Source organism: Arthrobacter sp. 2RAF6, from assembly GCF_052115205.1.
Classification (GTDB): Bacteria; Actinomycetota; Actinomycetes; order Actinomycetales; family Micrococcaceae; genus Arthrobacter.
This window is the reverse complement of record NZ_JBFRGF010000012.1, coordinates 1-57,119: the sequence shown is the minus strand read 5'-3', so window position 1 is coordinate 57,119 and position 57,119 is coordinate 1. Positions and strand designations below refer to the sequence as shown.

The window sequence follows — 57,119 nt, the reverse complement described above, 5'->3', positions numbered from 1 at the left end:
CCGGGCCCCGGGCGTCGGGGCCGGTTCCGATGTCGTCGTGTTCGTCGAAGTAGTCGTCCAGAGCGTCTTCCCAGCGCTCCCCATCCCAGCCGCTGCCGGCGTCGAGCTCGCCCAAGGCGGCCGCGTCTTCGTCCGCGAACAACTCAACGCGCCGGAACATTTCGTTGCGCACCATGACCCGGAAGGCGCGGATGTTGGACGTGAGCGACGGCGGGGGAGGAGGCGGAGCGTCGTGCGGCGTCGGAGCCACCCCGGAGGTGAGCTCTTCCCACTCGTCGAGCAGGCTGGAGTCGACTTGGCGGACCAGTTCACCCAGCCAGGCGATGAGGTCCTCGAGGTCTTCGCGGAGCGAGTCCTGGGGGACTGTCTGGCGCAGGGCCTTGAAGCCATCGGCCAAGTACCGCAGCACGATCCCCTCGGAGCGGGCCAGTCCGTAGAACTGGACGAACTCACCGAAATTCATGGCGCGCTCGTACATGTCCCGGACCACCGACTTCGGAGCCAGCTCAAAGTCGCCCACCCATGGTGCGGCCTTGCGATACACCTCGAACGCTTCGCCGAGGATCTCCGCGAGAGGCTGCGGGTAGCTGACCGCTTCGAGCATCGCCATGCGCTGGTCGTAATCAATGCCATCGGCCTTCATCGCGGCGACGGCCTCGCCCCGTGCCTTCTTCTGCTGCGCAGAGAGGATCTGCCGGGGCTTCTCAAGGGTCGCTTCGATCACGGACACGACGTCCAAGGCGTACGACGGCGACTCCGGATCCAGGAGCTCGAGCGCGGCAAGGGCAAATGGTGAAAGCGGCTGGTTCAGGGCGAAGTTGGCTTGCAGGTGAACGGTCAGCCGGACGGATCGGCCTTCTTTCTCCTGCTCGGCCTCGGGAATGCGTTCAACCACTCCGGCCGCCAACAGCTCGCGGTAGATACTCAGGGCCTTCTTCATGAGCTGCAGTTGGGCGGGCCGCGCCTCGTGGTTTTCGGTGAGGAGACGGCGGGCAGCGGCGAACGGGTCGCCGGGGCGCTCCATCAAGTTGAGCAGCATTGCATGCGTCACGGTGAAACTCGAGGTCAACGGGTCCGGTACGGACTCCACCAAACGGGTGAAGGTGGGCTGCCCCCACGAGACGAAGCCTTCCGGCGGCTTCTTCCGCACGACTTGCCGCAGTTTCTTCTGGTCGTCACCGAACTTCGCAGTGGCCTTTGCCATCGCCTTCGCGTTCTCCACCACGTGTTCGGGGGCCTGCACCACAACTGTTCCGGCAGTGTCGTAGCCCGCGCGGCCCGCACGGCCGGCGATCTGATGGAATTCCCGGGAGTTCAGCAGGCGGGTGCGGACGCCGTCGTACTTGCTGAGGGCAGTCAGGAGGACGGTGCGGATGGGAACGTTGATCCCGACGCCGAGCGTGTCGGTGCCGCAGATGACTTTCAGGAGTCCTGCTTGCGCCAATTGCTCCACGAGGCGGCGGTACTTGGGCAGCATGCCGGCATGATGGACGCCGATGCCGTGGCGGACCAGCCGGTTGAGGGTTTTGCCGAAGCCGGCGGCGAACCGGAAACCGGCAATCAGCTCGGCAATCTTGTCTTTCTCCTCGCGCGTGCACATGTTGACGCTCATGAGGTTCTGGGCCCGCTCGATGGCCTCGACCTGGCTGAAATGCACCACATACACGGGAACCTGCTTGGTGCTCAGCAGTTCCTCGAGGGTTTCGTGGACCGGCGTTTCCTGGAAGTAGTAGTGCAACGGGATGGGCCGTTCGGCCGAACTGACGGTCGTAGTGGACCGTCCGGTGAGTTCGCTCAGGCCGGTTTCGAAACGGCTGACGTCTCCCAGGGTGGCCGACATCAACAGGAACTGGGCCTGGGGGAGTTCCAGGAGCGGCACTTGCCACGCCCAACCGCGCTGGGGATCGGAGTAGAAGTGGAATTCGTCCATGATGACCGTGCCAAGCTCGGCTTCCTTGCCTTCGCGCAAAGCGATGTTGGCGAGGATTTCGGCGGTGCAGCAAATGATCGGGGCATCCTGGTTGACTCCGGAATCACCGGTGATCATGCCAACGTTCTCGGCTCCGAAAATGTCGCAGAGGGCGAAGAACTTCTCGGAGACCAAGGCCTTGATGGGGGCGGTGTAGTAGCTGCGCAAGCCGCGGGACATCGCCTCGAAGTGAGCGGCGATCGCCACAAGGGACTTCCCGGAACCGGTGGGGGTTGCCAGGATGACGTTGGAGCCGGACGCGAGTTCCATGATGGCCTCGTCCTGGGCGGGGTAGAGCTGAAGCCCGCGGCTCTCCGTCCATTCGACGAAGCGTGTGTAGATTTCGTCCGGGTCGACGCGTCCGCTGCCCGATCCGGCGTTGGAGGTTCCAGCGTTGGAGGTTACCGGGAGCTGCTCAAGAAGTTTCATTGCCTTCCAGCTTAGTGTGGGTGGAGCAGACCACGGAGACCGACGATGGAGGAAGCAGTGAAGTGGGATCCAGCCAAGTACGTCGAGTTCGGCAATCACCGCGACCGGCCGTTTTTTGATCTGACGTCGGGAATTCTGGCGGACGATCCGCGGCACGTCGTGGATCTCGGCTGCGGTCCGGGGAAGTTGACGGCGACCCTCGCGACGCGATGGCCCGGCGCCGTCGTCGTCGGGCTGGACTCCTCAGCCGAAATGCTGGCCAGAGCCCAAGTCCTCACTGGCGCGCAACCAGGTCTTTCGTTCGTCCGCAGGGACATTGCCGAGTGGACGCCGGAAGCGGACACCGACGTCGTGGTCAGCAACGCGGCACTGCAATGGGTGCCGGGTCACTTGACGATGCTCGCCGCGTGGCTCGAAGCGCTGAAACCGGGAGCATGGTTTGCGCTCCAGGTCCCCGGAAATTTCGGTGCGCCTTCCCACGTGCTCATGCGCGAGCTGGCCGGTTCGGCGGAATGGTCCGGAAAGCTGTCCGGTGTGCTCCGCCATGACGAGGCTGTCGGGGAGCCGGCCGACTACCTGCGGATCATGCTCGACGCCGGATGCGACGCCGACGCTTGGGAAACCACTTACCAGCAACTTCTGCCGGGAGCCGATCCCGTGCTGGAGTGGGTGCGGGGCACCGGCCTGCGTCCGGTGCTCGCAGCCCTTCCCGAAGACGAAGCGCGCGCCTTCGAAAAGCAATACGCAGCCGCGCTCCGCGAGGCCTATCCACGGGACCGGCATGGGACCGTGTTTGCCTTCCGCCGGATTTTTGCGGTGGCACAAAAGCGGGGTTGAGCGGACCCAAGTCCACAGGGCCCTGGAAGTGCCGCCATTACAAGGTTTCGCACTGTGATCTGAACTACAATGGCAACGCGATCGCGGTGCGGCATCGTGGAATTCGCTGCTCCGGAGGCCAACGATTGGAGGCGGTGTGCTGGCATCCTTGCTGTTGCAGCGCCTCGTCCCCTTCAAGGCCCACGTGCTGGCCATCGTTCTTCTGCAGCTTGTCCAGACCGGCGCCACGCTCCTCCTGCCCACCTTCAACGCCAAGATCGTCGACGACGGCCTTGTTGCCGGGAACAGCGAGGTGATCCTGCGCCTGGGCGCCTGGATGCTGGTTCTCACGGTCATCCAGGTGCTTGCCGCCGTGCTGGCCGGCTACCTTGGGGCAATTGTCGCCATGAAGATCGGCCGCGGGCTGCGGCAGGAACTCTTCGACAAGATTCACTCCCTGCCCGACCAGGACGTCGCAGCCTTCGGTCCGGCCAGCCTCGTGGTCAGGACCACCAATGACGTCCTGCAACTGCAGAACATCACGGTCCTCGTTTTCAGCATGCTTGTGGCAGCGCCCGTCATGGGCATCGGCGGCGTGATCCTGGCAGTCGAACAGGACGTAGCCCTGTCCTGGATCGTTTTCGCCATCGTTCCCGTGTTGCTGGTCATCATGCTGCTGATAGTCCGCAAGCTCGTCCCGCTGTACCGCGAAGGCCAAGGCTTGGTTGACCGGATCAACGGCGTGCTCCGCGAACAGATCCTGGGGACCGCGATCATCCGGGCCTTTGTCCGCCAGCCGTTTGAGATGAAACGGTTCGAGGCCGCCAACGAGGCGCTGACAAAGAACAATCTCCGTTCTGCCCGGATCGTCGCGGCCATGCTTCCGCTCGTCATGACCGTAGTCAACCTCTCTTCCGCGGGCGTGGTCTGGCTCGGCGGGCACCGCATCATTGCCGGAGACATGCAGCTCGGTGCGCTCACTGCGTTCATCGCCTACATCATGCAGATCCTCCTCGCGATCATGATGGCAATGTACGTGTTAAGCACGGCACCCCGCGCGGCTGTCAGCGCTGAACGCGTCACCGAAGTGCTCAATACGGAATCTGAAAAGGTCCTGCCGGGAAACACTGCCCACGGAACGGCCGCCCGTCCTTCGGCGGAAGGCCTGCGCTTCGACAATGTCGTCTTCGCCTACCCGGGAGCTGAAACCCCCGTGGTGGAAAGCATCACCTTCCACGCTGCTCCGGGAACCACGACGGCGGTCATCGGCTCCACGGGTAGCGGCAAGTCGACCATTGTCAGCCTTGTGCCGAGACTGCTTGAGGCGAGCAGCGGAACCATCTCGCTCAATGGCCGGGATATCGCCGCCGTTCCCCTCGGTGCCTTGCGCAGCCAGCTCGGCGTCGTGCCCCAGGAGACCTGGCTGTTCCGCGGAACCATCGCCGAGAACCTGCGGATTTCACTGCCGTCCGCGAGCGATTCGCAATTGTGGCATGCCCTTGAGACGGCCCAGGCCGCGGATTTCGTGAACGAGTTGCCGCAAGGACTGGAAACCACGTTGTCCCAGGGCGGCGCCGGTCTCTCCGGCGGTCAACGACAGCGCTTATGCATAGCCCGTGCAATCCTGCGCCCCGCATCTGTCTACCTCTTTGACGACAGCTTCTCGGCGCTGGACACAGTGACGGAAGCGAAACTCCGTGCCGCGCTTGAACCGGAACTCCGCGGGGCAACCGTCATCATCGTCGCCCAGCGCGTCAACACCGTGGTGTCGGCGGACCAGATACTGCTCATCGACGAGGGCCGCCTGGTGGCAAAAGGAACGCATGACGAACTTCTTGAGTCCTCGGAGACCTACCGGGAAATCGTCGCGTCCCAGATGGAAACGGAAGAAGCCGCGTGAGCACCGAAGGCGAGCACCCCGGCGTCACAGGGAATCCGTCACGGTCGCTCCTCCGCCTCGTGGGCTTGATGAAGCCCGCCAGGGGCATCATGACCGCGGCGATCCTGTGCATCTGCGGCTTTGTCACGCTCAATGTCGCCGCGCCGAAAATACTGGGCGACGCCACCGACGTCATCGCGGCAGCCGTGTTCGGCGCGCAGTTCGACGCCGGGCGCTTCGTCTTCCTGCTGCTTGTAGCCGCAGGCATGTATTGCGTCACCTCGCTGCTCAGCTGGGTGCAAGGCCGCCTCAACGCCCTCGCCGTGCAGCGGCTCGCGCACGACCTGCGGGAAGCCGTGGAAGCGAAACTGCACCGGCTTCCCGTGGCTTACTACGACGGCCGCACCCGGGGGGACGTCCTGAGCCGTGCCACGAACGACCTCGACAACGTGTCGCAGACACTCAACCAGCTCCTTTCCCAACTCCTGACCTCAACGCTGATGGTCATCGGCTCCCTCGCGATGATGCTGCTGCTCTCGCCGCTCCTTGCCGTCGTGTCCCTCCTGGCTGTTCCGGTATCGGCCTTGGCGTCGATAGTCGTGACCCGACGCTCGCAGAAATACTTCGTCCGGCAATGGGAAGCCACGGGGGACGTGAACTCCCTCGTGGAGGAGACAGCTACCGGTCATGAGACCATCAAGCTTTTCAACGCCCAGTCGGCGATGGCGGTCCGCTTCGCTGACCACAACGACGGGCTTTACGCCGCCAGTTCGAAGGCACAGTTCGCTTCAGGGTTGCTGGTACCCCTCATGGCTTTCGTGTCGAACGCCAGCTATGTGGGGGTCGCGATTGTTGGTGCTCTCCAGTTCCTCGCCGGGGCAATGACTATCGGCGGCATCCAAGCGTTCATCCAATTCAACAGGCTATTCAGCCAACCGCTGGGGCAGATCGGCGGAATGGCCCAGGTCCTGCAGTCCTGCGCAGTTTCCGCCAGCAGGGTCTTCGAGCTGTTGGACGCAGCCGAATTGGCAGGGGAACCGTCGGAGGGCTCCGGTGCCCGCGCCGACGGTTCAAGCTTTGATGCACGGTTTGATCTCCCTTCGGGGAGAGTTGCCTTCGAACGCATCTCCTTCAGCTACCGGCCGGATGCCCCCCTGATCGAGGACCTGTCCTTCCATGTGGAACCGGGGCAGACAGTGGCCATTGTCGGGCACACCGGAGCAGGGAAGACCACCCTGGTCAGCCTCCTCATGCGTTTCCACGAACTCGGCTCCGGAAGGATCACGATCGACGGCGTGGACATCGCCGGCATGGGACGTGATGCACTCCGCCGGAATTTCGGCGTCGTTCTCCAGGATCCCTGGATTTTCACGGGCACCATCCGGGAGAACATCGAGTATGGACTTCCGGGAGCCAGCGAGGCAGACGTCGTGGCCGCAGCCGAGGCGAGCCATGTTGACCACTTTGTCCGCTCGCTCCCCAACGGGTACTCAACCATGCTCAGCAACGGAGGGGAACCCCTCAGCCAGGGCCAGAGGCAATTGCTGAGCATCGCGCGCGCACGGCTCTCCGGCCGCCCCATTCTGATCCTGGACGAGGCGACAAGTTCAGTGGACACCCGCACGGAAGTCCTCATCCGCCAAGCAATGCACAGGCTGCGGAGCAACAAGACGTCATTCGTCATTGCGCACCGCTTGTCCACTATCCGCGACGCTGATCTAATTCTCGTCATGGACCACGGACGGATCGTTGAACACGGCACCCATCATTCGTTGTTGGTGCTTGGCGGGCACTACGCCCACCTGCACGAAGCACAGTTCGCCGCCGGAGGTGGCGGGCTCACCGTGATGCCGGTGAGGTCCGCGAAGCATCGCGCCGAGCACGGGGAGAGGGAAGCAAATGAGCCAGCTTGAGTTTCCCGGTTCGTGGCGTCCCAATCAGTCCAGCACCGTCGCCCTGTACGAACAGCTTCGGCTCCGCATCATCGAGTTGGCCGACGGCGGCACCCTGGCTGTCGGGACCAAGCTTCCCGCGGTGCGCAGCTTGGCCGAACAGTTGGATGTCGCCCCCCACACCGTGGCCCGGGCCTACAAGGAACTTGAAGCGGCCGGGGTGGTCGCCACCCGTGGCCGCAACGGAACAGTCGTGTGCGCCCGGGATGACCGCTGGAGCGCATTGGCAGCCGTGGCTGCGAGCTACTCGGCGGCGGCCAAAGCGCAGGGTGCCAGTTTCGCGGAGGCTGTGCAGCTTCTGGCAGCGGCCTACGACGCCGATTGATACCCGTCGGTAGGCTGCGGGAAGCCACATGGAAATTCGAAGAAGTTTTCGATTAGCATTAGTGGGTGCCTAAAGCCGTAGCTGAAGTCCCCGCCGTCGAATCCTTCGCAAGCGTTTCCGCGCAGCAAGCTGCGCCGTCCGTAAGACATGACCTGTCCCGGCTTGTGGTCAAGGGAGCGCGTGAACACAACTTGCGCAACGTCGATCTCGACCTTCCCCGTGACGCCATGATCGTTTTCACGGGCTTGTCAGGATCGGGTAAGTCGTCCTTGGCCTTCGACACCATCTTCGCCGAGGGCCAGCGCCGGTACGTGGAGTCACTGTCGGCTTATGCCCGCCAGTTCCTGGGCCAAGTCGACAAACCGGACGTGGATTTCATCGAGGGCCTTTCACCGGCGGTGTCCATCGACCAGAAGTCGACGAGCAAGAACCCGCGTTCCACCGTGGGCACCATCACCGAGATCTACGACTACATGCGCCTCCTCTGGGCACGAGTCGGCCGGCCGCATTGCCCGGTATGCCACGAACCGATCACGCGCCAGACGCCGCAGCAGATCGTCGACCAGTTGCTGGAGCTCGAATCCGGCACCCGTTTCCAGATCCTTGCCCCCGTGGTCCGCGGGCGCAAGGGCGAATTCGTCGAGCTCTTCAAAGAGCTCAGCGCGAAGGGATATTCACGCGCCCGGGTTGACGGAGATCTCGTCCAGCTGAGCGATCCGCCCAAGCTCGGCAAGCAATTCAAGCACTCCATTGAAGTGGTTGTGGACCGGCTGGTAGTCAAGGAAGGGATCAGCCAACGGCTGACCGACTCGATCGAAACTGCGCTCGGACTTGCGGAAGGCCGTGTACTGGTCGAGTTCGTGGATCTCGACGCCGAAGACCCCGCACGGATCCGGGCCTTCTCCGAAAACCTTGCGTGCCCCAATGAGCACCCGCTGGCCATCGACGAAATCGAGCCTCGATCCTTCTCGTTCAACAACCCCTTCGGCGCATGTGCGGCCTGCAGCGGTATCGGCACCAAGCTCGAAGTCGATGAAGAGTTGGTGATCCCCAACCCGGAACTTTCCTTGAATCAGGGTGCCATCGCGCCTTGGTCCCTGGGTACTGCCACCACGGAGTATTGGAACCGGCTCCTGGAGGGCCTTGCCCTGGAGCTCGACTTCTCCATGGACACCGCCTGGGAGAAGCTGCCACAGGAAGTGCGACAAACCGTGTTGCATGGCAAGGACCACAAAGTAGTTGTCCAGTACCGCAACAGGTTCGGCCGGGAGCGCAAGTACAGCACCGGCTTCGAAGGCGCCATCCAGTACGTTCACCGCAAGCACGGCGAAACGGACTCCGACTGGGCACGCGACCGCTACGAAGAGTACATGCGGCAGATTCCTTGCCCCGCATGCAACGGTGCCCGGCTTAACCCGGCGTCGCTATCCGTGCTGATCAATGGAAAGTCCATCGCTGAGGTGGCGGCCCTTCCGATGCGTGACTGCGCCGACTTCCTCGGCAGCCTCACGCTCACCGACCGCGAGGCCCAGATCGCCCACCAGGTTCTCAAGGAAATCCAGGCGCGCCTGACATTCCTCCTGGACGTCGGGCTCGAATACCTGAATCTCGAGCGGCCGTCCGGGACCTTGTCCGGCGGTGAAGCCCAGCGCATCCGGCTTGCCACGCAGATCGGCTCCGGGTTGGTCGGCGTCCTGTATGTCCTGGACGAGCCGTCCATCGGGCTGCACCAGAAGGACAACCGCCGCCTCATCGAAACGCTCACCCGGTTGCGAGACCTGGGCAACACGCTGATTGTCGTCGAACACGACGAAGACACCATCCACGAGGCCGACTGGGTAGTGGACATCGGACCCGGCGCCGGCGAGCACGGTGGCCAGGTGGTTCACTCCGGTTCCTACAAGGAACTCTTGGAAAACACGAACTCGCTGACCGGCGACTACTTGTCCGGGCGACGCAAGATCGATATCCCGGCCAAGCGGCGCAAGTATGACAAGAAGCGCGAGCTCAAGGTCATCGGCGCACGCGAAAACAACCTGAACAACGTTGACGCCACCTTCCCGCTGGGCCTCTTCACGGCTGTCACGGGCGTCAGTGGTTCAGGGAAGTCCACCCTGGTGAACGAGATCCTTTACAAGGTTCTTGCCAACAAGCTCAATGGTGCAAAGCAGGTTGCCGGCCGGCATCGTTCGGTGGCAGGCCTTGAGCATCTCGACAAGGTGGTCCACGTGGACCAGAGCCCTATCGGGCGCACTCCACGTTCCAACCCCGCCACCTACACCGGCGTCTTCGACAACATCCGGAAGCTTTTCGCGGAAACCACCGAAGCCAAGGTCCGCGGATACCAGCCTGGCCGCTTCTCCTTCAACGTCAAGGGCGGCCGCTGTGAAGCGTGCTCCGGCGACGGCACCCTGAAGATCGAGATGAACTTCCTGCCGGACGTGTATGTTCCGTGCGAGGTGTGCCATGGCGCCCGGTACAACCGGGAAACCCTCGAGGTCCATTACAAGGGCAAAACCATCGCGGACGTCCTCAACATGCCCATCGAGGAGGGCGCCGAGTTCTTTGCCGCTTTCACCCCAATCGCCCGGCATTTGAATACCCTCGTCGACGTCGGTCTCGGCTATGTCCGGCTCGGTCAGCCCGCCACCACCCTTTCCGGGGGTGAGGCGCAGCGCGTGAAGCTGGCCTCGGAACTGCAGAAGCGTTCGAATGGCCGGAGCGTATATGTCTTGGACGAGCCCACCACGGGCCTCCATTTCGAGGACATCCGCAAGTTGCTCATGGTGCTGCAGGGTTTGGTGGACAAGGGCAACACTGTCATCACCATTGAACACAACCTTGACGTTATCAAGTCCGCCGACTGGATTGTGGACCTTGGCCCCAATGGCGGTTCAGGGGGTGGGCGCATCGTGGCAACGGGCACGCCCGAACAGGTTGCCAAGTCCACGGAAAGCCATACCGCGACCTTCCTGGCGGAGATTCTCGGCTAGTCCTGCGTGATTGGCCGGGGAATATTTCGGGGGCGGCCGAAGTGTTCCTCGGCCGGCATGTGAGTTTCAGGCATGCCTCAACTCGTGAGAAACTAACCCGGTGACTCAAACAATGGTGCCCGTAATCTTTGATCTGGACGGCACCCTTGTCGATCCTGCAGGTGGCATAACCGGCGGCATCGCCGCGGCCCTTGGCGAAATGGGCCTCCGTGTCCCGGAACAAGCCGTGCTGGACTCCATGGTTGGACCCAAGCTCAGCGATTCGCTGGAACACATTGCCGGGGTTCCCGCGGGAAAAGTCGACGAGGTCATTGGGCTTTACCGCAGCTACTACCGTTCCGTCGGAATCGGTCAAAGCCGCCTCTATCCCGGTATCCGTGAGCTCCTGCAGTTCTTCGCGGAGTCGCGGCGGCCGGTTGCCGTGGCCACCCAGAAACCTCAAGGCCTGGCGCATATCGTGTTGGAGCACCACGGCATTGCCGGTTTCTTTGCCTCCATCTGCGGTGCCCCGGACGACGAGTCAATGGCCGCCAATACAGCTCCGGGCAAGGTGGCAATCGTTGGTGCCGCGCTGGCCACGTTGCGTTCCCAGCCTGCGGTGATGGTCGGGGACCGCCACCAGGATGTTGCCGGTGCCATGGCTAACGGACTCGACTGCATCGGGGTCAGTTGGGGATTTGCGCCCGACGGCGAACTTCAAGAGGCGGGCGCCGTGGCCGTCGTGGACAACGCGGCGCAGCTGCTGAAGAAGATCGAAGAACTTGACGCTGTCCGCGCGGCGGCCCTGAGCGAGGTGCAGAACGATGGAAGCCTTTGATGTCATCCGCTGGACCACGCGCGGACTGATTTCCAGCACCTGCCGGCCCACGGTCATCGGGCTGGAAAACGTGCCCAAGGAAGGGCCCTTCATTGTGGCCCCGAACCATTTGTCTTTCCTGGACAGCGTGATTGTCCAGGCCTTGATGCCGCGCCCGGTGGGCTTCTTTGCCAAGGCAGAGTACTTCACGACCAAAGGCTTCAAAGGCCGCGCTATGAAGGCGTTCTTCCAGGCAGTTGGATCCATTCCGGTGGAACGTGGAGAGCAAGCGGCCAGTGTGCAGGCCCTCAAGACCCTCCTGGACATCCTGGAGAACGGCAGGGGCATCGGCATCTATCCGGAGGGAACCCGCTCCCGCGACGGCTTGCTTTACCGCGGACGTACCGGGGTCGGCTGGCTTGCCCTGACCACGGGGGCGCCCGTGGTGCCGGTTGGCCTTATCGGCACGGACAAGCTGCAGCCCGTGGACCGCAACACCGTTCGTCCGCAGCATTTCACCATGAAGGTCGGCGAGCCGCTGTACTTCGAGAAGACCGGTCCGGACCATTCCCTGCCGGCCAGGCGCGAAGTCACTGACAAGATCATGGATGCCATTGCGGTATTGAGCGGCCAGGAACGTTCCACGAGCTACAACCAGAGCAAGTCCGCGGAGTAGCTCGGTGGGCTGATCGGCCCGTACGGGGGAGTGCGATTCCCTTACTAGACTGGATCTGTGGCAGATCCAGCGAGTTATCGACCCCAGACGGGAGAAATCCCCACCACCCCCGGCGTCTATCGGTTCCGGGATCCGCACGGTCGTGTCATCTACGTGGGCAAGGCGAAGAACCTCCGCTCCCGGCTGAACTCGTACTTCGCCAACCCCGCGGGTTTGCTGCCGAAGACGCATGCGATGGTGCACGCGGCCAGCAGCGTCGAATGGACCATGGTGGGCAGCGAGCTTGAGTCGCTTCAGCTCGAATACACCTGGATCAAGGAATTCAAGCCCCGTTTCAACGTCGTCTTCCGCGATGACAAGACCTATCCGTACCTTGCGGTGAGTATGGGGGAGAAGCTCCCGCGGGTCCAGGTCATGCGCGGGGAGCGCCGCAAGGGCACCCGCTACTTCGGGCCGTACACGGCCGGGGCCATCCGCGAAACCATGGACACTTTGCTGCGGGTCTTTCCGGTCCGCAGCTGCAGTCCCGGCGTGCTGAAGCGGGCCCAGGCCAGCGGTCGGCCATGCTTGCTCGGCTACATCGACAAATGCTCGGCCCCGTGTGTCGGCCGTGTCACCGCCGAGGAGCACCGTGCCATTGCTGAAGACTTCTGCTCGTTCATGGGTGGCGAAGCGAAACGCTTCATCACCCGCCTCGAAAAGGACATGGGCGCCGCCGTCGCAGAGCTGGACTACGAACGGGCAGCGCGGCTCCGGGACGACATCATCGCCCTCCGCAAAGTGTTCGAGCGCAACGCCGTCGTGCTTTCCGAAGACACCGACGCGGATGTCTTCGCCCTGCACGACGACGACCTCGAGGCTTCCGTGCAGGTATTCCACGTCAGGGGCGGCCGGGTACGCGGCCAGCGGGGCTGGGTCGTGGAAAAAGTCGAAGACGCCACCACTCCGGAGCTCATCGAGCACCTCCTGCAGCAGGTCTACGGAGAGGACAGCGACAACCAGGGCCGTATTCCGCGCGAAGTCCTCGTGCCGGAGATTCCGAGCAACCATGACGAACTGCTTGAATGGCTAGGCGGCCTCCGGGGCGCCAAGGTGGATATCAGGGTGCCGCAGCGCGGTGACAAGGCCGCGCTTATGTCCACCGTCCGCGAAAACGCCGAACAGGCGCTGAAGCTTCACAAAGTCCGGCGGGCCGGCGATATCACCGTCCGCTCCCAGGCGCTCCAGGAACTGCAGGAAGCGCTCGAGCTTCCCGTGCCGCTGCTCCGGATCGAGTGCTACGACATTTCCCATGTGCAGGGCACCAACGTGGTTGCGTCGATGGTGGTGGTGGAGGACGGTCTCCCCAAGAAGGCCGACTACAGGAAGTTCTCCATCACGGGCGCGGCGGCAAGCGACGACACCGCTGCGATGCACGACGTTCTTACCAGGCGCTTCAGGCACTACCTGCAGGATAAATCCGCCCAGCTTCCCAAGAGCGGAGAGGTTCCGAACTCCGGCGCCGGGGAGCCGTCGCCGGATGACCCTGCCCTCACGGGAGCCAAGGCGAGATTCGCCTATCCGCCGAACCTCGTCGTCGTCGACGGCGGGCAGCCTCAGGTGAATGCCGCCGCGAGGGCACTCGCGGAACTGGGGATCGACGACGTCTACGTCGTGGGCCTGGCCAAGCGGCTCGAAGAAGTCTGGTTGCCGGACAGCGACTTCCCGGTGATTCTGCCCCGCACTTCGCAGGGGCTCTACTTGCTCCAGCGCATCCGCGACGAAGCCCACCGCTTCGCCATCACCTTCCATCGGCAGAAGCGTGGAAAGGCGATGACGGTGTCCGCACTCGACGGCGTTCCGGGCCTCGGCGAAGCTAAACGGAAGGCGCTCGTGGCGCATTTCGGTTCCCTCAAGAAGATCAAAGCCGCGACAGCCCTTGAGCTCACGGCCGCGAAGGGGATCGGCCCGGCATTGGCGGATGCCGTCGTCAGCCATCTGGCGGCAGCCGGCGCCTCCGGAGAGGCCGCTCCTGCCGTGAACATGACCACCGGCGAAATCCTTGAAATTTAGCTAGGGTAATAAGCGGACCCCTCCAGAAGGTGGTCCGCCTTGGAGCATCCCAGAAACTTTGGACCATCTCAGAAACGGGGACACTTGATGTCAGAGTCAACAGCAGGATCCGGCGCGGAGCAGGACGGTCTCATCCCCGTCAAGCCTGTCGAAGCGGAACTGCTGGTGGTGACTGGCATGTCCGGAGCAGGCCGCAGCACCGCCTCGGACGCCCTGGAAGACCACGGCTGGTACGTCGTCGAAAACCTTCCGCCGCAGATGCTGGGGACGCTTGCCGAAATCGTCTCGCACGCGCCCCAGTCCATCCCCAAGCTCGCCGTCGTCGTCGATGTGCGCAGCAAAGGGCTCTTCACCGACATCAGGACGGCGCTTGGCGCCCTCAGCGCCAGCGGAATCACCTTCCGCGTCCTCTTCCTCGACGCCAGCGACAACGTCCTGGTGCGGCGCTTTGAGCAGGGCCGCCGCCCGCATCCGCTCCAAGGTGGCGGCCGGATCCTGGACGGCATCGCGGCGGAACGCGACGTCCTGAAGGAACTCCGGGAATCGGCGGACGTGGTCCTGGACACGAGTACGTACAACGTCCATGGCCTGGCAACCGCCATCACCGAACTTTTCACCGACACGGGCCCTGTCGCTTTGCGCTTGAACGTCATGAGCTTCGGCTTCAAATACGGCCTGCCCGTGGACGCCAACTTCGTTGCGGATGCACGTTTCATCCCCAACCCGCACTGGGTTCCGAAATTGCGTCCGCACACGGGACTCGACGCCGATGTCAGCGATTATGTGCTGGGTGCCGCGGGCGTGAAGGACTTCGTTGACCGCTACGTCCTTGCCTTGGAACCCGTCCTGGACGGCTATCGGACCGAAAACAAGCACTACGCCACCATTGCTGTCGGTTGCACGGGCGGGAAGCACCGTTCGGTCGCGGTCGCCGTCGAACTTTCCAAGCGGCTGGCGCAATATCCCCGCGTCACCGTCACCACAAGCCACCGCGATCTGGGTCGCGAGTAATGGGGGTCCTGACCGGACCCCTGCCGCTGGTTCCACCGAAGGGCACCCCGGGCAGCCAGCCCGCCAAGGGCCCCTCGGTTGTGGCGCTGGGCGGCGGACACGGCCTTTCCGCGTCGTTGTCGGCGTTGCGGCTCCTGACATCCGAGCTCACCGCGATTGTCACCGTTGCCGACGACGGCGGATCCTCCGGGCGGCTGCGTGAAGAGTACGGCGTCCTTCCGCCGGGCGATCTTCGAATGGCGCTGAGCGCCCTTTGTGACGACACCGATTGGGGGCGCACCTGGCGGGATGTCATGCAGCATCGCTTCAGGACTCCAAACGGTCGCAGGGGCTCCTTGGACGATCACGCCATGGGAAACCTGCTCATTGTTACCCTCTGGGAGCTTCTGGGCGACGCCGTGGCTGGATTGAAATGGGCAGGCGCCCTTTTGGGTGCCCGTGGCCAGGTCCTCCCGATGTCCACGCAACCGCTGAACATCGAGGGCGATGTCCGAGTCCCCTTGCCGGGAGGCGGGTACGAGTTCAAGGCCGTCAAAGGCCAGGCCAAGTGCGCCGTCGCCGGATCCCTCGAAAACGTCAGGCTCCTCCCGGATGACGCGCGCGCCTGCATTGAAGCGCTGACTGCCATCGAGCTTGCGGACTGGATCATTCTGGGTCCCGGATCCTGGTACACGTCCGTGCTGCCGCATCTGCTGCTGCCCGAAATGCGCCAGGCCCTGTGCGACACTCCGGCCAAACGCTGCCTCACCATGAACCTCGCCATGGACACCAAGGAAACCTCCGGGATGTCCGCCGCGGACCACCTGGATGCCCTGCGCCACTACGCGCCGGAGTTCAGTGTGGACGTTGTCCTGGCCGATCCCTCCTCGATATCGGACCTCAAGGAGTTCGAACGCGCTGCCGGGATGATCGGTGCAGAGGTGGTCTTGGGTAAAGTGGGGGCGTCGAGCCGCCGTCCAGTCCACGACCCGCTGCGTCTGGCATCGGCGTATCACGATATCTTCGGGAATAGTTAGGAACATGCGATGGCACTGACCGCATCGGTCAAGGAAGAACTTTCCCGGCTGGACATCAAGAAGTCGTCCGTCCGCAAGGCCGAAGTCTCGGCCATGCTGCGTTTTGCCGGCGGACTGCACATCATTTCGGGCCGAATCGTGATCGAGGCAGAGGTTGACCTCGCGTCAACGGCACGGAGGCTGCGCGCCGCGATCGCCGAAGTCTACGGGCACCAGAGCGAGATCATCGTCGTGTCCGGCGGGGGACTCCGTCGCGGTAGCCGCTATGTTGTCCGAGTAGTGCGCGACGGCGAGGCCCTGGCCCGCCAGACCGGCCTCCTGGACGGCCGCGGACGGCCTGTACGTGGCTTGCCGTCCGCCGTCGTCAACGGTTCGGCTTCGGACGCCGAAGCGGTGTGGCGCGGCGCGTTCCTGGCTCACGGATCCCTCACCGAACCCGGCCGGTCCTCTTCGCTCGAGGTCACGTGTCCCGGGCCGGAATCGGCGCTTGCCCTGGTGGGGGCCGCCCGTCGCCTCGGCATCCAGGCCAAGGCCCGGGAAGTGCGCGGCGTGGATCGCGTGGTCATCCGTGACGGTGACACCATCGCTGCGCTGCTCACCCGGATGGGCGCCCATGACGCCCTCATGGTGTGGGAGGAGCGCCGCATGCGGAAGGAAGTCCGGGCCACGGCCAACCGCCTCGCGAACTTTGACGACGCCAACCTGCGCCGATCGGCCCAGGCCGCAGTCGCGGCCGGCGCCCGCGTGGACAGGGCCCTGGAAATCCTGGGCGACGACGTTCCCGACCACCTCAAGTACGCTGGTGAACTCCGTGTGGCCCACAAACAGGCCAGCCTGGATGAATTGGGCCGGCTTGCCGATCCGCCCATGACAAAGGACGCCATCGCGGGGAGGATCCGCCGGCTTCTGGCCATGGCGGACAAGCGGGCCGGCGACCTGGGGATCCCGGGTACCGAGGCAAATGTGACCCCCGAAATGATGGACGAATAAAGCTCCCGCCCTAGAATCGTCAGGGTGTAGATTTCCGGCCGGTTCGCCGGCCGGATGAACAAAACGAGAGTTACCAACCGGACCCCGGTCCACTACATTGGAGGATTTCGTGACAGAGTACGTACTGCCCGAGCTCGGCTACGACTACGCATCACTTGAGCCGCACATTTCGGCGAAGATCATGGAGCTGCACCACAGCAAGCACCACGCTGCCTATGTAGCAGGCGCCAACAACGCTTTGGCCCAGTTGGCCGAGGCGCGCGACAAGGGCGACTTCGCCAACATCAACCGCCTCTCCAAGGACCTCGCGTTCCACACCGGTGGCCACATCAACCACTCCGTGTTCTGGAACAACATCTCCCCGGACGGCGGCGACAAGCCCGAGGGTGAGCTGGCTGCAGCCATTGACGACGCCTTCGGCTCTTTCGATGCCTTCCGTGCCCAGTTCTCGGCAGCCGCGCTCGGCCTGCAGGGATCCGGCTGGGGCTTCCTCGCCTACGAGCCCATCGGCGGCAACCTCCTCATCGAGCAGCTCTACGACCAGCAGGGCAATGTCGCAGTCGGCACAACCCCGCTGCTCATGCTGGACATGTGGGAGCACGCTTTCTACCTGGACTACGTCAACGTCAAGGCTGACTACGTCAAGGCCTTCTGGAACATCGTCAACTGGGCAGACGTCGCGAAGCGCTTCGAAGCGGCCCGCGCGAACGCCACCGGGCTGATCGTTCTCTAGGGAACTCCGTCCCGAATCGGTGAGTGACGCGGAATACACAGGAATGTAACAAACTTCACATTCAGGTGAATTTCGCCCAAATACCGGATTGTCTGCCCCCGCAGTTGCGGGGGCAGACGTAGTTAAACGTAAGATGGGTCACGGAAGGCGGTTAGCCTTCAGCAATGTGGCTGGTCGCCCTCCGATCTGATAATCACTTCTGCCCAAAGATGTGCGGGAATTGTTAGTTGGAATCAAGATCCGACTCACTAGGTGTGCTTGCAAGAGCACCAAGGAGACTGAATAGTGACCACCCGTATTGGTATCAACGGCTTTGGCCGCATCGGCCGCAACTACTTCCGCGCAGCACTCGCCCAGGGTGCGGACCTCGAAATTGTTGCGGTCAACGACCTCACGAGTCCCGAGGCGCTTGCCCACCTTTTGAAGTACGACTCCGTCGGCGGCCGCCTGACCCAGTCGGTTGAAGTCAAAGAGGGCAACCTCATTGTCGACGGCAACATCATCAAGGTCCTTGCAGAGCGCGATCCTGCGAACCTCCCCTGGGGCGAACTGGGCGTTGACATCGTCATCGAGTCCACCGGCTTCTTTACCAAGGCTGCCGCCGCACAGAAGCACATCGATGCAGGTGCCAAGAAGGTCCTGATCTCCGCTCCTGCGTCGGACGAAGACATCACCATCGTCATGGGCGTCAACCACGAGCTCTACGACCCCGCAACCCACCACATCATTTCCAACGCTTCCTGCACCACCAACTGCCTCGGCCCGCTGGCCAAGGTCGTCAACGACGCCTTCGGCATCGAGCGCGGCCTCATGACCACGGTCCACGCCTACACGGCAGACCAGAACCTGCAGGACGGTCCGCACAGCGACCTTCGCCGTGCCCGCGCCGCAGCGATCAACATGGTTCCCACCTCCACGGGTGCTGCCAAAGCGATCGGCCTCGTGCTTCCGGAGCTCAAGGGCAAGCTCGACGGCTACGCCATCCGCGTTCCGGTCCCGACCGGTTCCGCCACGGACCTGACTGTCACGGTTTCCCGCGAAGTGACCGTTGAGGAAGTCAACGCAGCGCTCAAGGCTGCCTCCGAGACCGAGCAGTTCAAGGGCATCCTCAGCTACACGGCGGATCCGATCGTCTCTTCGGACATCGTCGGCGATCCCTCTTCTTCGATCTTCGACTCCGGCCTCACCAAGGTCATCGGCAACCAGGTCAAGGTTGTTTCCTGGTATGACAACGAATGGGGCTACTCCAACCGCCTCGTTGACCTCACGGAGCTCGTCGCATCCAAGCTGGGCTAGGGTAGACACATGACATCTCACACCCTCAACGAACTGATCGCTGAAGGTGTCCGCGGGCGGTACATTCTTGTCAGAAGTGACTTGAATGTGCCGCTCGACGGCTCTACAGTGACCGACGACGGCCGCATCAAGGCCTCCCTCCCGGTCATCGAAAAGCTCTCGGACGCCGGTGCCCGCGTGCTCGTCACGGCCCACCTGGGACGCCCCAAGGGCTCTCCCGAGGCCAAGTATTCGCTCAAGCCCGCTGTGGCGCGGCTTGCGGAGCTCGCGCCATTCAAGGTCCAGCTCGCGGAAGACACCGTTGGTGAGTCCGCCAAGGAGCTGGCCGGGTCCCTGGACGACGGAGACGTCCTGGTCCTGGAGAACGTCCGCTTCGACGCCCGCGAAACCAGCAAGGACGACGCCGAGCGCGGCGCCTTCGCCGATGAACTCGTAGCGCTGACCGGTGACAATGGTGCGTTCGTGGATGACGCCTTCGGTGCCGTCCACCGCAAGCATGCCAGCGTGTACGACGTCGCCACCAGGCTTCCTTCCTACCAGGGGGACCTCGTCCACACCGAGGTGGAGGTTCTTCGCAAACTCACCACGGATACCCAGCGCCCGTACGTCGTGGTTCTCGGCGGCTCCAAGGTCTCGGACAAGCTCGCCGTGATCGACAACCTCCTGGGCAAGGCTGACACCATCCTCGTCGGTGGTGGAATGCTCTTTACGTTCCTCGCAGCGGTTGGTCACAAGGTGGCGGGCAGCTTGCTTGAAGCTGACCAGATCCCGGTGGTCCAGGACTACCTCAAGCGCGCTTCCGACGCCGGTACCGCCTTCGTCATCCCCACCGACGTGGTGGTCGCAAGCCGCTTTGCTGCTGACGCTGAACACGAAGTGGTCGCCGCAGACGCGATCGAGGACAGTTCGTTCGGTGCCTCCGGGATTGGCCTGGACATCGGACCGCTATCCGCGGCAGCTTTCGCCGAACAGATCAAGGCTGCCAAGACGGTGTTCTGGAACGGACCCATGGGCGTTTTTGAATTCGAAGCTTTCTCGGGCGGCACCCGTGCCATCGCCCAGGCTTTGACCGAGACGCCGGCATTCACCGTGGTGGGCGGCGGCGACTCCGCCGCGGCCGTCCGGACCCTCGGCTTTGAGGACTCCCAGTTCGGACACATTTCCACCGGCGGCGGCGCCAGCCTGGAATACCTCGAAGGCAAGGATCTTCCCGGCCTGAGCGTTCTGGACCGCTAAGGCCAGACGGCCGGCGGGGCGCCCTTCCTGGAAGGCAAGCGCCCCGCCGGCTCCCCTATCTCAACGCATCTTTGGAGCACACGTGACAAATTCTGCCAACGGAAACTTCATCCGCAAGCCCTTCATTGCCGGCAACTGGAAGATGAACATGGACCACGTCCAGGGCATCACCCTGCTGCAGAAGCTCGCATGGACCCTGTCCGATGCCAAGCACGATTACAGCCGGGTGGAGGTTTCCGTCTTCCCGCCGTTTACCGACCTGCGCGGTGTGCAGACCCTGGTTCAGGGCGACGAGCTGGACGTCGTCTACGGTGGACAGGACCTTTCGCAGTTCGACTCCGGAGCGTACACCGGCGACATTTCAGGCCAGTTCCTCAACAAGCTCGGTTGCGCCTATGTCCTGGTAGGCCACAGCGAACGCCGCACCATCCACAACGAGGACGACCAGGTCCTCAATGCGAAGGTCAAAGCAGCCTTCCGCCACGACGTTACGCCGGTCCTGTGTGTCGGCGAGGGCCTTGAGATCCGGCGGGCCGGCACCCACGTGGAGCACACGCTGGCCCAATTGCGCGCCGGCGTCGAAGGCCTCACGGCAGATCAAGCGGGCGAACTGGTTGTTGCGTACGAGCCTGTTTGGGCCATCGGGACGGGCGAAGTCGCGGGTCCCGAAGACGCGCAAGAGATGTGCGCCGCGATCCGTTCAGAGCTCGCATCCTTGTTCGACGATGCCGTGGGCGCCAAGACCCGACTCCTCTACGGTGGTTCGGTCAAGGCCAACAACGCGGCAGCGATCATGGCCGAAAGCGATGTCGACGGTCTGCTGGTGGGTGGCGCGAGCCTGGACCCCGCCGAGTTTGCTAACATTGTCAGGTTCGAGAGCCACCTCAGCGCGGCTTAGTCCGTTTTAGGTTCCGCTCCCGTTTTCCGTTCTTCTGAAAGGCCGTCGTGGACGTTCTTCAAGTCATTCTGCAGATCCTGCTGGGCATTACCAGCCTTCTGCTGACGCTGCTCATCCTCCTCCATAAGGGGCGTGGCGGCGGGTTGTCCGATATGTTTGGCGGTGGCATGAGCTCAGGATTGAGTTCTTCAGGTGTCGCAGAGCGAAACCTCAACCGCTTCACCATCGTCTTGGGCTGCACTTGGGGCGTCGTGATCATTGGACTTGGCCTCATCATGCGTTTCACCGCGGGCGGAGACTCCTAGCACTGCCGCCGTCGGATCCTCGCACTAGAGGTGTCCTCTCATTAGACTAGGCTGCATGGCCTTCAGCGCCATGCAGCCGAACTCTCAAGGGGATCGACGATGGTTCATGGTACTTCAGGATTCCGGGGCACACGTGCCGGCGTAACAGCCGGATCGGCCCCGAGGAACCAATCCGACTCTGTAGTCGGCGAAAGCTTGCCGCGTATTCGTGTTCCCTATTGGTGCGCCAAGGGACATGAAACGCGGCTTGTTTTCATTAAGCTCCCGGAAGATCAAATCCCGATCCAATGGGACTGCCCGAAATGTGGCCTGGTTGCCGTCCGCGAACAGGCCGAAGCCACCATGGAACGTGCGGACGAAGAAGTCTTCAAGAGCCACCTGGACTACGTTAAAGAAAGACGCTCCAGCCAGGACGCGGAAATTGTCCTGGCTGGAGCGCTCAAGCGGTTACGCGCCCGCGGGGTCCTTACGGACGAGCTGCTGGGGGACACGTGAGGCTGCATTCTCATCGATGAGCCATAGGGTCCTCGAGCGGCCACTGGGACCGGAGGCGGGAACCTGGACCGGGTTGGCGCCTGCGAGGGCCAGTCCGACGGCTCCGGCCTTGTCCTCGCCGGCCACAACCATCCAGATTTCCTGGGCTGAGTTGATCGCGGGCAAGGTCAGTGAAATCCTCGAAGGAGGTGGCTTGGGGGAGTTCTCGACCCCCACGACCGTACGGTCCTTCACGCGGATGCCCGCTTGCTCCGGGAAGAGCGAGGCGATGTGCGCATCCGGACCCACACCAAGCAGCAGGATGTCGAATCGAGGCAACTCGCCGGCCTCCTCGGGGCGGTTGTCCGAAGTGTCCGCGGCGTGCTCGGCAACGGCCGCAGCCTTGAGCCGGGCCGCGTAGTCCGCAGCGGCCTCGTCCGCACTGGCGAACTCATCAGAAGAACCCGGTTCGTGCACGCGATCCGGGTCCACCGGCAGGCTGGAGAGCAGTGCCTCACGCGCCTGTACGGTGTTGCGGTCTGTGCTGTCCTTGCCAACGAAGCGCTCGTCACCCCACCAGAAGTTCACCCGGGACCAGTCAACGGCGGGCGCCGCGGGCGAGTCGGCAACCGCTTTCAGGGTGCCGATGCCCACGGTTCCGCCGGTGAGGACCACAGTGGCTTCGCCGTGCTTGTCCTGGACGTCCACCAGCTTGGTGATGAGCCGTGCTGCGATCGCGGCCATAAGGACGGCGGAGTCGGGATGGATGCTTACTCTTGGGTCAGCGCTCACTGGGACAGTCACTCCTTGCTATTGGTTCGGGGCAGTCCCATAGTAATCACTTCTCCGAAGACATCGTCCGGATCGAGGCGGCGCAGTTCTTCGGCGAGGCAGTCTTTGAGGCTGCGGCGGGGGAGTGATATCCGCTGGGCGGGCTGGCCCGGCTGGGTCAGTTCCGCGATGGTGAGGCCGGGACGGACCAGTTGGACGTCGCCGGTGGCGCGGCTCAGGCGTACCCTGCGGATGCCTGTTCCTGCCGGGTCGGCGACGATCTGGACCGGAGCGTCGAGGAACAGGGTGAGCCAGGCGGCAAGCAGCAAGGTGCTGGGCGAGTCCGAAGCGCCTTCGACGGCGATGGCCGTGACGGGCGATTCGTCGACCTGGTCCAGGGCTGCCGCGAGTTGCAGGCGCCAGTTGGTCAGCCGGGTCCAGGCGAGGTCAGTATCGCCTGCCCGGTAGGTTTTCCGGATCCGGGCCAGTGCTGCAGCGGGGTCGGCCTCGTTGGCGGAGTCCGTGATGCGCCTGTGCGCGATGCGTCCGATGGAGGTTTCGCAGGCGTTCTCGGGTGCTCCGTGCGGCCACCAGGCCACGATCGGCGCGTCGGGCAGGAGCAGTGCCGCGACGAGGGATTCGCTTTCCTTGGCGAGCTCGCCGTAGCCGCGCAGCACGATGACTTCTGATGCTCCGGCGTCCCCGCCCACCCGGATCTGGGCGTCGAGGCGGTTGGGCGCTTCGCTCCCGGCGTCCGCGAGGACGATGATGCGGCAGGGGTGTTCCCGGCTGGCCTCGTTGGCTGCCTCGATGGCTTCTTCCTCGAGACCGGACTTGGTGACGACCACGAGGGTCAGGACGCGTCCGAGGGCGATCACGCCTCCCTGCTCGCGCAGGGAGGTGATCTTCTTGGAGATCTTGGAGGTGGTGGTATCGGGAAGATCTACGATCATGGCCTTCTCCAGGTTCGTCCGTCGCGGGCAAGCAGCTCGTCGGCCGAGGCCGGCCCCCAGCTGCCGGGGGCATAGGGTTCGGGCTGTTCGTCGAGTCCGGCCCAGTATTCTTCGAAGGGGTCCAGGATCTTCCAGGACTCCTCGACTTCCTGGTGCCGCGGGAAGAGCGGAGGCTCGCCCAGCAGGACGTCCAGGATGAGGCGTTCGTAGGCCTCGGGGCTGGACTCCGTGAAGGAGTGTCCGTAGCCGAAGTCCATAGTGACATCGCGGACTTCCATCTGCGTGCCCGGGACCTTGGAGCCGAAGCGGATGGTCGCGCCCTCGTCGGGCTGGACGCGGATGACCACGGCATTCTGGCCGAAGTCGTCCTCGCCGTGGCCGCGGAAGAGCAGGTTGGGCGCCCGCTTGAACACCACGGCGATTTCCGTGACGCGCCGGCCAAGCCGTTTGCCGGCCCGCAGGTAGAACGGGGCCCCGGCCCAGCGCCGGGTGTTGATGTCCAGGCGGATGGCCGCAAAGGTTTCCGTCTTGGAATCGGCCGGAATGCCCTCTTCCTCGAGGTAACCCTGCACCAGCTCGCCGCCCTGCCAGCCGCCGGTGAACTGGCCGCGGGCCGAGTGGGTGGACAGGTCTTCGGGGAGCCTGACCGCTGCCAGGACCTTTTCCTTTTCGGCACGCAGGTCATCGGCGTTGAACGAGATGGGCTCCTCCATCGCCGTCAGGGCCAGCAGCTGCAGGAGGTGGTTCTGGATGACGTCGCGGGCCGCGCCCACGCCGTCGTAATATCCCGCCCGCCCACCGGTGCCGATGTCCTCGGCCATGGTGATCTGGACGTGGTCCACGTAGTTGGCGTTCCAGAGCGGCTCGAACAGCTGGTTGGCGAAGCGCAGGGCCAGGATGTTCTGCACCGTCTCCTTGCCCAGGTAGTGGTCGATCCGGAAGACCGCGTCCGGCGGGAAGACGGACTCAACGATGTCGTTGAGCTTGCGCGCGGACTCCAGGTCGTGGCCGAAGGGCTTCTCGATGACCACCCGGCGCCACTGGCCATCGCCGGCCTGCGCCAGTCCGTGCTTGGACAGCTGGCGGCAGACCTGCTCGAAGGCCTTGGGCGGAATGGACAGGTAGAACCCGTGATTCCCGCGGGTGCCGCGGGTCTCGTCCAGTTCGTCAAGGGTGGCGCTGAGGCGCTTGAACGCCTGGTCGTCGTCGAACTCTCCCTGGACAAAGCGGATGCCCTCGGAGAGCTGGTTCCAGACGGCGTCGTCGAACGGGGTGCGGGAGTGCGCCTTGACGTTCTCCTTGACCTCGTCCGCGAAGTCCTCGTTGCTCCAGTCCCGCCGGCCGAAGCCGACGAGCGCGAAGCTCGGCGGCAACAGCCCGCGGTTGGCGAGGTCATAAACCGCCGGCATGAGTTTCTTTCGGGCAAGGTCGCCGGTGACTCCGAAGAACACCAATGATGAAGGCCCTGCGATGCGGTTCAGGCGCCGGTCCCGAGGATCCCGGAGGGGATTGCGGTGGCTTGCCTTTCCGGTGGACCTGTAACCGATTTCAGTTTCTGGCATGTTTGGGTTTGTGCCTTAGCTTTCGAGCGCGCTGGCCTGGCCGGCCAGTGCGGCGACGATGTCCTGGAGCTGGGCGACGCCGGCTCCACGATCCGTGAGGTGCAGCCGCAGGACCGGACGGCCGTGGTTCTCAAGAACCTGGGCATCGCCGGCCGCCTGGGCTGCAATCAGCTGACCGAAAGTGAACGGGCGTTCCGGGATGGCGATATCGCCGGTCGCGGAAGCCGTAACCTGCAGGAACGAACCGATGGCCGGTCCGCCCTTGTGGAACTGTCCGGTGGAGTGCAGGAAGCGCGGACCCCAGCCGAAAGTGACCGGCCGGCCACTGAGGCCGGCGAGTTCGTCGCGGATGCCTTCCAGCTGCGCGTACGCGATCCGGTCGAAATATGCCTGGACGCTCAGGTAGCCGTCCGTGCCGAGTTCAGCAAGGAGGGCCTTGACGGCGTCTGCGGCCGTTGCCGCGTCGCCGAGCCACGCGCCCCCGCGGACCTCGATCGCGCCGTCGACGAAGTTCGCCGGCGTCGGCTCGGGACGGGCGTCGAGGAGGCCGCGTGCGGCAATCTTGGCTGCCTCGACGTCGGGCTGGTCAAAGGGGTTGATGCCGAGCAGGCGCCCTGCGACCGAGGTGGCGAATTCCCAGACGAACATCTGGGTGGCCAGGCCGCCGGCGATGGCGGCCTCGTTTTCGCCGAGTTCGACGTCGGATTCCGCACCGACGAGGCGGATCACGAGGACGTCTTCCGCGCCGCTGCTGACCTCGGGTGCGGAAGGACCTGCAACAACCGGCAGGACCCCCGTGCCGAGTTTGCCGGTGGACTCGGCGATGAGCTGTTCGGCCCAGTCCGCAAATCCAACGATTCCGGAGCCGTCCTCGACGATGACGATCTTGTTGCGCAACGGGGTGGTTCCGCCGAGCGCAGCACCGAGCCGGAGTCCGATGTTTTCGGGGGAGTCCTCGTTGAGGATTTCCGCAGCTTCCTCCGCCTCATCCAGGAATGCCTGGATGTCGACTCCGGCGAGGCCACTCGGGACCAATCCGAAAGCCGTCAGCGCCGAAAAGCGGCCGCCGACGTTCGGGTCGGCATTGAAGACCGCACGGTAGCCGGCTTCACGGGAGGCTTTGTCCAGCGGGGAACCGGGATCGGTCACGATGACGATGCGGCTCTTGGCATCGATGCCGGCGTCGGTGAAGGCCTGCTCGAATACCCGTCGCTGTGAGTCGGTTTCCACGGTGGAACCTGACTTGGAAGAGACCACGATTGCGGTCTCGGCCAGGCGGTCCGCGAGGGCAGCACCCACCTGTTCGGGGTCTGTGCTGTCCAGCACGGTCAGCTCGACGCCAGCGGTGCCGGCAATGACCTCGGGGGCAAGGGAAGAGCCGCCCATGCCACACAGGACAATGCGGGAGACGCCTTCGGCCCGGAGGGCATCCCGGAGTTCCAGGATTCCTTCGACCAAGGGCTGGGAAACGGTTGCCGCTTCCACCCATCCGAGACGGATGGCGGATTCGGATTCGGCATCCGGACCCCACAGCGTGTGGTCCTTCGCGAAAATCCTCGTGGCAATCCGGTCTTCGACAAGTGCCGGGATGTGCTGCTCGATGGCCTGCTGCGCAGCACCGCTGGCGTCGTAGCTGAGAGTGCTCATGTGGGTTAGGAAGCCTTCCGTGCAGAGGCGAGGGCGCCTTCGACGTCGGCCAGAAGTTCCTTCCAGCTGGCGACGAACTTGTCCAGGCCCTCGGATTCGAGGATTGCGACGACGTCGTTGTAGGAAATGCCCAGGCCTTCCAGTGCGTTGAGGACGCTGTTTGCTTCCTCGTAGGTGCCGGAGACCGTGTCACCGGTGACTACGCCGTGGTCGAACGTGGCGTCGAGGGTCTTTTCCGGCATGGTGTTGACGACGCCGGCGGCGACCAGCTCGGTCACGTACAGGGTGTCCGGGTAGGCCGGGTCCTTCACGCCGGTCGAGGCCCACAGCGGACGCTGCGGCAGCGCGCCGGCTTCGGCCAGGACTGCCCAGCGCTCGGTGGAGAACAGCTCTTCGTAGACCTGGTAGGCCAGGCGGGCATTGGCAACGCCTGCCTTGCCCTTGAGGGCCTTCGCTTCGTCGGTGCCGAGGGCATTGAGGCGCTTGTCGATCTCGGAGTCCACGCGGGAAACGAAGAACGACGCCACCGAGTGGATCTTGGAAAGGTCGTGGCCGTTTTCCTTGGCCAGCTCCAGGCCGGACTGGAAAGCGTTGATGACGGCGCGGTAGCGCTCCAGGGAGAAGATCAGGGTCACGTTGACGCTGATGCCCTCCGCCAGGGTTGCCGTGATGGCGGCAAGGCCTTCAAGGGTTGCCGGGATCTTGATGTGGACGTTGTCCTTGTTGACCTTCTTGTACAGGTGCTTGGCCTCGGCGATGGTGCCTTCGGTGTCCCACGCCAGGCGGGGGTCCACCTCGATGGAGACGCGGCCGTCGACGCCTTTGCTCGCTGCCGCGACCGGGGCGAAGAGGTCGCAGGCATCGGCGACGTCGGTGGTGGTGATCTCGAAGACAGTCTCTTCAACGGTTGCGCCCTTGGCAGCCTCTTCGGCGATCACGGCGTCATAGTCGCTGCCGGCGGTGATGGCGGCGTGGAAGATGGACGGATTGGTGGTCACACCAACCACGTTCTTCTCGTCGATGAGCTTCTGCAGGCTTCCGCTGGAAAGGCGTTCCCGGGAAAGGTCGTCAAGCCAGATGGACACACCGGCGTCGGAAAGCTGCTGGGTGGGAGTCGTAGTCATTTCTTTAATCTCCTTGGAAATCTGTTCGTTGCAGTCGGATTCGTCTCAGACGCGTTTTCAGCTGCTGAGACCCGCGAGGGAGTCCTTGGCGGCGGCGGCGACTGCTTCTGCCGTGATGCCGAACTCCTTGAAGAGGCGCTTGTAGTCTGCCGAGGCGCCGAAGTGCTCGAGGCTGATGGAGCGTCCGGCGTCGCCGACGAATTCCTTCCAGCCCAGTGCCAGGCCGGCTTCGACCGAGACGCGGGCCTTGACGGCGGCCGGGAGCACGGACTCGCGGTACGCGGAGTCCTGCTTGTTGAACCACTCGACGCACGGCATGGAGACGACGCGGGTGGCGATGCCTTCGGCCTGGAGCGCTTCGCGGGCGTTCACCGCGAGCTGGACCTCGGAACCGGTGCCGATCAGGATGACCTGGGCCGGGACCGTGGCGCCGTCCTTCGAAGCCTCTGCCAGGACGTAGCCGCCCTTTGCGACGCCTGCGGTGGAGCCGAAGGCGTCACCCTCGGCAATGCCCTCGCCGCGTGCGTACGTCGGGATGTTCTGGCGGGTCAGCACGATGCCTGCCGGGTTCTCGTGGTTCTCCAGCATGGTCTTCCATGCTGCGGCAACCTCGTTGGCGTCGCCGGGACGGACAACGTCCAGGCCCGGGATGGCGCGCAGGGTGGAGAGCTGTTCCACCGGCTGGTGGGTGGGGCCGTCTTCGCCCAGGCCGATGGAGTCGTGGGTCCAGACGTACAGCGACGGAACACCCATGAGGGCACCGAGGCGGATCGCGGGACGCTGGTAGTCACTGAAGATCAGGAACGTGCCGGAGAACGCCCGGGTCCGGCCGTGCAAGGAGATGCCGTTCACGATCGAAGCCGCGGCGTGCTCGCGGATACCGAAGTGCAGCACCCGGCCGTACGGGTTGCCCTTCCAGGCGCCGGTGGAGCGCGAGGCCGGAATGAACGACGGTGATCCCTCGATGGTGGTGTTGTTGGACTCGGCGAGGTCGGCCGAACCGCCCCACAGTTCCGGAAGGACCGGGCCGATCGCGTTCAGGACCTTGCCGGAAGCGGCGCGGGTGGAAACGTCCTTGCCTGCTTCGAACACCGGCAGCGCGGCGTCGAGCTCGACAGGAAGCTTCTTGGCCTCGATGCGCTCAAGCAGTGCCGCTCCCTCCGGGTTGGCGGTCTGCCACGCTTCGAAGGATGCCTGCCATTCGGTGCGCTCGGCTGCTCCGCGTTCGACGACGGCACGGGCATGTGCCAGGACGTCCTCGTCAACCTGGAAGGATCGCTCGGGGTCGAAGCCCAGGACTTCCTTGAGGGCCGCGACTTCCTCGGCGCCGAGGGCGGAACCGTGGATCTTGCCGGTGTTCTGCTTCTTGGGGGCCGGGTAGCCGATGATGGTGCGCAGCGAGATGATGGACGGCTTGCTGGTTTCGGCCTTCGCGGCGAGCAGGGCGCCGTAGAGTTCCTGGACGTCTTCGACGTATTCGCCGGTCTTGGTCCAGTCCACGCGCTGGGTGTGCCAGCCGTAGGCCTCGTAGCGCTTGAGCACGTCTTCGGTGAACGCGACGTCGGTGTCGTCTTCGATGGAGATGTGGTTCTCGTCGTAGATCACCACGAGGTTGCCCAGTTCCTGGTGCCCGGCCAGGGAAGAAGCTTCCGAGGTGACGCCTTCCTGGAGGTCGCCGTCGGAGGCAATGACCCAGATGGTGTGGTCGAACGGGCTCTCGCCGGCGGGGGCGTCGGCGTCGAACAGACCGCGTTGGCGGCGCTGCGAGTAGGCGAAGCCCACCGAGGAGGCCAGGCCCTGGCCCAGCGGGCCGGTGGTGATCTCGACGCCGGCGGTGTGCTTGTATTCCGGGTGGCCGGGGGTCAGCGAACCCCAGGTGCGCAAGGCCTCGAGGTCCTTCAGCTCCAGGCCGTAGCCGGAAAGGAACAGCTGGATGTACAGGGTCAGCGATGTGTGTCCGGGGGACAGGATGAACCGGTCACGGCCGATCCAGTCCGGGTGCTTCGGGTCGTGGCGCATCAGCTTCTGGAACAGCAGGTAGGCGGCCGGTGCAAGGCTCATGGCCGTGCCGGGGTGACCGTTGCCGACCTTCTCGACGGCGTCAGCGGCCAAAACGCGGACGGTGTCCACGGCGCGCTGGTCCAGGCTTGTCCAAGTCAGTTCTTGCTCTTCCAAATGTGGCACGTAAACCGAGCCCCTCTCTGTGCTGACGGCTGGTGACGGCACATGGCAAACCTCGGGCACAGGATGGCGCCCGCTGCGAAGTTCCTACCAGCCGTTCACCATTGAAACGTTGATCTTTCATCCAGACATGCAAATCTGAGAATACGCTTTCTCGGAAACCTGCGTGAGCTGATCTGCAGACAGCTTAGCCCGGTTCGCCGCCCTGAATGGCGGGAATCTCAAAAAATGGACGCATATTCCGTTTTATGAATCACCTCGACGGCAAAGTGCCGGTGAACTTTCGGAAACACAGGAAAGTTCGCCGGTGCCGTGGCGTCGGACAGGCCACGGTATGATATCTGGAGGCCGAAGCGAGGTGCCGCCGCCGCGAGAAACCCGCCTTGACAACACCAGCAAAGAACAGAGTGACTGCCAACGTGAGCACAACAGATACGCCCCTCAATGCTTCCCCGGCTGTGGGGAAGCGCGGAATGTCCCGTAAGTTCAAGGCGTATCTGGCACTGACCAAACCCCGCGTGATCGAGTTGCTGCTGGTCAGCACCTTGCCCACCATGATCTTCGCGGAACGGGGCTTCCCCTCCATCGGCTTGATCCTGGCCACGTTGGTGGGCGGCGCCTTCGCAGCCGGCAGCGCAGGGGTCTTCAACTGTTACATCGACCGCGACATCGATAAGTTGATGCACCGCACCGAAAAGCGGCCCCTCGTGACGGGCGAAGTCACCCCGCGCGAAGCACTTGTCTTTGCGTGGATCCTTGGCGCTGCCTCCATCGCCATCCTGTGGTTCGGGGCCAACCCGCTTTCGGCTTGGCTCGGCCTTGGTGCGATTGTTTTCTACGTTGTCATCTACACGATGATCCTCAAGCGCCGCACCGCACAGAACATCGTATGGGGCGGCGCGGCCGGCTGTTTCCCGGTGCTGATCGCCTGGGCGGCCGTGACAAACACCGTCGAGTGGCCCGCCGTCGTGCTTTTCATGGTGATCTTCCTGTGGACTCCTCCGCACTACTGGCCGCTGTCCATGCGGTACGGCGAGGACTACCGCAACGCCAACGTCCCCATGCTCGGTGCCATCGCCGGCGCCAAGGTGGTTTCTGTCCAGGTGGTCCTGTACGCCTGGGCCATGGTGGTTTGCTCGCTGCTTTTGGTGCCGGTTGGCCGCGCGGGCTGGGTGTACACCATCGCCGCCGTCCTTGCGGGCGCCTGGTTCCTGTATGAGTCCCATGCCCTCTATAGCCGGGCGCAGGGCGGCGACGTCTCGAACAAGGGAGCCATGAAGGTCTTCCACGGCTCCATCAGCTATTTGACGCTTCTCTTCATTGCCCTCGCGGTGGATCCGTTCATCGGTTCCCCGATCGTCGGCGGTTGACGGCTTCGGTTCTCCGACGCCCGCTCACTTATGGCGCCCTTTTCCCCAACGCCCGCTCACTTATAGGGGTAAAACAGAAGACCCTCCTGCACGTCCCATGACGTGAAGGAGGGTCTTCCCTTTGGCCTACGCGGCGGCGAGCAGCCGCCAGGGCTAGAGTTTCGGGCTGAACCGTGCCACATCCGCCGCGTTCGTGGCAGCACTCATAAGCAGGGCGGCACCCAACATGTGGGCGCCTACCAGGAGGGCGGGGATGCCGTTGTAGTACTGGGCAAAGCCGATGACCGCCTGCAGGACCGTCACGGCGAGCAGCAGCAGCGCCGCCGTGCGGAACGGGCCGGTAATTCCCTTGCGCAGGACGAAGTAGACGGCGAAAACGGCTCCGGCCGTGATGAGGTACGCCGGCACTGCGTGGATGTGCGAGAAGAGGTCCCAGTCGAGGTCGTTGCGCGGCGCGTTGGCGTCCCCGGCGTGGGGTCCTGCGCCAGTCACGACGACGCCGAGGCACACAGCGACTGCCGAGAAGAACGCGACGGCGGTCATGACAGGGCCCATGGCGCCCGGAATCGGTGCCAACGGCCGGTTCATGAAGCGGCCGGTCCGGTCATAGGCGCGGTTGACCAGGAGCGTGGAGAACACAACCAGGGCCATGGAAACCAGGAAGTGCAGTCCGACAACCCAGGGGTTCAGATTGGACAGCACGGTGATGCCGCCGATGATGGCCTGTGCCGGAATGCTGGCGAGCAGGCCCACAGCGAGAAGGAAAAGGTCGCGGCGTTCCTTGCGGAGGTTCCACAAATACACCAGCATCAGGACGGCGACAGCCGCCAAGGCGAACGTCAGCATGCGGTTGCCGAATTCGATGAAGCCGTGGATGCCCATCTCCGGAGTGTTCACAAGGGAACCGCTGGTGCAGCGTGGCCATGTCGGGCACCCGAGCCCTGAGGATGTCAGCCGGACCGCGCCGCCAGTGACCACCAGGACCACCTGGCCGATCAGGGACAACATCGCCAGCCTGCGGACGGTGCTGTTGACTTCCGTGGGCAGTTTAGCGGTCAACTGCTGGATGGACTTCGGGAGGCGGGAAGCCGTGCTCACAGTTTTCTCAATTCTCGGTACTCAATACGCTGACGGTTCGGTTCCCCAACGGGACGCTCAGTTCCATTTGAACCAGCGGACGGCGGCCGCGCCAGGGACAATGGTCCACAGCAGCAGCACAAGAACGTAGGGCAGGGAGACGCTGCCATGGAGGAAAGCGTCCCTGAGTGACTGTCCCAGGGCTCCCGAGGGCAGGAAGTGCACGATGTTCTGCGCCAGATCCGGCAAACGCTCGGCAGGAACCACGATTCCGCCGAGGGCGCCCAGCAGGATCCAGAGCAGGTTTGTGATGGCGAGGGTTGCTTCCGGCCTGACGGTGCCGGCAACCAGGAGCCCGAGCGCAGTGAAGGCTGCAGCACCGAGAACCAGCAGGCCCAGGCCGGGAAGCCATCCTTCGGGACGCGGATGCCAGCCCAGCAACGCGGCCACGGCGCCGATGACCAGGACTTGGAGGACCAAGACGGCCAGGACGGCGATGATCTTGCCGGCGATGAGGCCGGTCCGGCCAAGGGGAGTGGTCGAGAGGAAGCGGAGCACGCCGTAGCGGCGGTCGAAGCCCGTGGCGATGCCTTGGCCGGTGAATGCCGTGGACATGGCACACAGTGCGAGAACGCCCGGGGTTGCGATGTCCACCCGGTTGGCGCCCAGGCCGTCGAGCAGCGGCGTGACGGTGAGTCCCACCAAGGCCAGCAAAGGCATGATCACCGCGAGGATCAGCTGCTCCCCGTTCCGGATCATGGTCAAGGTTTCGTAGCGGCCCTGCAGCAGGATCCTGCGCATCAAGGGTGCCGGTCCGGCATGCGGTGTGCTGAGCGCGGGGGCTACGTTGGTCATCGGATGTCCCTTCCGGAAATGTCCAGGAAAACGTCTTCCAAGCTGCGTGCCTCCAAGCGGAGGGACGCCGGCATGATGCCCTTCTCGGCCCACCAGGCCGTGAGTTTCGCCAGGTGTTGCGGCGTCAGGGTGCCTGCGATCGCGTAGCTGCCCGCCCGGCTTTCGGTGATGGTCAGTTCGTTGCCGACGGCCGCTGCAATATCCAAGCCGGCCGGGGCATCAAAGAACAGGGTGCGTTCAGTCACCCCGTCCATGGCCTCGTGGCCGTGGCTCAACAAGTCGGCGACGGTGCCCTCAGCGACGTTGCGGCCGGCGTCGATGATGTAGACATAGTCCGCAAGCCTCTGGGCGTCATCCATGAGGTGCGTGGTGAGGATGATGCCCATGCCGGCGTCCCGCAGTTCGGCGATGAGCTCAAAGACGATTTGGCGGGACTGGGGATCCAGTCCCGCGCTGGGCTCGTCCAGGAACAAGACTTCTGGATTGCCGATCAGGGCGGCCGCAAGCGAGAGCCGTTGCTTTTGGCCGCCGGACAAGCGGCGGACGCCGGTACGGCTGAAGGTGTCGATGCCCAAGCGCTCCACGAGTTCGTCGAGGGGAAGGGGATTCCGGTACATGCCCGCAATGTGCCGAAGCAAGGGGATGGGACGGGCCGACGGCGGGAGGCCGCCGTCCTGCAGCATCACGCCGACGCGCGAACGAAGGTTCGCGCCGGCCATGTCAGGGTCTTCGCCGAGGAGCGCGATGCGGCCACCGGTACGTTTTTGAAGGCCTTGCGCGCATTCGAGCGTTGTTGTCTTGCCCGCGCCGTTGGCACCCAGCAAGGCCGTGATCTGGCCGCGTTCTGCGAACATTGACAGGCCGCTGACTACCCGGAGCATCTTGCCGTCAAGGGAAGCCAGCGGGCCAACGTCCTTGATGAGTCCATCGATGGTGAGGACAGGGGATTCGGGAGATCGCACCAAAGTATTCTACGTGAAGTAGTAGGGGTGCGGCGGGCAAGGTGCCGCAGGCCAGCCTTGCCTTACTGGATGCTCGGACTAAATTACGACATGATTGTGTTGTGTATTCCATGAGGAGTTCTGTTTCCGTGCCCGCAAGGCACAGCGCGGTGGTGCCTGTGCCCGGTGGCACAGCCGTCGGCGTGGCTGATGCGGAAGACCGCACCCGGGACCGTGTTCTCAACGCGGTGTTGGAGCACGGCCCCGTCAGCGCGGCTGAACTTGGCGACATGCTGGGCTTCACCCCTGCAGCTGTCCGCCGGCACCTGGATCACCTTCAGCGTGCCGGGGTCATCGAGGTAAAACGCGTCGCGAAGGCGGGTGCCGGCGCAGGCCGGCCGGCCCGTCGCTATGTCCTCAGCTCCCAAGGGCAGTCGAAGCTCGGGGATGACTACCTGAATATTGCCAGTTCCGCGTTGCGGCGGCTGCGGGACCTTGCAGGCGAAGAAGCTGTGAGGGACTATGCAGTAGGGCGCTTCGCCGAGATGGAACAGCGCTACGCACCCGAAGTCGACCGGGCGGGTTCCGACATCGCAGCCCGCGCTGTGGCCCTGTCCAAGGCGCTGAGCAGGGACGGATACGTCGCGTCGGCTGCGTCGATTGAGACCAAGGCGCCGTTGCCCGCTTCGCTCTCGAGCGTCCAGCTGTGCCAGGGTCATTGCCCCATCCAGCAGCTCGCCGCGGAATTTCCCGTTTTTTGCGACACTGAAACCGAACTGTTTTCCCGTTTGGTCGGCGTCGATGTCCGCAGGCTCTCCACCCTCGCGCAGGGCGGGCATGTCTGCACCACCCATATTCCTACCGGCAGGCCAGCCGCCAAGGAGGCCCTCGGGTTTCCGAAGCTGCCGTCCGCGCCCCATGTCGAATCCAACAATCAGTAAGAAAGGCCGTGATGACGGGTCAATTAGCTGAAGGAACAGCAGAGAAAGCGCTAGCTGACGGTGCTGTGATCTCGGAGATTCTGGAGAAGAATCCCGAGCTGCACGGTATTGGTAACTACGAGTACGGATGGGCTGACAAGAACGACGTCGGTGCCAACGCACGCCGTGGTCTCAACGAAGACGTAGTCCGCGACATTTCGGCCAAGAAGAGTGAGCCGCAATGGATGCTGGACCTTCGCCTGAAGGGCTTGAAGTACTTCGACCGCAAGCCTATGCCCACGTGGGGTGCAGACCTCTCCGGCATTGACTTCGACAACATCAAGTACTTCGTGCGCTCCACGGAGAAACAGGCTGCCACGTGGGAAGACCTCCCCGAGGACATCCGCAACACCTACGAGAAGCTGGGCATCCCGGAAGCCGAGCGTAGCCGCCTTGTGTCCGGTGTGGCCGCGCAGTACGAGTCCGAGGTTGTGTACCACCAGATCCGCGAGGACCTGGAAAAGCAGGGCGTGATCTTCCTGGACACCGACACCGCGCTCCGCGAGCACCCGGAGATCTTCCAGGAGTACTTCGGTACCATCATTCCGGTGGGCGACAACAAGTTCGCGTCGCTGAACACGGCCGTATGGTCCGGCGGTTCCTTCGTGTACGTCCCCAAGGGCGTCCACGTGGACATCCCGCTGCAGGCCTACTTCCGCATCAACACCGAGAACATGGGCCAGTTCGAGCGCACCCTGATCATCGCGGACGAGGACTCCTACGTCCACTACATCGAAGGCTGCACCGCTCCGATCTACACTTCGGACTCGTTGCACTCCGCCGTGGTGGAAATCATCGTGAAGAAGGGCGCCCGCGTCCGTTACACGACCATCCAGAACTGGTCTACGAACGTGTACAACCTGGTTACCAAGCGCGCCATCTGCGAAGAAGGCGCCACCATGGAATGGATCGATGGCAACATCGGCTCGAAGGTGACCATGAAGTACCCGGCTGTCTACCTGGTCGGCGAGCACGCCAAGGGCGAGACCCTGTCCATCGCCTTCGCCGGCGAAGGCCAGCACCAGGACACCGGCTCGAAGATGGTCCACATTGCGCCGAACACCAAGAGCTCCATCATTTCCAAGTCCGTTGCCCGCGGCGGCGGTCGTGCAGCTTACCGGGGCCTGGTCCAGGTCCGCGAAGGCGCCAAGCACTCCGCCAACACCGTGCGTTGTGACGCCTTGTTGGTAGACACCATTTCCCGTTCCGATACCTATCCCTACATCGACATCCGCGAGGATGACGTGGTGATGGGTCACGAGGCCACCGTTTCCCGAGTCAGTGAGGAGCAGCTCTTCTATCTGATGTCACGCGGTATGCCCGAGGACGAGGCCATGGCCATGATCGTGCGCGGCTTCATTGAGCCGATTGCCCGCGAGTTGCCTATGGAATACGCCCTTGAACTCAACCGCCTGATTGAACTGCAGATGGAAGGATCCGTCGGTTAGCAATGACTGAAATCACTACTGAAAAGGCCCGCATCGGCGCGCCATCGGCAAAGCCGTTTATCGACGGTTTCACCGAAGAGGGCGAGAACCTCTCGCCGGTCAACACCGGTACCAACACGTCTTCCACCTCGGAAAAGACATCGGAACAGGCACCTTCGGCCGGACCGCTCGCGGGCGCTTCGGCCAAGAGCCACTCCCACGGCGGCGGCGTTGGAATTCCGGACAGTTCGCGCGCAGGTCGGCTGACCTCGTACAAACTGGCCGACTTCAAGCCCCTCACCGGGCTGGAAGAGGACTGGCGCTTCACCCCGCTCAAGCGGCTTCGCGGCCTTCACAACGAGGTCCTCTCCGGTTCGGCACCGTCCGTCGCCGTTACCGCCCCGGAGGGCGTCGTCGTCGAGACCGTGGGGCGGGACGACGTCCGCATCGGCTCGGCGGCCATCCCGGAGGACCGTGTGTCCGCCAACGCTTGGGAGAACTTCACCGAGGCCACCGTCATCACGGTGCCCGCCGAGCTCCAGCTCGACGGCGAAGTGTCCGTCCTGCTGACCGGCACCTCCACTGAAGCTTCCGCCCAGCACATCGTGATCGTGGCAGGCCGCTTCTCCAAGTCCCGGATCGTCCTGGACCACCAGGGCAGTGCGATCGTTTCGGAGAATGTCGAAATCCTCGTCGAAGACGGTGCCGACCTGACGGTCATCTCGCTCCAGGAATGGAACGACGACGCCGTTCACGCCTCGTCGCAGCAAGCCAAGCTGGGCCGTGACGCCAAGTTCAAGCACATCGTGGTCAGCCTCGGCGGCGACGTCGTGCGCATGACTCCGTCCACCCGCTTCACGGCTCCCGGCGCGGAAGCCGAGATGTTCGGCTTGTACTTCGCCGACGCCGGCCAGCACCTCGAGCAGCGCCTGTTTGTTGACCACGCTGTAGCCAACTGCAAGTCCCGCGTGCTGTACAAGGGTGCCCTGCAGGGCCGCAACGCACACACCGTGTGGGTGGGCGACGTCCTGATCCGCAAGGAAGCAGAAGGCACCGACTCTTACGAGGCCAACCGCAACCTCGTCCTCACGGACGGTGCACGCGCGGACTCCGTGCCGAACCTGGAAATCGAAACCGGCCTGATCGAGGGTGCCGGCCACGCCAGCGCCACCGGCCGCTTCGATGACGAACACTTGTTCTACCTCATGGCACGCGGCATCCCTGAAGACGTAGCCCGCCGTTTGGTGGTCCGTGGCTTCCTCAACGAGATCATCCAGCAGATCAAGGTACCGGAACTCGAAGAGCGCCTGACCGAAGCTGTTGAGCGCGAGCTCGCCGCGAGCGACAACTAATACAAGCCAAGCAGGGAAAACAGACTATGAGCGAACAGCCACAAGGCGAACTGGTATGCAACGCCAACGAGATCCAGGTCAAGCAGGCGCTGCGCATCCTGATCGATGACTACCCCGTAGCCATCGTCAAGGACTCGATGGGACAGATCCACGCCATCGGCGACACCTGCTCGCATGCCGACATTTCGCTCGCCGAGGGTGAAATCGAAGGCTGCGCGATCGAATGCTGGGGCCACGGCTCCCAGTTCGATCTCCGCACCGGACAGCCCTTGCAGCTCCCTGCCTATGACCCCGTCCCCGTCTTCGCCGTCACCCTCGATGGTGACGACGTCTACGTGGACGTGACCAACGTTGTGAACGGCGCCTCAGTACAGAACTACTGAGCGCCAAGTGCCTGAAGACTTACGAAAGAAAGAAGAGCATGTCTACTCTTGAGATCAAGGACCTGCACGTCAGCATCGAGACGGAGCAGGGCACCAAGGAGATCCTGAAGGGCGTCAGCCTGACCATCAAGACCGGCGAGACCCACGCAATCATGGGCCCCAACGGTTCGGGCAAGTCCACCCTGGCCTCCACCATTGCCGGCCACCCGCGCTACAACGTCACGAGGGGCACCATCACGCTCGACGGCGAAGACGTCTTGGCCATGAGCGTTGACCAGCGCGCCCGTGCAGGCGTCTTCCTGGCCATGCAGTACCCCGTAGAGGTTCCGGGCGTCACCATGACCAACTTCCTGCGCACCGCCAAGACGGCAATCGACGGCGAAGCTCCCGCCCTCCGCACCTGGACCAAGGACGTCAAGGCGGCCATGCAGCAGCTGCGTATCGACGCCGACTTCGCACAGCGCAACGTCAACGAGGGCTTCTCCGGCGGCGAGAAGAAGCGCGTGGAGATCCTCCAGCTCGAACTCTTCAAGCCCAAGTTCGCCGTGCTTGACGAGACCGACTCCGGCCTGGACGTCGACGCGCTCAAGGTCGTCTCCGAGGGCGTCAACCGCGCCCACGCCACGGGCAACATGGGTACTTTGCTCATCACCCACTACACCCGCATCCTGCGCTACATCAAGCCGGACTTCGTCCACGTGTTTGTTGATGGCCAGGTTGTCGAAGAGGGCGGCCCTGAACTGGCCGACCGCCTCGAAGAAGAAGGCTACGACCGTTACGCCACGGGCGCCGGCGCAGCCACCATCGCTGCTGCCGCAGCAGCACAGGCCTAGTTAGGACTCCCGCCATGACCGAAATCAAAGCGGCTCGCACCAGCCTCGAGGACGTCGAGGAGGCGCTCAAAGATGTCATTGACCCGGAACTCGGTGTCAACGTGGTGGACCTTGGGCTGCTCTACGGTCTGAAGTACTCGGAAGAGGACGGCGCCCTGCTCATCGACATGACGTTGACGACGGCGGCCTGCCCGCTGACGGACGTCCTTGAAGAGCAAGTCGGCCAGTCGCTCGACGGCATCGTGGACGACTGGCGCCTCAACTGGGTATGGATGCCGCCGTGGGGTCCCGAGCGGATCACGGACGACGGCAAAGACCAGATGCGGGCCCTCGGCTTCAACATCTAGCAGTACGACGACGGCCGGTCAACTTCCAACGCGAAGGTGACCGGCCGTCGTCGTACCCAAAAGTGCGCTGGGCCCACGCCGGCAGGGTTCCCTGGCCGAACTTGTGAGGCGAGGGGGGTCGGTGCGGAGCGATAGGCGTCACAGAAGGGCCCGGACCTGCGCCAGGGGCTAAAATTCGATGATGCCTTTCCTGGATAAACTTCAGCTCTGGGCCGATGAACGCCCCGACGACACTGCCGTCGTCGTTGGCGGTAAACGGCTCAACTGGGCTGACCTTCGGGACGCCGCAACCTTGCGTCTCGGGGAGACGGCCGCGACGACGGTACTCGCCGCGCCCAATTCCCTGGACTTCGTGGTGGCCTACACGGCCGCCGTGGCCGGCGATCGGCGCTGCGCCGTACTCGACCCGTTGTGGCCGCGGACCATGATCGATGAGGTCGCGGAGAGGATCGGACAAGCCGGGCCCACCATCGCCCAGGGTCCCGCCGCAGGCCGCGGACTTGGCGATGGCGACGAGCTGTCCGACGGCCATCCGGACACCACCTTCCTGATCGGCCTGACCTCCGGAACCACGTCCGTACCCAAAGCCTTCACCCGTTCACGGCGTTCGTGGCAGGTCTCGTTTGACGCCTCCATCGAATTCTTCGGGCTGACACCGGAGGACAGGACTCTCGCGCCCGGACCGCTGGCCGCGAGCTTGAACCTTTACGCCCTGTCCGAATGCCTGTACGCCGGAGCGGCCTTCCACACCATGGAAACCTTCGACGTCGGCGATGTCCACGCAGCCATCGCTTACGACGGCATCACACGCCTGGTCCTCGTGCCCACCATGCTGCGCCTGTTGAGCGAGCGCGGACTGACCGGAGGCGTGGACGCATCCGGCGTCCGGAGCATCATCTGTGCAGGCTCGAAGCTCGACGCCCGCACCCTTGAGGCCGCCAGACGTTGGGCGCCCAATGCGGCAATTTTCGAGTACTACGGTGCGTCCGAGCTCAGTTTCGTTTCCGGAACGCGCCTTGCTGCCGGCGAACCGCTCGACGCCGGCGGCACCGGAATCGGCGGACCGTTTCCCGGCGTCGAACTCAAGATCATGGACGACGACGGCGCGGAGCGGCCCGAAGGTGCCGACGGGAACATCTGCGTCCGCTCCGGCATGGTCAGCAACGGGTATCTGTGGGGCGACGACGGCCAGGCGCTGCGGTGCTTCGACGGTTGGTACACGGTGGGGGACCAGGGCTACGTGGACTCCGGTGTCCTGCATATCCTGGGGCGTCGGTCCGACATGATCATCACCTCCGGGCGGAACGTCTATCCCCACGAGGTGGAACTCGCCCTCGCATCGGTCCCCGGGGTCTCGGCGGCCGTTGCGGCCGGAATGCTGGATGAAGTCCGCGGCCAGAAAGTTGTCGCAGGAATCGTCCCCGCCTACGGTTCGGTGACGGCAACCCAAGTGAAGACGGGCCTGGACGGTTTGCTCGCACGGGACAAGCGACCCCAGCGGTATTTCACGCTGTCCGAATTGCCCGTGACGGACCGCGGGAAGGTCAGCCGCCAGATGTTGCTCGACTGGATTGAGAACAACGATCCGCGGGCGCAACCCCTTGCCTAGCCGCGAGCCGGGCACAGGTCTGGACCCTTCGCGCCAGCCGGTGATCATTGCCGCCCTGCGCACACCTATTTGCCGGGCGAACGGACAATTGAAGTCGCTTCGAGCCGAGGAACTCCTCTCCCCGGTCCTGCGCTCACTCCTGGCAGCCACCGGTGTTGCCGGCTCGGACGTCAGCGACGTCGTGATCGGCAATGCGGTGGGCGGAGGCGGAAACCTGGCCCGGTATGCCGCATTGCGCGCGGGACTGCCTGTCGGGGTTCCCGGGCTGACGGTGGACCGGCAATGCGGTTCCGGACTCGACGCCATCGCCCTGGCCTCCCGGCTCGTGGCCGCCGGCGGCAACGGCGTCTTCCTGGCCGGGGGAGTGGAGAGCATCAGTACTGCCCCGCTGCGTGCCAGGCGAAACCAAGACCCCGACGGCGAGCCGGACTTCTACACGCGCGCCACCTTTGTGCCGCCCGAGTTCGGGGACCCGGATATGGGGGTAGCTGCCGAAAATGTGGCGCGGGAACTCTTCGTCAGCCGCGAACGCCAGGACGATTTCGCCGTACGGAGTCACCAGCGTGCGGTTGCTGCCACCGCGGCGGGCGTATTCGCCCCGGAAATTGTTCCCTTGGAAGCCGGGGGCGCCGTGGTGCAGGCGGATGACGGACCACGCGCGTCCCTCGGGGCCGGACTCATGGCCCGCTTCCCGCCCGCATTCGTACCGGGCGGCACTGTGACGGCCGGAAACTCGTGCTTCGACGCCGATGCGGCCTCCGCCGTCGTTATCACTTCACTGGAGCGGGCACGGCGACTTGGTGCCGCCGACGGATTGCTCGTCCTGGGTTGCGACACTGCAGGCGTGGACCCGGAACTGCTGGGTATCGGAGCTTCAGTGGCGGCCAAACAGTTGCTGGCCGAGCTGGATCTTGAATCCGGAAAACTGGACCTCGTGGAATTCAACGAGGCATTCGCTTCGCAGACGCTCGCCTGCCTTGACGCGCTGGGAGTGGAACCGGAACGGGCGAACCTTGACGGCGGAGCGCTGGCCTTGGGACACGCCTATGGTGCGTCGGGGGCTGTCCTGGTGACGCGGCTACTGGCCCAGGCCCGCAGAATTGCCGAAGAGCAACCGGGCCGGGAGAGTTTGGCGCTGGCGATGATCAGCATCGCAGGCGGGATGGGCACGGCGGCAATGTTCCGGTACTCGCGGTTGCAGGGAGATTAGTCTTCTGCGTCGCCAAGGCCGCGTGCGGCCAGGGCGTCGCCGGTCTGCCGCGCATAGGCAACCGTGGTGATGAATACCGGCAAGACCAAGGCGCGGGGATTGCGCTCAAGCCCCCGCGCGCAGGCGGAGTCACGGACGTCGGAGAATGCCCCGGCAATGAACGGAAGGCTGCGCAGCATAATGGCGATGGTCAGCGCGAAGCGCTCAGGGTCCGCCCCGAAACGCTTGAAGGGCCTGGACAGGGCAACCACACCGTCCAGCAGTGCCTGCACCGGAGTCGTGACCGTAAGTACCGATGCCGCGACGACGCAAACAAGCACATTGAGCACAATCCGCGCGGCAACGGGGCCGCCCAGCTGCCACCATTGGACGGCGCCGATAGCAAGGAGGATGGGCGCCACGAGCCACACGGAGCGCGCGAGCCGTCGGAACCCCGCACCGCTCAGCAGGAAGAGTCCGCACATCACGGCGAGGACCGCTGCCGAGACAAGCCAGTCCACGATCAGGAAGGACGCCAGGCCGCAGCCGGCAACCAGCAGGAACTTGAGCCACAGGGGAGTGCGGTGGACGATCGAGTCGCCCCGCACATAGTTGGGGATCAGGACACCGTGGCCCCTCACTTCGCCTGCACCGTGCCTTGAGGGGATGCGGCGGCGATGCCGCGGACGTCGCCGGGCACCGGTGCCCCTGCGCAAAGCGCGCGGTAGTGTTCGACGGCGGCGGCTGCTCCGCCGTCGAACACTATCCGTCCGCAATCCACCACCAAGGTGCGGTCCGCTTCGAGGGCAAGGTCGAGATCGTGGGTGGACATGATGATCTGCTGCTCCAGGCCCGCAAGGGTCCGCCTAAGCAGCTCCCGGTTGCGCAGGTCCAGCAGCGTCGAAGGCTCGTCGAGGACCAGCACGGCGGGATTAACGGCGAGGACGGCCGCGAGGGCGAGCAGCTGCCGTTCGCCGCCGGAGAGCTCGTAAATACTCTGATCGGCGAGATCCAGGATCCCGAACCGTTGCAGGACAGCCTCGGCACGGGCCGCACGCTCTTTGGAGTTCCTGATGGAACGGCGCAGGGAGAGTTCAACATCTTCCCGGCCGGTCGGCATGACCAACTGCGACAGGGGATCGGTGAAGACGAAGCCCACCTGGCTGCGGACCTTGCGAACGTCCCGCATGCTGTCTGCGCCGTTGACGCTGACGGTACCTTCGCTGGGAGCCACCAGGCCGTTGAGCAAGCGCAGCAGGGTGGACTTTCCTGAGCCGTTGGCCCCGATGACCGCGATGCGTTGCTCTGTGAGTTCCAAGGAGACGTCCTGCAGCAAAGTCTTGGGCGCCGGACTGCCATCGACGGCCACGCGCACTGAGACCTCGCTGAGAATGATGGTGTTCATGTACTGATTGTTCCTGCTTTATTTGACGCGGCGGACCAGAATGTCCGGGAATGCCTTGTGGAGCGAGACGGCGATGATTGCCGCAAGGACGTTCTTGATGGTATCGCCGGGGTAGTACGGCAGGTCGGCGAGGAATGCCTTGGCGAAGTCGAACTTGCCGTTGACCATGAAGCCAAGAACTCCGAGGCCGTGGATGAGGACGATTGTGCTGATCATGGCGGCGGCAAACAGGAAAACGGCACGGTGCTTGACGGTCTTGCGGATCACGATCGCTGCCAGCCAGCCGGTGGCGGCCGCCGCCAAGGGAAAGGCGATGATGTAGCCGGCTGACGGCGTCGCCAGGATACCGAGCCCGCTGCGGCCTCCGCTGAAGATCGGCAGCCCCGCGAAACCGAGCAACGTGTAAAGCCCGACGGCGGCAAAGCCCCGACCGCCGCCGAGCACGAGGCCCGTCAGGATGACAGTGAGGGTCTGCAGGGTGATCGGCACGCCCAGGGCGCCGACCGGAATGCCTGGAATCAGCGTTGAGGCGGCCACGAGGGCCGCGAATACCGCGATGAGGCCAATGTCCGTGGACGTCCAACGGGTGCGGGGTGGGGTTCGTCGCGTGGACGCGGTTTCGGTGCTGCTCATGGTGTGTCCTGTCTGTGCCTGGGGGCGGAATGAATCCCCTGAAACCGACACTACAGAGCGGTCTTACACGGCATTTTGTAGGGTGTCGACGAGCAGCACAGCAAGGCCTTGGGGCCAAGGTACAAAGAGTGGCGTCGTTGGCGGCCGCAGCCGCCTTGGCTAAGCCTCGACGTCCTCTGCTGTCGGGGTGAAGCCCGCGCGGTCCACCTTGCGGTGGTAGTGCATGCCGGCCAGTCCGCCCAGTACCGCCGCAACGAGGGTCACCGCTGCGACCACGACGGCGGCGATGATGCCGCTTGTGCTGAGCTGTCCCTCATTCACCGGAATCCTCGGGAAGCTGTTGACGTTGGCGAGGATGTTGAACCGCGGTCCGGCGAGCCAGCCCAGCAACGCCACCAGCACGGCGACGATAATTGCCCAAAACCAGACCATGAGCCCTTGCCTGACGCCGTTGAACCGCGCCATGCGTCCGGCAACGTAGCCGCCGCAGTAATAGGAAAGGAATAGGATCACCAGGAGCGCGATGATCCCCGCGATGCCCACGGTCTGCGATGACGCCAGGTTCACCGCGTCACTGACGTTGGCGTTGTTGGCGAGTCCAACAGCGATCCCGGCCGCCGCAAGGAGGGCGACCAACAGCACGGCCATCCCCGTGGCGGTCAGCCAGCCGAAGAAGGCCGAGCCGATCTTGATTCCGCCGAACTGCTCCTTTTCGCGGGCGATGACCGTCTCGCGGGTGGCGGCGCTTGGATCTGATGCGGCGGGAACCACGGGATAGCTGCTCGTGTTGTCGACGTAGCTGCTGTCAGCGTAGCCGGGGTCGTTTCGACGTGCGTCGTCTACCCGGTCACGCCGTGCTTCGGCGGTGTACGGGAGTTCATCCTGGCCGCCGTCAGCCCGGATGTGTTTGCCATCGGATCCTGTTGTGCTGCTCATCGAGAGCCTCCTTCGCAATCGTCCAATCGGATTCATCTCTGAGCCGCAATGCCGGCGCTCGCTCCTAGGTCCTACCTTCACCTAACCACGCGCCGAAAATAGTAGCAAGGGTGCTTACTATTCCGGTACGTCAGCACGCATCTTTGGTGCTGGCGAGGATGAGACTTGGTGGGCGGTAGAATCGTAAAGGCCGTTTGTTCGGCCCCTCCACTTCAGCCGCGCCATGACCTCCGGTGCTGCGGGTGTTCCCCATTGAAAGGCATCCCCCGAATTGATTACCGTCCAGGAACTCGAACTGCGCGCCGGCGCCCGCCTGCTCATGGACCAGGTGAGCTTCCGCGTGGACAAGGGGGACAAAATCGGTCTGGTGGGCCGGAATGGTGCAGGCAAGACGACCCTCACCCGCGTCCTTGCCGGCGAGGGACTGCCCGCTGCTGGCAAGGTTGCCCGCAGTGGTGAGATTGGCTACTTGCCCCAGGATCCGCGGACCCCGGACATGGAACAGCTGGCACGCGACCGCATCCTTTCCGCCCGCGGCCTCGACGTCGTGGTGGGCAAGCTGAAGCAGGCCCAAACGGACATGTCCAGCGAAGATGCCACAGTCCAGCGCAAAGCCATGAACCGCTACGACCGCTTGGAAGCCGAGTTCCTCGCAGGAGGCGGTTATGCGGCCGAGGCCGAAGCCGCAGCCATTTCCTCCAACCTGGCCCTTCCCGAGCGGCTCCTGAACCAGCCGCTCAAAACACTCTCCGGTGGCCAGCGCCGCCGCGTGGAACTGGCCAGGATCCTTTACTCGGACGCCGAGACGCTCCTCCTGGACGAACCCACCAACCACCTCGATGCGGACTCCATCACCTGGCTCCGCGACTTCCTCAAGGGCCACCAAGGCGGGCTGATTGTGATCAGCCACGATGTGGAGCTCCTCGAAGCCACGGTGAACAAGGTTTACCACCTGGACGCCAACCGGGCGCAGATCGACTTCTACAACATGGGTTGGAAGCGTTACCTGCAACAGCGTGAAACCGATGAGCGCGCCCGCAAGCGTGAACGCGCCAATGCCGAAAAGAAGGCCCAGGTCCTTATGGACCAGGCCAACAAGATGCGTGCCAAGGCCACCAAGGCCGTGGCGGCGCAGAACATGGCGAAGCGTGCCGAAAGGCTGCTTGGCGGCTTGGAAGCAGTCCGCGAGAATGACCGCGTGGCAGCCTTGCGTTTCCCGGATCCGGCTCCGTGCGGCAAGACTCCCCTCACGGCAGAGGGTCTGAGCAAGTCCTACGGCTCCCTGGAAATCTTCACCGACGTGGACCTGGCAATCGACCGTGGTTCCAAAGTGGTCATCCTGGGCCTCAACGGTGCAGGCAAGACCACCCTCCTGCGGATGCTCGCCGGGGTGGACAAACCGGACACCGGCGACATCGTCCCGGGCCACGGGCTCAAAGTGGGCTACTACGCGCAGGAACACGAAACGTTGGACCACGACCGCACCGTCCTGGAGAACATGCGTTCATCCGCTCCGGACATGAAGGACGCAGAGGTCCGCGGGATCCTCGGGTCCTTCCTGTTTTCGGGCGACGACGTCGACAAGCCGGCAGGTGTTCTTTCCGGTGGTGAGAAGACACGACTGGCCCTCGCGACGATCGTGGCCTCGAGCGCCAACGTGCTGCTCCTGGACGAGCCCACCAACAACCTCGACCCGGCCAGCCGCGCTGAGATCCTCGGCGCACTGCGAAACTATTCCGGCGCCGTCGTGCTCGTCAGCCACGATGAAGGCGCCGTGCAGGCCCTGAACCCGGAACGCGTGGTCCTGCTCCCGGACGGCGTCGAGGACCACTGGAACGAAGACTACCTGGACCTCATCACGCTCGCTTAAGGGTGCGGGTCAGGGAAGTTCCACCCCGTCAGGGCATTTCCCCCCCCGTCAGGGCATTTCCCACGGCACAGAGGCAAGTGGGCGGCCTAGTTCAATGTAGCTTTTCAGATTGGACATGACCGCTGACCAGCCGCGGCCTGCAATCGCCAATTGTTCGTCGTCGGCGATGTTCCTGTGATGGACTGTGAGCCTGGCGATGCCGTCATGTGATTCGATGGTGAAGGTGACCACGTCGGGCTTCACCACCGCTGGAACCCCGGGATCCTCCCACGTGTTCACGAGGCGTGCCGGCGGCGTTGCTTCCAGGATGGTTCCCACGACGTCCGCGGTGCCGGAGCCATCCGTGCGCCGGTGTTCCCAGCGTGAACCTGCCTTCCAGTCCGAGACATTGGAGTGGCCCCAGTACTCAGCGCTTTGGGCTGCGTCCGTCAGTGCCGTCCAAATCTGGTCCGGGGATCCTTCGATGTACGTGACGTAGGTGTATTCAGCCATGCTCACAGCCTAGCCCCCGGCCGCAGCGGATCAATGGCCCGCCGGATCAATAAGCTGCCGGATCCATGACCCGGCTTAGCGGACCTTCAAGGGCTGGGCGGCCGTAATCCGCTGGAGTTCGCTGTAACTGATGGAGAACATCGAGTTATGGTCACCAGCACCGGCCCAGAGCAGTGGATGATCCTGGAGTGAAATGTCGAGGATGGTCCGTATGGGCTGCGGGTGTCCAAGGGGAGCCACGCCGCCTACGGCCTGGCCAGTGTGCTCCAAGACGAAGTCCGGGCTGGCCCGGCGGATCCCGGCTGTCCCCAAGGAGGCAGCGACCAAGGCGGTGTCCACCTTCGCGGCGCCGCTCGCGAGAATCAACAGGGGAGCACCGTCAAGCTCGAAGACCAGGCTGTTGGCGATGGCCGCAATATCGCAACCCAGCAAGGAAGCTGCCGCAGCGGCGGTGGGGACATCGTCGTCGAAGGTGCGAACCGTGTCTTGGGCGCCGGCCGCAGTCAGGGCGGACTTCACATTCAGGACGGGGGCCGGGACCATTTCAGTAGCCTTGTGCATCCAGGATTGCGTCTTCCTCTTCTTCGGCCGTTGGCCGCTTTGATTTCCGTGGCGCGGGCGCCTTGCGACGAGGCATCGCGCTGATTTCTTCTTCCTCGTCCTCGGCATCAATCCGGGCATTGCGGGCCTGTTGCCTGGCCGCATACCCGAAACCGACGAACATCAGCACCCCGAAGGCGAACCACTGCAAGGAGTAGGAGAGGTGGGTGCCCTCATCCGTGGCCGGCTTGGCGAACGGCGCGGGCATGACCTGGACGGCGGGCGACTCTGTGGCGAGCTGCCCGTAGGCGCCGGTCATGAGGGGATAGCCAAGCTCCGTGGCGTAGGAAGGAAGATCGATCGATGCCAGTTGGCCGTCCACAGCGCCGCGGCCCAGATCCGGTTCCGAGGCCTTCAAGCGGGCGACGACGGTGACCTCGCCGGCCGGCGGGGCCGGGATGCTGTCGGGATGGCCGGGAGTCTTGTTTCCGATGGGCAGCCACCCGCGATCAATCGCCACGGCTTCCCCGCTCGACAATCGGAAGGGGACCACTACTTCGTACCCGGGCTGGCCGTTGAGGGGACGGTTACGGACGACGCGTTGGCCGGAAACGTCATACCTTCCGTGCAGCTCCACTTGCGCCCATTCCCTTTCGGGGTCCAAGGACTGGAACTCCGCCTTGGCGGCGGAGAAGGGAACGGGGGTGGCCGAGTAGTTAGTGACGACGCGGTTGATCTCGGCCAACGTCTCGGCCCTGCGGTCCATTTGCCAGCGGCCCAGCAACACGCAGCCGGTGGCGAAGATCACGGCCAGGACGAAATAGCCCAGCCACTTGCTGGAAAAAAGAAAGCGATACATTCAGCGGGCCTCGCCTGGGTCGGTGGTCTTCGCGAACGGTATGGTCTCTTTCCAAAGGCCGCGGGTCTGCAGGTAGTCCTCCAACCATTCCCGGTGCTCCCCGCAGGACAGCCACACCTTGCGGCGCTCGGGAGTGTGGATGCGTGGATTGTTCCACAGGAGCTGCCACGTAGCCTCGGCGCGGCACGCCTTGCGTGAGCAGACAGCCGGAGGCGTCCCGTCCCGGCCGGCATGCTCCTCATTCTCCAGCCCAAGGCCGCCCATAGTGAAGATATTCATGAAGCCGCCTGTTCTTCCCCGCCGAGCGGATATCGTTGCTTGCCGGCGCCGGTGTTGTCGGCTGGTTCCGGGCCGGAAGCGTCTTGGTGGGTGGCTTCGTCGTCGATGAGTTCGCCTTCCAAAACGGTGACGGGAGCCGAGGCCTGTTCCCCTTCTTCAGGCGGTGACGCTTCCAGCTCGACGGCCGGCACGTAATCCAGCAAGGCATCGCTGTGGATTTCGGCTTTGTCACTGCCATTGGCGATCACTACGGCAATCCAGGGCAGGAATACGGCCCCTGCGATGGCGATGATCTTGAACCAGCCATCCACCACGAAAATGAGGATAAGGCACACCAAGCGGATACCCATCGCCACGGCGTATTTGATCATTCGTTCGCGCATGTCGTCCGAGTGGGCGGCAGCGGCGTCGGTAATGCTGTGCACCACGGGGTCACCTGAAACGGCGTCCGGGTCCCCGGGCGCCTGCAGGGGACTGCTATCTCTTGTCACGGCTGATTCATCACGCTCCAACGGCTTCCCTTAATTCTCTCACCCCGGAACGGGCCTCCCAAACCGCGCCGAAGGCCGCTACCCGCGGCTCCCGGCTCCCGGCGGCTAAGATCGATGCAGGAAATCACCCACTTTCAAGCGGCGCAGTGGTGCCGCGGAACTCTGGAGAGCAGTATGTCTGAAGCAGTATCAACCGCCCGCAGTGTCCTCATCACGGGCGGAAACCGCGGCATCGGCCTGGCTATCGCAGAGTCTTTCCTCGCCAACGGTGACAAGGTTGCAGTGACGTACCGCAGCGAAACCCCCCTCCCCGAGGGCATCCTTGGCGTCAAGGCCGATGTGACCGACGAGGCCTCGCTTGACGCCGCGTTCAAGGAAGTAGAGGCTGCCCACGGGCCGGTGGAGGTCTTGGTAGCCAACGCCGGCATCACCAAGGACACGCTCCTCTTGCGCATGAGCGAGGACGACTTCACGTCTGTCATCGACACCAACCTCACCGGTGCCTTCCGGGTCATCAAACGGGCCTCGAAGGGTATGATCCGCATGCGCAAGGGGCGGGTTGTGCTGATCTCTTCCGTGTCAGGCCTCTACGGTGCCCCGGGACAGATCAACTACTCGGCCTCGAAGGCCGGCATGGTGGGCATCGCCCGTTCCCTCACACGGGAACTTGGCAGCCGGGGCATCACGGCGAACGTGGTGGCACCGGGTTTCATCAACACGGACATGACCGCCGAGCTTCCCGAAGACACCCAGAAGGCGTATTTGGCGAGTGTCCCTGCGGGCCGCTTTGCCGAGGCTTCCGAGGTCGCCAACGTGGTCCGCTGGATTGCCAGTGACGAAGCCGCATACATTTCCGGTGCCGTCATCCCCGTGGATGGCGGCCTGGGCATGGGCCACTAGGCCCTTCTTTCGCTGGACGGGGCGCAGGCCGAGCGCCAAAACGTGCCCTGCGGTTCTTGTGGGGAACCCACAGGCGAAATCAGGAATCCCGCTGGCATGATTGACTCGGGACTAATAGAACTTGGATGTTTTGAACAAGTTGGACGTTTTGAATAAAGACGTTTTGAATAAAGGAGCACGAATGGGACTGCTGGACAACAAGACGGCAATCGTCACCGGTTCTTCACGCGGCATCGGCGCTGAAGTAGCCAAGATCCTGGCTGGCGAGGGCGCCGCCGTCGTCGTCAACTACCGCCAGAAGGCCCCGCGGGCCAACAAAGTAGTGGGCGAGATCCAAGCAGCCGGCGGTCGTGCTGTGGCCGTCGGCGCCGACTTGACCACGGCTGATGGCGTCCACGCCCTGGCCAGCGCCGCCATGGAACAATTCGGTTCCCTCGATGTTCTCGTGCTCAACGCCTCCGGCGGCATGGAGTCAGGCATGGAAGAGGACTACGCACTCAAGTTGAACCGCGACGCCCAGGTCAGCATGCTCAACGCCGCCGTTCCGGTGATGCAGGAAGGCTCCCGTGTGGTCTTTGTCACGAGCCACCAGGCGCACTTCGTCGAGACCGTGCCCACGATGCCCGAGTACGAGCCGGTTGCCCGCAGCAAGCGCGCCGGTGAGGACGCCCTGCGCGAGCTGATGCCGCGCCTGTCCCAGAAGGGCATCTCCCTGGTCGTGGTGTCCGGAGACATGATCGAGGGCACCGTGACGGCCACTTTGCTGGACCGCTCCAACCCGGGTGCTATTGAGGCCCGCCGCGCCGAGGCCGGCAAGCTGTACTCGGTGGAGGAATTCGCCGCCGAGGTGGCAAAGATGGTCACGGCCGACGTCGAAAGCGGCCACACCGAGTACGTCGGCGGCGCCGACTACTTCGGCAAGAGCGCCTGACATTTTTTAGTGCAGGAAGAAGCGGCCCGGGACTGTCTGAATGACACGGTCCCGGGCCGCTTCTTCATGGCGCATGACTTCGGGCTAAACGCCGGCAATGTGCCGCACCGCGTCCAGGTACGGCATGTTGATCGCGGCGTCAGCTACCGCCCGGACCGCGGGCTTGGCGTTGAACGCGACACCGATCCCCGCCGCCCCCAGCATGTCGAGGTCATTCGCGCCGTCGCCTACCGCGATGGTGTGTTCCAGGTCGATTCCCTCGGCGGCTGCCCACTCGCGAAGGTACTTCTCCTTGGCTGCACGGTCGATCACGTCGCCAAGGACCTTGCCCGTGAGGAAGCCGTCAACGATTTCAAGTTCATTTGCGATCCAGTAGTCCAGCCCGAGTTCCTCCGCGATCGGCCGCAGGATCTGGTTGAAGCCGCCGGACACCACCGCCACCGCATGGCCGGCGGCCTTGAAAGCAGCCACGAGTTCCGCGGCACCTTCGCTCAGGCGCACCTCGGCTCGGACGGCGTCGACGACGGCGACCGGAAGGCCTGCGAGGACCGCCACCCGGGCGTGGAGGCTTTGTGCGAAGTCCAGTTCGCCGCGCATCGCGGCCTCCGTGACTGCCGCAACTTCTTCGCGCTTGCCGGCGTGCGCGGCCAGCAGTTCGATCACTTCCTGCTGGATCAGGGTGGAGTCTACATCCATGATCAGTAGCTTGCGTGAGGCGTCACGCAGCGCGTCGGCGACGATAGCGGTGTCCATGCCGGGTGCTGCGGCGTCCGCGACCCTCCGCCGGAGGCCCGACAAGTCGGCGACGGTAGCCCCGTCAACGGCCAGGCCAATGGTGTAGACCCCGAAGCGCTCGTCGCCGGAGCGCGACTCCGACGTGAAGGAAGCCCCCGAGCTGGATAGCACCTTTCGCAGGTGTTCAAGCTCCGAAAGGGACAAATTCACGCCATAGCTGACCGCGGTCAAGTTCGAACTCATGGCTGCAATCTTAGCGAGCGCGGAACCGCCGCCCGAACTCGTGTTTCATTCAAGGCGTCGCGCAAACCATGTGACCGAAGTTTCGGTTATCTATCGCCCCCGTTTTTGTCCTAGTGTCTACTCCTATGAGTGATGTTCTTGAATTGGCTTCCGTCAGCGTTGTCCGAGGTACCAAGACCCTGCTGGACAAGGTTGACTGGCAGGTCAATGAAGGCGAACGCTGGGTCATCCTCGGTCCCAACGGTGCCGGCAAGACCACTCTGCTCCAGATCGCCGCCGCCCGGATGCATCCCACGAGCGGGAAAGCCGGGATCCTTGACGAGACGCTGGGCCGGGTGGACGTCTTTGAGCTCCGTCCGCGCATCGGCCTTTCCTCCGCGGCCCTGGCCACCCAGATCCCGGAGCAGGAAAACGTGCTGAACGTCGTGGTCACCGCTGCCTACGGCGTGACCGGCCGCTGGCGCGAGGGATACGAGCGCGACGACGAGCGTCGCGCCTTCGGCCTCCTCAACGAATGGGGGATGGGCCCGCTGCTGAACCGCTCCTTCTCCTCGCTTTCCGAAGGCGAGCGCAAGCGCGTGCAGATCGCCCGGGCCCTCATGACAGATCCCGAGCTGCTCCTGCTCGACGAGCCGGCCGCCGGCCTGGACCTGGGCGGACGGGAAGAGCTCGTCCACAAACTCGGTGAGCTCGCGCGCGACGAGGACGCTCCCGCCATGGTCCTCGTGACGCACCATCTTGAAGAAGTTCCTCCGGGGTTCACCCACGCCATGCTGCTTCGCGACGGCGGGGTGGTTGCCGCGGGACCCATCGAGGAAGTCCTGACCGCAGAACACCTCAGCAACACCTTCGGCCTGCCCCTGGACGTGACCGAAAACTCCGGCCGCTACACGGCCACCGCCCGCCGCTAGGCCGGGGCATCGAGAAGCAGTGGAGATCCTTAGCGGCATCCTGATCTTTTTCGCGGGCTTGTGGGCCGGGACCATCAACAGCGTGGTCGGCTCGGGCACGCTGGTGACGTTCCCGGTCCTCATCGCCCTGGGCTACGCACCTGTCACGGCGACCATCAGCAACGCCATGGGGCTTGTGGCCGGCAACGTGACAGGGGCCTGGGGCTATCGCCACGAACTCAGGGGCAGGGGCCGGCAACTGCTCAGGCTCTTGCCGGCGTCGTTGCTTGGCGGCATCACGGGCGCGTGGCTGCTGCTGCACCTCCCGGAGAAGGTTTTTTATTACGCCGCTCCGATCCTGATCGTGGTCGCGCTGCTCATGGTGCTCTTCCAGCCCAAACTCCAACGGTGGGTCCAGGACCGGGCCGGCAACCCGGAGCACGCCATCCACGACAAGCGGCACACCGTGATCCTCGTGGTGTTGGTGTACCTCGCCGGGGTCTATGGCGGCTACTTCGTCGCTGCCCAGGGCATCCTGCTCGTCGGCATTCTGGGTGTCTTCATGACGGGCACCATCCAGAACGCCAACGCCATGAAGAACATCCTGGTGTTGGCCGTCAACGTGGTGGCAGCGTGCTCCTACCTCCTGTTTGCCTTTGGCCGGATTGAATGGCCGGTGGTGGCAGTCATCGCGGTCAGTTCATTGATCGGCGGACTAGTGGGCTCCAAAGTGGGACGGCGCTTGAAGCCCCTCGCGCTTCGCATCGTGATCTTCGCTCTCGGCATCGTGGCACTCGGCTTCATGATCGCCAACCTGCTGAAATAGGAACCCGTGACTTTTCACTACCTCGAAACCGCTAACGACCCGCGCGTTTCCGACTACACGCAACTGACGGATGTCCACCTCCGCAAGCTCCGCGAGCCCGTGGAAGGCATGTACATCGCAGAGTCGTCCCGGGTGCTGCGTCGCGCCATCGCGGCCGGCCATCGGCCCCGCTCCTTCTTCCTGGCGGAAAAATGGCTGGAAGACCTCGACGACGTTTTCCAACAGTTCCCCGAGGTGCCGGTCTATATCGGCAAGGCTTCGCTGCTGGAGGAAATCACCGGATTCCATCTGCACCGGGGTGCCATGGCAGCCATGCAAAGGCCGGCGCCGGTGCCCCTTGAGGAACTTCTCGCCGGGGCACACCGCGTGGCTGTGTTGGAGGACGTCGTCGACCACACCAACGTGAGGTATTCCGAAAAACCGCATCGGTCGAGGATTGCGATTTTGGAGGATTTGACCGACCACACGAACGTTGGTGCCGTGTTTAGGTCGGCAGCGGCGATCGGCGTCGATGCTGTGCTGGTGACGCCGCAGTGTGCTGACCCGCTGTACCGTCGCTCGATCAGGGTCAGTATGGGGACAGTCTTCCAGGTGCCATGGACGCGGATCGAATCGTGGCCGGCCGGTATCGAACAGCTGAAAGAGGCGGGCTACTTCGTGGCAGGCATGTCTCTGGGGGAAGGAGCCATCACTCTTGATGAGCTGGTGGCCCAGGATCATCAAAACCTCGTGCTGGTTTTCGGAACTGAAGGCGATGGACTCAAGCCTGAGACCGATCGATTGCTCGATGCGCGTGTCACGATTCCGATGATGAACGGCGTGGATTCGCTGAATGTTGCTGCGTCGTCGGCTGTGGCGTTCTACGCGACGAGGTAGCGGCTCGAATGTCCGTCCTCCTCAGGGGCCTTTGTTAGCGCGACCCTGGCCGGGTCGGCTGCCAGTCACAGACCGGGGACTGGACTCACCTGACCGCGGTCTCTGGCATGACCACGAGAACTCCGCTGCACCAAAGTTGCTGTAGGAGGTGGGTATCAAAATCCCCGGAATTACGCGGGTTAAGGCCTACTCATGGACATCGTTGTGGCACGACAACGACCTACCTCCTTTAGTAACGTTGGTGGCTCATTTTTCACTGTGACGGGCGTGAGGGAATACGAAGCGGGGGAGCGGCGCGGCGAACCTGAACACGCCAGCAGCCGCCCTGGCCTTGCTCGCCGATGACAAGGACGACGGGGTGCGCGAGGCGGTCGCTTTCAATAGCGCGACCCCGCCCGAGGTGCTCATCGAGCTCGCGGGCAGCCGCATGGATCTCGCGCTCATCGTCGCGCTCAACCCCGATGTGCCGATCGGAGTCCTCGGCGCGCTGGTCGGGGACCCGGGCCCCTTGGTCAACTTCGTTGCCTCGGGCGTTCGTGCGGAGGGCGAGCGGCTGCCTGAACATCCACATCCGCCCTGGCCTTCGCTGAGGACCGCCGTTGAGCAGATCGAAGAGTTTCGTGAGCTCCCCGATGGCGGCTACGGGACTGCCTCTACCCAATGCGAAGGCGCTGAAGCGGATGCAGCCAACCCCGAAACCACTTCAGATTCCACCTACCGGTCGCGGGGCCGGGGAAGCTCATCTGGAACCAGATCTTCATCGTCGGGAAGATGAAAGGTCCGGTTCCGGGCATTGATGATCAGGGCCTGGGGCTTCGAACCGTGACGCAACCGGACATTGACCACTGGCTCGCCCAGGGCAACAGCGATCGTCGACGCGTCCGAGTTTTCCTTAGCTGGTGCAGAACTAATGCCATCACCGTTTCCCTGAAGGTCCAGAGCCGGCCTGGCCCGGACCTTCCGGTTCCGTACGCGCTGCTCGAACACGAACAGCGCGCCCTGCTCCGGCGGATCCTGGACCCAGCCCAGATATTTGACCCAGGAACACGTCTGGCGGCCGGGCTCGTCCTTGTTTACGGGTCAGAGTGCACCAGATCGCCAACCTGAGACTTGAAGACATCACACTCCGTGATGGATCCGTCAGCATCCGTTTCGGACCCGATCCCCTTCAATTGCCGCCAGCGCTCGGGAAATACGCCAGCCAGGCCCGGAACCTGCGGACCATCACACGATTCGGCGGCGCGGCCGAAGACCACGAATGGCTGTATCCCAGCCCCATCCACGGACAACCGGTCACCGCCTCGAGCCTCTCGAGCAGACTCACCGCGATCGGCCTATCCGCCGAAGCACTGCTTGGCACCGCTCTCGGGCAACTCGCCCTGCAACTCCCTCCGGCCGTCCTCGCCAGACTCACTGGACTCAGCAAGGCAACCGCCACCAAGTGGTATGCCGCCGTCTCGGCCGGCAACGCACGAAACCGTTTCGAACCACGCGGTTAGGAAAGAAGACTGTTGGGTGGCAGGCGGTTGCGGAGTGGTCGGTGGCCGGTGGCTGGCAACCTGGATGATGGCTGACTTGGCGTCGGCGGATTCTTCGATCGCGGCCAGGACCTGCTGGACGGCGAGGCCTTCCTCGAAGGAGGGCGTCGGCGGGGTTCCGGCGTCGATGGCCAGAAGGAAGTCGCGGATTTCGTGGGTGAAGGTGTGTTCCCAGCCGATCACGTGGCCTTGCGGCCACCAGGCACCCATGTAGGGGTGTTCGGGTTC

Annotated in this window: 53 protein-coding genes and 1 pseudogene (1 of these 54 running past the window's edge); 33 read left to right on the top strand and 21 right to left on the bottom strand. The window is 63.9% G+C overall.

What is annotated here, in order from left to right:
- Positions 1–2,398: the 5' portion of a DEAD/DEAH box helicase gene (locus AB4Z38_RS10880; protein ID WP_441429712.1), read on the bottom strand. The gene continues 164 nt to the left of window position 1, outside the view; 2,398 of the gene's 2,562 nt are visible here — the first part of the coding sequence; the start codon lies at positions 2,396–2,398; its stop codon lies off the left edge, out of view.
- Between the two features lie 57 nt (positions 2,399–2,455).
- On the opposite strand from AB4Z38_RS10880, the gene AB4Z38_RS10875 reads away from it, so the two are divergent.
- The 17 genes from AB4Z38_RS10875 to AB4Z38_RS10795 all read left to right on the top strand — a co-directional run bounded on the left by AB4Z38_RS10875 (position 2,456) and on the right by AB4Z38_RS10795 (position 21,867).
- Entirely contained in the window at positions 2,456–3,235 is a 780-nt protein-coding gene (locus AB4Z38_RS10875) for a trans-aconitate 2-methyltransferase (RefSeq protein ID WP_441429711.1), read from the top strand.
- A 136-nt stretch (positions 3,236–3,371) separates the two neighbouring features.
- The gene (locus AB4Z38_RS10870) at positions 3,372–5,114 is read left to right on the top strand and encodes an ABC transporter ATP-binding protein (RefSeq protein WP_441429710.1); all 1,743 of its coding nucleotides are present in this window, start codon (positions 3,372–3,374) and stop codon (positions 5,112–5,114) included.
- Positions 5,115–5,203: 89 nt separating this feature from the next.
- Complete coding sequence (locus AB4Z38_RS10865) at positions 5,204–7,006, top strand: ABC transporter ATP-binding protein (RefSeq protein WP_441429766.1); 1,803 nt, start codon at positions 5,204–5,206, stop codon at positions 7,004–7,006.
- Positions 6,993–7,370 (top strand): GntR family transcriptional regulator, encoded by a 378-nt coding sequence (locus AB4Z38_RS10860; protein ID WP_441429709.1) that lies wholly within the window; start codon positions 6,993–6,995, stop codon positions 7,368–7,370. The genes AB4Z38_RS10865 and AB4Z38_RS10860 overlap by 14 nt, the downstream gene beginning before the upstream one ends.
- 65 nt (positions 7,371–7,435) lie before the next feature.
- Positions 7,436–10,363 (top strand): excinuclease ABC subunit UvrA, encoded by a 2,928-nt coding sequence (uvrA, locus tag AB4Z38_RS10855; protein ID WP_441429708.1) that lies wholly within the window; start codon positions 7,436–7,438, stop codon positions 10,361–10,363.
- A 112-nt stretch (positions 10,364–10,475) separates the two neighbouring features.
- On the top strand, positions 10,476–11,180 hold the full coding sequence (locus AB4Z38_RS10850) for an HAD hydrolase-like protein (RefSeq protein ID WP_268818955.1): 705 nt from the start codon (positions 10,476–10,478) through the stop codon (positions 11,178–11,180).
- A complete protein-coding gene (locus AB4Z38_RS10845) occupies positions 11,167–11,835 on the top strand; it encodes a lysophospholipid acyltransferase family protein (RefSeq protein WP_059389285.1) in 669 nt (222 codons plus the stop codon). The genes AB4Z38_RS10850 and AB4Z38_RS10845 overlap by 14 nt, the downstream gene beginning before the upstream one ends.
- A gap of 57 nt (positions 11,836–11,892) precedes the next feature.
- Complete coding sequence (gene uvrC, locus AB4Z38_RS10840) at positions 11,893–13,887, top strand: excinuclease ABC subunit UvrC (RefSeq protein WP_441429707.1); 1,995 nt, start codon at positions 11,893–11,895, stop codon at positions 13,885–13,887.
- An 87-nt stretch (positions 13,888–13,974) separates the two neighbouring features.
- Positions 13,975–14,898 carry an RNase adapter RapZ gene (gene rapZ / locus AB4Z38_RS10835; RefSeq protein ID WP_234749478.1) on the top strand — a complete coding sequence of 308 codons (924 nt, stop codon included), beginning with the start codon at positions 13,975–13,977 and terminating at the stop codon, positions 14,896–14,898.
- On the top strand, positions 14,898–15,914 hold the full coding sequence (locus AB4Z38_RS10830; protein WP_441429706.1) for a gluconeogenesis factor YvcK family protein: 1,017 nt from the start codon (positions 14,898–14,900) through the stop codon (positions 15,912–15,914). Before rapZ ends, AB4Z38_RS10830 begins: the two co-directional genes overlap by 1 nt.
- Positions 15,915–15,923: 9 nt before the next feature.
- Positions 15,924–16,904, top strand: coding sequence for a DNA-binding protein WhiA (whiA, locus tag AB4Z38_RS10825; RefSeq protein ID WP_133202987.1), 981 nt, complete (start codon positions 15,924–15,926; stop codon positions 16,902–16,904).
- Positions 16,905–17,013: 109 nt separating this feature from the next.
- A complete protein-coding gene (locus AB4Z38_RS10820) occupies positions 17,014–17,637 on the top strand; it encodes a superoxide dismutase (RefSeq protein WP_441429705.1) in 624 nt (207 codons plus the stop codon).
- Positions 17,638–17,922: 285 nt separating this feature from the next.
- The gene (gap, locus tag AB4Z38_RS10815; RefSeq protein ID WP_441429704.1) at positions 17,923–18,933 is read left to right on the top strand and encodes a type I glyceraldehyde-3-phosphate dehydrogenase; all 1,011 of its coding nucleotides are present in this window, start codon (positions 17,923–17,925) and stop codon (positions 18,931–18,933) included.
- A 9-nt stretch (positions 18,934–18,942) separates the two neighbouring features.
- Complete coding sequence (locus AB4Z38_RS10810; RefSeq protein ID WP_441429703.1) at positions 18,943–20,169, top strand: phosphoglycerate kinase; 1,227 nt, start codon at positions 18,943–18,945, stop codon at positions 20,167–20,169.
- Between the two features lie 82 nt (positions 20,170–20,251).
- Positions 20,252–21,067, top strand: a complete 816-nt coding sequence (tpiA, locus tag AB4Z38_RS10805) for a triose-phosphate isomerase (protein ID WP_441429702.1) — start codon at positions 20,252–20,254, stop codon at positions 21,065–21,067.
- A gap of 47 nt (positions 21,068–21,114) precedes the next feature.
- Positions 21,115–21,372, top strand: coding sequence for a preprotein translocase subunit SecG (gene secG, locus AB4Z38_RS10800; protein WP_059389278.1), 258 nt, complete (start codon positions 21,115–21,117; stop codon positions 21,370–21,372).
- 99 nt (positions 21,373–21,471) lie between these two features.
- Positions 21,472–21,867: an RNA polymerase-binding protein RbpA gene (locus tag AB4Z38_RS10795; protein WP_441429701.1), complete on the top strand. Its 396-nt coding sequence runs from the start codon at positions 21,472–21,474 to the stop codon at positions 21,865–21,867.
- Here the strand turns inward: AB4Z38_RS10795 and pgl are convergent.
- From pgl to tkt, 6 genes are read right to left on the bottom strand one after another with little or no spacing between them, the layout of a single operon-like run.
- On the bottom strand, positions 21,820–22,638 hold the full coding sequence (pgl, locus tag AB4Z38_RS10790; protein ID WP_441429700.1) for a 6-phosphogluconolactonase: 819 nt from the start codon (positions 22,636–22,638) through the stop codon (positions 21,820–21,822). The two genes, AB4Z38_RS10795 and pgl, sit on opposite strands and share 48 nt — an antisense overlap.
- An 8-nt stretch (positions 22,639–22,646) precedes the next feature.
- Positions 22,647–23,570 (bottom strand): glucose-6-phosphate dehydrogenase assembly protein OpcA, encoded by a 924-nt coding sequence (locus AB4Z38_RS10785; RefSeq protein ID WP_441429699.1) that lies wholly within the window; start codon positions 23,568–23,570, stop codon positions 22,647–22,649.
- On the bottom strand, positions 23,567–25,132 hold the full coding sequence (gene zwf / locus AB4Z38_RS10780) for a glucose-6-phosphate dehydrogenase (RefSeq protein WP_441429698.1): 1,566 nt from the start codon (positions 25,130–25,132) through the stop codon (positions 23,567–23,569). The genes AB4Z38_RS10785 and zwf overlap by 4 nt, the downstream gene beginning before the upstream one ends.
- Positions 25,133–25,147: 15 nt before the next feature.
- The gene (locus AB4Z38_RS10775) at positions 25,148–26,779 is read right to left on the bottom strand and encodes a glucose-6-phosphate isomerase (protein ID WP_441429697.1); all 1,632 of its coding nucleotides are present in this window, start codon (positions 26,777–26,779) and stop codon (positions 25,148–25,150) included.
- A gap of 5 nt (positions 26,780–26,784) precedes the next feature.
- A complete protein-coding gene (gene tal, locus AB4Z38_RS10770) occupies positions 26,785–27,903 on the bottom strand; it encodes a transaldolase (protein WP_441429696.1) in 1,119 nt (372 codons plus the stop codon).
- Between the two features lie 57 nt (positions 27,904–27,960).
- Positions 27,961–30,078, bottom strand: coding sequence for a transketolase (gene tkt, locus AB4Z38_RS10765; protein ID WP_441429695.1), 2,118 nt, complete (start codon positions 30,076–30,078; stop codon positions 27,961–27,963).
- A gap of 413 nt (positions 30,079–30,491) precedes the next feature.
- Between tkt and AB4Z38_RS10760 the strand changes: the two genes are divergently transcribed.
- Positions 30,492–31,454 (top strand): heme o synthase, encoded by a 963-nt coding sequence (locus tag AB4Z38_RS10760; protein ID WP_441429694.1) that lies wholly within the window; start codon positions 30,492–30,494, stop codon positions 31,452–31,454.
- 153 nt (positions 31,455–31,607) lie between these two features.
- Here AB4Z38_RS10760 and AB4Z38_RS10755 read toward each other — a convergent pair whose 3' ends face one another.
- The 3 genes from AB4Z38_RS10755 to AB4Z38_RS10745 are packed head-to-tail and all read right to left on the bottom strand — an operon-like array spanning position 31,608 to position 34,348.
- A complete protein-coding gene (locus AB4Z38_RS10755; RefSeq protein ID WP_441429693.1) occupies positions 31,608–32,552 on the bottom strand; it encodes a COX15/CtaA family protein in 945 nt (314 codons plus the stop codon).
- A 57-nt stretch (positions 32,553–32,609) separates the two neighbouring features.
- Positions 32,610–33,386, bottom strand: coding sequence for an ABC transporter permease (locus AB4Z38_RS10750; RefSeq protein WP_441429692.1), 777 nt, complete (start codon positions 33,384–33,386; stop codon positions 32,610–32,612).
- Positions 33,383–34,348, bottom strand: a complete 966-nt coding sequence (locus tag AB4Z38_RS10745; RefSeq protein ID WP_441429691.1) for an ABC transporter ATP-binding protein — start codon at positions 34,346–34,348, stop codon at positions 33,383–33,385. The genes AB4Z38_RS10750 and AB4Z38_RS10745 overlap by 4 nt, the downstream gene beginning before the upstream one ends.
- Positions 34,349–34,449: 101 nt before the next feature.
- Between AB4Z38_RS10745 and AB4Z38_RS10740 the strand changes: the two genes are divergently transcribed.
- The 8 genes from AB4Z38_RS10740 (at position 34,450) to AB4Z38_RS10705 (ending at position 42,468) form a co-directional block, all read left to right on the top strand.
- Positions 34,450–35,268: a helix-turn-helix transcriptional regulator gene (locus AB4Z38_RS10740; protein ID WP_441429690.1), complete on the top strand. Its 819-nt coding sequence runs from the start codon at positions 34,450–34,452 to the stop codon at positions 35,266–35,268.
- Between the two features lie 11 nt (positions 35,269–35,279).
- Positions 35,280–36,755, top strand: a complete 1,476-nt coding sequence (gene sufB / locus AB4Z38_RS10735; RefSeq protein ID WP_441429689.1) for a Fe-S cluster assembly protein SufB — start codon at positions 35,280–35,282, stop codon at positions 36,753–36,755.
- A 2-nt stretch (positions 36,756–36,757) separates the two neighbouring features.
- Positions 36,758–38,086: a Fe-S cluster assembly protein SufD gene (gene sufD, locus AB4Z38_RS10730; protein WP_441429688.1), complete on the top strand. Its 1,329-nt coding sequence runs from the start codon at positions 36,758–36,760 to the stop codon at positions 38,084–38,086.
- 26 nt (positions 38,087–38,112) lie between these two features.
- Entirely contained in the window at positions 38,113–38,469 is a 357-nt protein-coding gene (locus tag AB4Z38_RS10725; protein WP_184735328.1) for a non-heme iron oxygenase ferredoxin subunit, read from the top strand.
- 38 nt (positions 38,470–38,507) lie between these two features.
- Positions 38,508–39,302, top strand: coding sequence for a Fe-S cluster assembly ATPase SufC (gene sufC, locus AB4Z38_RS10720; RefSeq protein WP_184735326.1), 795 nt, complete (start codon positions 38,508–38,510; stop codon positions 39,300–39,302).
- Between the two features lie 14 nt (positions 39,303–39,316).
- Positions 39,317–39,649 carry a metal-sulfur cluster assembly factor gene (locus AB4Z38_RS10715; protein WP_364534432.1) on the top strand — a complete coding sequence of 111 codons (333 nt, stop codon included), beginning with the start codon at positions 39,317–39,319 and terminating at the stop codon, positions 39,647–39,649.
- 181 nt (positions 39,650–39,830) lie between these two features.
- The gene (locus AB4Z38_RS10710; RefSeq protein ID WP_441429687.1) at positions 39,831–41,258 is read left to right on the top strand and encodes a class I adenylate-forming enzyme family protein; all 1,428 of its coding nucleotides are present in this window, start codon (positions 39,831–39,833) and stop codon (positions 41,256–41,258) included.
- Positions 41,251–42,468, top strand: a complete 1,218-nt coding sequence (locus AB4Z38_RS10705) for a thiolase family protein (RefSeq protein WP_441429686.1) — start codon at positions 41,251–41,253, stop codon at positions 42,466–42,468. The genes AB4Z38_RS10710 and AB4Z38_RS10705 overlap by 8 nt, the downstream gene beginning before the upstream one ends.
- Here AB4Z38_RS10705 and AB4Z38_RS10700 read toward each other — a convergent pair.
- The 4 genes from AB4Z38_RS10700 to AB4Z38_RS10685 form a co-directional block, all read right to left on the bottom strand.
- A complete protein-coding gene (locus AB4Z38_RS10700; protein ID WP_441429685.1) occupies positions 42,465–43,088 on the bottom strand; it encodes an energy-coupling factor transporter transmembrane component T family protein in 624 nt (207 codons plus the stop codon). The two genes, AB4Z38_RS10705 and AB4Z38_RS10700, sit on opposite strands and share 4 nt — an antisense overlap.
- Complete coding sequence (locus AB4Z38_RS10695; RefSeq protein WP_441429684.1) at positions 43,085–43,852, bottom strand: energy-coupling factor ABC transporter ATP-binding protein; 768 nt, start codon at positions 43,850–43,852, stop codon at positions 43,085–43,087. Before AB4Z38_RS10695 ends, AB4Z38_RS10700 begins: the two co-directional genes overlap by 4 nt.
- Positions 43,853–43,870: 18 nt before the next feature.
- Positions 43,871–44,485 (bottom strand): biotin transporter BioY, encoded by a 615-nt coding sequence (locus tag AB4Z38_RS10690; RefSeq protein ID WP_441429683.1) that lies wholly within the window; start codon positions 44,483–44,485, stop codon positions 43,871–43,873.
- 159 nt (positions 44,486–44,644) lie between these two features.
- Positions 44,645–45,421, bottom strand: a complete 777-nt coding sequence (locus AB4Z38_RS10685; RefSeq protein ID WP_441429682.1) for a hypothetical protein — start codon at positions 45,419–45,421, stop codon at positions 44,645–44,647.
- Between the two features lie 271 nt (positions 45,422–45,692).
- Here AB4Z38_RS10685 and AB4Z38_RS10680 point away from each other — a divergent pair, with 271 nt between their 5' ends.
- Complete coding sequence (locus tag AB4Z38_RS10680; protein ID WP_306959633.1) at positions 45,693–47,291, top strand: ABC-F family ATP-binding cassette domain-containing protein; 1,599 nt, start codon at positions 45,693–45,695, stop codon at positions 47,289–47,291.
- Positions 47,292–47,339: 48 nt separating this feature from the next.
- Here the strand turns inward: AB4Z38_RS10680 and AB4Z38_RS10675 are convergent, their stop codons facing one another.
- The 5 genes from AB4Z38_RS10675 to AB4Z38_RS10655 all read right to left on the bottom strand — a co-directional run bounded on the left by AB4Z38_RS10675 (position 47,340) and on the right by AB4Z38_RS10655 (position 49,973).
- The gene (locus AB4Z38_RS10675; protein ID WP_441429681.1) at positions 47,340–47,783 is read right to left on the bottom strand and encodes an SRPBCC domain-containing protein; all 444 of its coding nucleotides are present in this window, start codon (positions 47,781–47,783) and stop codon (positions 47,340–47,342) included.
- Positions 47,784–47,858: 75 nt separating this feature from the next.
- Positions 47,859–48,344 (bottom strand): YbaK/EbsC family protein, encoded by a 486-nt coding sequence (locus AB4Z38_RS10670; protein WP_441429680.1) that lies wholly within the window; start codon positions 48,342–48,344, stop codon positions 47,859–47,861.
- Positions 48,328–49,182 carry an SURF1 family cytochrome oxidase biogenesis protein gene (locus AB4Z38_RS10665; protein ID WP_441429679.1) on the bottom strand — a complete coding sequence of 285 codons (855 nt, stop codon included), beginning with the start codon at positions 49,180–49,182 and terminating at the stop codon, positions 48,328–48,330. The genes AB4Z38_RS10670 and AB4Z38_RS10665 overlap by 17 nt, the downstream gene beginning before the upstream one ends.
- Positions 49,183–49,461, bottom strand: coding sequence for a hypothetical protein (locus AB4Z38_RS10660; RefSeq protein ID WP_441429678.1), 279 nt, complete (start codon positions 49,459–49,461; stop codon positions 49,183–49,185). It lies immediately after the preceding gene.
- Positions 49,458–49,973: a DUF3099 domain-containing protein gene (locus AB4Z38_RS10655; protein ID WP_441429677.1), complete on the bottom strand. Its 516-nt coding sequence runs from the start codon at positions 49,971–49,973 to the stop codon at positions 49,458–49,460. Before AB4Z38_RS10655 ends, AB4Z38_RS10660 begins: the two co-directional genes overlap by 4 nt.
- Positions 49,974–50,126: 153 nt before the next feature.
- Between AB4Z38_RS10655 and AB4Z38_RS10650 the strand changes: the two genes are divergently transcribed.
- Both AB4Z38_RS10650 and AB4Z38_RS10645 read left to right on the top strand, forming a co-directional pair.
- Positions 50,127–50,852, top strand: a complete 726-nt coding sequence (locus AB4Z38_RS10650) for a beta-ketoacyl-ACP reductase (RefSeq protein WP_234749389.1) — start codon at positions 50,127–50,129, stop codon at positions 50,850–50,852.
- Between the two features lie 181 nt (positions 50,853–51,033).
- Positions 51,034–51,783: an SDR family oxidoreductase gene (locus AB4Z38_RS10645; protein ID WP_441429676.1), complete on the top strand. Its 750-nt coding sequence runs from the start codon at positions 51,034–51,036 to the stop codon at positions 51,781–51,783.
- A gap of 84 nt (positions 51,784–51,867) precedes the next feature.
- On the opposite strand, the gene serB is transcribed toward AB4Z38_RS10645, so the two are convergent.
- Positions 51,868–52,761 carry a phosphoserine phosphatase SerB gene (gene serB, locus AB4Z38_RS10640; RefSeq protein WP_441429675.1) on the bottom strand — a complete coding sequence of 298 codons (894 nt, stop codon included), beginning with the start codon at positions 52,759–52,761 and terminating at the stop codon, positions 51,868–51,870.
- Between the two features lie 125 nt (positions 52,762–52,886).
- Between serB and AB4Z38_RS10635 the strand changes: the two genes are divergently transcribed.
- The 4 genes from AB4Z38_RS10635 to AB4Z38_RS10620 all read left to right on the top strand — a co-directional run bounded on the left by AB4Z38_RS10635 (position 52,887) and on the right by AB4Z38_RS10620 (position 56,128).
- Entirely contained in the window at positions 52,887–53,672 is a 786-nt protein-coding gene (locus AB4Z38_RS10635; protein ID WP_059389255.1) for an ABC transporter ATP-binding protein, read from the top strand.
- Between the two features lie 19 nt (positions 53,673–53,691).
- Positions 53,692–54,477 (top strand): sulfite exporter TauE/SafE family protein, encoded by a 786-nt coding sequence (locus tag AB4Z38_RS10630; RefSeq protein WP_059389254.1) that lies wholly within the window; start codon positions 53,692–53,694, stop codon positions 54,475–54,477.
- A 6-nt stretch (positions 54,478–54,483) separates the two neighbouring features.
- Positions 54,484–55,353 carry a TrmH family RNA methyltransferase gene (locus AB4Z38_RS10625; protein ID WP_441429674.1) on the top strand — a complete coding sequence of 290 codons (870 nt, stop codon included), beginning with the start codon at positions 54,484–54,486 and terminating at the stop codon, positions 55,351–55,353.
- A 331-nt stretch (positions 55,354–55,684) separates the two neighbouring features.
- Positions 55,685–56,128: a hypothetical protein gene (locus AB4Z38_RS10620; RefSeq protein ID WP_441429673.1), complete on the top strand. Its 444-nt coding sequence runs from the start codon at positions 55,685–55,687 to the stop codon at positions 56,126–56,128.
- Positions 56,129–56,687: 559 nt separating this feature from the next.
- Here the strand turns inward: AB4Z38_RS10620 and AB4Z38_RS10615 are convergent.
- Positions 56,688–57,119 (bottom strand): annotated as a pseudogene (locus tag AB4Z38_RS10615) (hypothetical protein); the annotation flags it as partial.

What these genes read in the sequence shown, in the direction of transcription:
- sufC (WP_184735326.1), top strand. Translation starts at nt 38,508, where the DNA reads ATGTCTACTCTTGAGATCAAGGACCTGCACGTCAGCATCGAGACGGAG.
- tal (WP_441429696.1), bottom strand. Translation starts at nt 27,903, where the DNA reads ATGACTACGACTCCCACCCAGCAGCTTTCCGACGCCGGTGTGTCCATC.
- AB4Z38_RS10795 (WP_441429701.1), top strand. Translation starts at nt 21,472, where the DNA reads ATGGTTCATGGTACTTCAGGATTCCGGGGCACACGTGCCGGCGTAACA.
- AB4Z38_RS10650 (WP_234749389.1), top strand. Translation starts at nt 50,127, where the DNA reads ATGTCTGAAGCAGTATCAACCGCCCGCAGTGTCCTCATCACGGGCGGA.
- AB4Z38_RS10635 (WP_059389255.1), top strand. Translation starts at nt 52,887, where the DNA reads ATGAGTGATGTTCTTGAATTGGCTTCCGTCAGCGTTGTCCGAGGTACC.
- AB4Z38_RS10675 (WP_441429681.1), bottom strand. Translation starts at nt 47,783, where the DNA reads ATGGCTGAATACACCTACGTCACGTACATCGAAGGATCCCCGGACCAG.
- AB4Z38_RS10710 (WP_441429687.1), top strand. Translation starts at nt 39,831, where the DNA reads ATGCCTTTCCTGGATAAACTTCAGCTCTGGGCCGATGAACGCCCCGAC.
- AB4Z38_RS10830 (WP_441429706.1), top strand. Translation starts at nt 14,898, where the DNA reads ATGGGGGTCCTGACCGGACCCCTGCCGCTGGTTCCACCGAAGGGCACC.
- AB4Z38_RS10685 (WP_441429682.1), bottom strand. Translation starts at nt 45,421, where the DNA reads ATGAGCAGCACAACAGGATCCGATGGCAAACACATCCGGGCTGACGGC.
- AB4Z38_RS10690 (WP_441429683.1), bottom strand. Translation starts at nt 44,485, where the DNA reads ATGAGCAGCACCGAAACCGCGTCCACGCGACGAACCCCACCCCGCACC.
- AB4Z38_RS10865 (WP_441429766.1), top strand. Translation starts at nt 5,204, where the DNA reads ATGACCGCGGCGATCCTGTGCATCTGCGGCTTTGTCACGCTCAATGTC.
- AB4Z38_RS10665 (WP_441429679.1), bottom strand. Translation starts at nt 49,182, where the DNA reads ATGTATCGCTTTCTTTTTTCCAGCAAGTGGCTGGGCTATTTCGTCCTG.
- AB4Z38_RS10670 (WP_441429680.1), bottom strand. Translation starts at nt 48,344, where the DNA reads ATGCACAAGGCTACTGAAATGGTCCCGGCCCCCGTCCTGAATGTGAAG.
- AB4Z38_RS10645 (WP_441429676.1), top strand. Translation starts at nt 51,034, where the DNA reads ATGGGACTGCTGGACAACAAGACGGCAATCGTCACCGGTTCTTCACGC.
- AB4Z38_RS10725 (WP_184735328.1), top strand. Translation starts at nt 38,113, where the DNA reads ATGAGCGAACAGCCACAAGGCGAACTGGTATGCAACGCCAACGAGATC.
- AB4Z38_RS10775 (WP_441429697.1), bottom strand. Translation starts at nt 26,779, where the DNA reads ATGAGCACTCTCAGCTACGACGCCAGCGGTGCTGCGCAGCAGGCCATC.
- sufD (WP_441429688.1), top strand. Translation starts at nt 36,758, where the DNA reads ATGACTGAAATCACTACTGAAAAGGCCCGCATCGGCGCGCCATCGGCA.
- AB4Z38_RS10750 (WP_441429692.1), bottom strand. Translation starts at nt 33,386, where the DNA reads ATGACCAACGTAGCCCCCGCGCTCAGCACACCGCATGCCGGACCGGCA.
- AB4Z38_RS10860 (WP_441429709.1), top strand. Translation starts at nt 6,993, where the DNA reads ATGAGCCAGCTTGAGTTTCCCGGTTCGTGGCGTCCCAATCAGTCCAGC.
- AB4Z38_RS10810 (WP_441429703.1), top strand. Translation starts at nt 18,943, where the DNA reads ATGACATCTCACACCCTCAACGAACTGATCGCTGAAGGTGTCCGCGGG.
- serB (WP_441429675.1), bottom strand. Translation starts at nt 52,761, where the DNA reads ATGAGTTCGAACTTGACCGCGGTCAGCTATGGCGTGAATTTGTCCCTT.
- whiA (WP_133202987.1), top strand. Translation starts at nt 15,924, where the DNA reads ATGGCACTGACCGCATCGGTCAAGGAAGAACTTTCCCGGCTGGACATC.
- zwf (WP_441429698.1), bottom strand. Translation starts at nt 25,132, where the DNA reads ATGCCAGAAACTGAAATCGGTTACAGGTCCACCGGAAAGGCAAGCCAC.
- AB4Z38_RS10785 (WP_441429699.1), bottom strand. Translation starts at nt 23,570, where the DNA reads ATGATCGTAGATCTTCCCGATACCACCACCTCCAAGATCTCCAAGAAG.
- AB4Z38_RS10845 (WP_059389285.1), top strand. Translation starts at nt 11,167, where the DNA reads ATGGAAGCCTTTGATGTCATCCGCTGGACCACGCGCGGACTGATTTCC.
- rapZ (WP_234749478.1), top strand. Translation starts at nt 13,975, where the DNA reads ATGTCAGAGTCAACAGCAGGATCCGGCGCGGAGCAGGACGGTCTCATC.
- AB4Z38_RS10715 (WP_364534432.1), top strand. Translation starts at nt 39,317, where the DNA reads ATGACCGAAATCAAAGCGGCTCGCACCAGCCTCGAGGACGTCGAGGAG.
- AB4Z38_RS10660 (WP_441429678.1), bottom strand. Translation starts at nt 49,461, where the DNA reads ATGAATATCTTCACTATGGGCGGCCTTGGGCTGGAGAATGAGGAGCAT.
- sufB (WP_441429689.1), top strand. Translation starts at nt 35,280, where the DNA reads ATGACGGGTCAATTAGCTGAAGGAACAGCAGAGAAAGCGCTAGCTGAC.
- AB4Z38_RS10695 (WP_441429684.1), bottom strand. Translation starts at nt 43,852, where the DNA reads ATGAACACCATCATTCTCAGCGAGGTCTCAGTGCGCGTGGCCGTCGAT.
- AB4Z38_RS10850 (WP_268818955.1), top strand. Translation starts at nt 10,476, where the DNA reads ATGGTGCCCGTAATCTTTGATCTGGACGGCACCCTTGTCGATCCTGCA.